At 67.7% G+C, this 55992-nt stretch carries 52 protein-coding genes (1 of these 52 only partly in view); 15 read left to right on the forward strand and 37 right to left on the reverse strand.

Translation table 11 applies throughout. The annotated features are described in order from the left end of the window. From ACWGL1_RS05520 to rpsL, 4 genes are all read right to left on the reverse strand, one after another. Window positions 1-95, reverse strand: a 95-nt coding sequence (locus tag ACWGL1_RS05520; RefSeq protein ID WP_018294844.1) for a GTP-binding protein, incomplete at its 3' end; no start/stop codon positions are given. Window positions 96-206: 111 nt separating this feature from the next. Then, the gene (gene fusA / locus ACWGL1_RS05525) at window positions 207-2285 is read right to left on the reverse strand and encodes an elongation factor G (protein WP_291776165.1); all 2079 of its coding nucleotides are present in this window, start codon (window positions 2283-2285) and stop codon (window positions 207-209) included. Between the two features lie 149 nt (window positions 2286-2434). Further along, entirely contained in the window at window positions 2435-2908 is a 474-nt protein-coding gene (rpsG, locus tag ACWGL1_RS05530) for a 30S ribosomal protein S7 (protein ID WP_291776167.1), read from the reverse strand. Between the two features lie 39 nt (window positions 2909-2947). Next, entirely contained in the window at window positions 2948-3322 is a 375-nt protein-coding gene (rpsL, locus tag ACWGL1_RS05535; RefSeq protein ID WP_003165508.1) for a 30S ribosomal protein S12, read from the reverse strand. A 385-nt stretch (window positions 3323-3707) separates the two neighbouring features. Here rpsL and ACWGL1_RS05540 point away from each other — a divergent pair, with 385 nt between their 5' ends. Further along, window positions 3708-4682, forward strand: a complete 975-nt coding sequence (locus ACWGL1_RS05540) for a hypothetical protein (protein ID WP_452111408.1) — start codon at window positions 3708-3710, stop codon at window positions 4680-4682. Window positions 4683-4803: 121 nt separating this feature from the next. On the opposite strand, the gene rpoC is transcribed toward ACWGL1_RS05540, so the two are convergent. After that, on the reverse strand, window positions 4804-8997 hold the full coding sequence (gene rpoC / locus ACWGL1_RS05545) for a DNA-directed RNA polymerase subunit beta' (RefSeq protein ID WP_291776176.1): 4194 nt from the start codon (window positions 8995-8997) through the stop codon (window positions 4804-4806). Between the two features lie 99 nt (window positions 8998-9096). Beyond that, window positions 9097-13212, reverse strand: coding sequence for a DNA-directed RNA polymerase subunit beta (gene rpoB, locus ACWGL1_RS05550; protein WP_452111409.1), 4116 nt, complete (start codon window positions 13210-13212; stop codon window positions 9097-9099). A 321-nt stretch (window positions 13213-13533) separates the two neighbouring features. Here rpoB and ACWGL1_RS05555 point away from each other — a divergent pair, with 321 nt between their 5' ends. Further along, window positions 13534-14061: an FKBP-type peptidyl-prolyl cis-trans isomerase gene (locus ACWGL1_RS05555; protein ID WP_291776180.1), complete on the forward strand. Its 528-nt coding sequence runs from the start codon at window positions 13534-13536 to the stop codon at window positions 14059-14061. Here ACWGL1_RS05555 and ACWGL1_RS05560 read toward each other — a convergent pair. Continuing rightward, the gene (locus ACWGL1_RS05560) at window positions 14058-14996 is read right to left on the reverse strand and encodes a DUF2268 domain-containing putative Zn-dependent protease (RefSeq protein ID WP_452111410.1); all 939 of its coding nucleotides are present in this window, start codon (window positions 14994-14996) and stop codon (window positions 14058-14060) included. The genes ACWGL1_RS05555 and ACWGL1_RS05560 overlap by 4 nt on opposite strands. 185 nt (window positions 14997-15181) lie before the next feature. Between ACWGL1_RS05560 and ACWGL1_RS05565 the strand changes: the two genes are divergently transcribed. From ACWGL1_RS05565 to ACWGL1_RS05575, 3 genes are all read left to right on the forward strand, one after another. Continuing rightward, the gene (locus ACWGL1_RS05565; protein ID WP_452111674.1) at window positions 15182-17131 is read left to right on the forward strand and encodes a M61 family metallopeptidase; all 1950 of its coding nucleotides are present in this window, start codon (window positions 15182-15184) and stop codon (window positions 17129-17131) included. Window positions 17132-17314: 183 nt separating this feature from the next. Continuing rightward, window positions 17315-19312 (forward strand): M61 family metallopeptidase, encoded by a 1998-nt coding sequence (locus ACWGL1_RS05570; RefSeq protein ID WP_452111411.1) that lies wholly within the window; start codon window positions 17315-17317, stop codon window positions 19310-19312. Window positions 19313-19421: 109 nt separating this feature from the next. Next, window positions 19422-20531, forward strand: a complete 1110-nt coding sequence (locus tag ACWGL1_RS05575; protein WP_452111412.1) for a Ppx/GppA phosphatase family protein — start codon at window positions 19422-19424, stop codon at window positions 20529-20531. Window positions 20532-20691: 160 nt separating this feature from the next. Here ACWGL1_RS05575 and ACWGL1_RS05580 read toward each other — a convergent pair whose 3' ends face one another. From ACWGL1_RS05580 to gyrA, 5 genes are read right to left on the reverse strand one after another with little or no spacing between them, the layout of a single operon-like run. Next, on the reverse strand, window positions 20692-21576 hold the full coding sequence (locus ACWGL1_RS05580) for a peptidylprolyl isomerase (protein WP_452111413.1): 885 nt from the start codon (window positions 21574-21576) through the stop codon (window positions 20692-20694). A 32-nt stretch (window positions 21577-21608) separates the two neighbouring features. Then, on the reverse strand, window positions 21609-22442 hold the full coding sequence (locus ACWGL1_RS05585; protein ID WP_409450047.1) for a peptidylprolyl isomerase: 834 nt from the start codon (window positions 22440-22442) through the stop codon (window positions 21609-21611). 26 nt (window positions 22443-22468) lie between these two features. Further along, complete coding sequence (gene coaD / locus ACWGL1_RS05590) at window positions 22469-22954, reverse strand: pantetheine-phosphate adenylyltransferase (RefSeq protein ID WP_452111414.1); 486 nt, start codon at window positions 22952-22954, stop codon at window positions 22469-22471. 54 nt (window positions 22955-23008) lie between these two features. Further along, window positions 23009-23812 carry an aminotransferase class IV gene (locus tag ACWGL1_RS05595; protein WP_452111415.1) on the reverse strand — a complete coding sequence of 268 codons (804 nt, stop codon included), beginning with the start codon at window positions 23810-23812 and terminating at the stop codon, window positions 23009-23011. Window positions 23813-23818: 6 nt separating this feature from the next. Then, a complete protein-coding gene (gyrA, locus tag ACWGL1_RS05600; RefSeq protein ID WP_452111416.1) occupies window positions 23819-26593 on the reverse strand; it encodes a DNA gyrase subunit A in 2775 nt (924 codons plus the stop codon). 168 nt (window positions 26594-26761) lie between these two features. Here gyrA and ACWGL1_RS05605 point away from each other — a divergent pair, with 168 nt between their 5' ends. After that, window positions 26762-27328: a superoxide dismutase family protein gene (locus tag ACWGL1_RS05605; protein WP_452111675.1), complete on the forward strand. Its 567-nt coding sequence runs from the start codon at window positions 26762-26764 to the stop codon at window positions 27326-27328. A gap of 6 nt (window positions 27329-27334) precedes the next feature. Here the strand turns inward: ACWGL1_RS05605 and ACWGL1_RS05610 are convergent, their stop codons facing one another. After that, a complete protein-coding gene (locus tag ACWGL1_RS05610) occupies window positions 27335-28291 on the reverse strand; it encodes a DMT family transporter (RefSeq protein WP_409450045.1) in 957 nt (318 codons plus the stop codon). A gap of 73 nt (window positions 28292-28364) precedes the next feature. On the opposite strand from ACWGL1_RS05610, the gene ACWGL1_RS05615 reads away from it, so the two are divergent. Then, the gene (locus ACWGL1_RS05615) at window positions 28365-28943 is read left to right on the forward strand and encodes a nucleoside 2-deoxyribosyltransferase domain-containing protein (protein WP_452111417.1); all 579 of its coding nucleotides are present in this window, start codon (window positions 28365-28367) and stop codon (window positions 28941-28943) included. Here ACWGL1_RS05615 and ACWGL1_RS05620 read toward each other — a convergent pair. The 16 genes from ACWGL1_RS05620 to ACWGL1_RS05695 form a co-directional block, all read right to left on the reverse strand. Further along, window positions 28940-29407: a DUF2269 family protein gene (locus ACWGL1_RS05620; protein ID WP_452111418.1), complete on the reverse strand. Its 468-nt coding sequence runs from the start codon at window positions 29405-29407 to the stop codon at window positions 28940-28942. The genes ACWGL1_RS05615 and ACWGL1_RS05620 overlap by 4 nt on opposite strands. Continuing rightward, window positions 29407-30708 (reverse strand): SDR family oxidoreductase, encoded by a 1302-nt coding sequence (locus ACWGL1_RS05625; RefSeq protein ID WP_452111419.1) that lies wholly within the window; start codon window positions 30706-30708, stop codon window positions 29407-29409. The genes ACWGL1_RS05620 and ACWGL1_RS05625 overlap by 1 nt, the downstream gene beginning before the upstream one ends. A 7-nt stretch (window positions 30709-30715) precedes the next feature. Further along, window positions 30716-31165: a thiol-disulfide oxidoreductase DCC family protein gene (locus ACWGL1_RS05630; RefSeq protein ID WP_452111420.1), complete on the reverse strand. Its 450-nt coding sequence runs from the start codon at window positions 31163-31165 to the stop codon at window positions 30716-30718. Between the two features lie 23 nt (window positions 31166-31188). Next, the gene (gene ssb / locus ACWGL1_RS05635; RefSeq protein ID WP_291776212.1) at window positions 31189-31683 is read right to left on the reverse strand and encodes a single-stranded DNA-binding protein; all 495 of its coding nucleotides are present in this window, start codon (window positions 31681-31683) and stop codon (window positions 31189-31191) included. 87 nt (window positions 31684-31770) lie between these two features. Next, entirely contained in the window at window positions 31771-32190 is a 420-nt protein-coding gene (locus ACWGL1_RS05640; protein WP_291776214.1) for a hypothetical protein, read from the reverse strand. Between the two features lie 5 nt (window positions 32191-32195). Then, window positions 32196-32861, reverse strand: a complete 666-nt coding sequence (locus ACWGL1_RS05645) for a hypothetical protein (RefSeq protein ID WP_338578397.1) — start codon at window positions 32859-32861, stop codon at window positions 32196-32198. Between the two features lie 79 nt (window positions 32862-32940). Beyond that, window positions 32941-35655 carry a transcriptional regulator gene (locus ACWGL1_RS05650; protein ID WP_452111421.1) on the reverse strand — a complete coding sequence of 905 codons (2715 nt, stop codon included), beginning with the start codon at window positions 35653-35655 and terminating at the stop codon, window positions 32941-32943. 243 nt (window positions 35656-35898) lie between these two features. Further along, a complete protein-coding gene (locus ACWGL1_RS05655; protein ID WP_291776219.1) occupies window positions 35899-36723 on the reverse strand; it encodes a flagellin in 825 nt (274 codons plus the stop codon). A 135-nt stretch (window positions 36724-36858) separates the two neighbouring features. Continuing rightward, entirely contained in the window at window positions 36859-37140 is a 282-nt protein-coding gene (locus tag ACWGL1_RS05660) for a flagellar protein FlaG (protein WP_338578393.1), read from the reverse strand. Between the two features lie 92 nt (window positions 37141-37232). Beyond that, on the reverse strand, window positions 37233-38021 hold the full coding sequence (locus tag ACWGL1_RS05665; protein ID WP_312220397.1) for a flagellin: 789 nt from the start codon (window positions 38019-38021) through the stop codon (window positions 37233-37235). A 209-nt stretch (window positions 38022-38230) separates the two neighbouring features. Next, window positions 38231-38455 (reverse strand): hypothetical protein, encoded by a 225-nt coding sequence (locus tag ACWGL1_RS05670; protein WP_452111422.1) that lies wholly within the window; start codon window positions 38453-38455, stop codon window positions 38231-38233. Beyond that, on the reverse strand, window positions 38442-38864 hold the full coding sequence (locus ACWGL1_RS05675) for a hypothetical protein (protein ID WP_452111423.1): 423 nt from the start codon (window positions 38862-38864) through the stop codon (window positions 38442-38444). Before ACWGL1_RS05675 ends, ACWGL1_RS05670 begins: the two co-directional genes overlap by 14 nt. Then, window positions 38861-39238 (reverse strand): M15 family metallopeptidase, encoded by a 378-nt coding sequence (locus ACWGL1_RS05680; RefSeq protein ID WP_452111424.1) that lies wholly within the window; start codon window positions 39236-39238, stop codon window positions 38861-38863. Before ACWGL1_RS05680 ends, ACWGL1_RS05675 begins: the two co-directional genes overlap by 4 nt. Beyond that, on the reverse strand, window positions 39235-39522 hold the full coding sequence (locus ACWGL1_RS05685; protein ID WP_291776225.1) for a hypothetical protein: 288 nt from the start codon (window positions 39520-39522) through the stop codon (window positions 39235-39237). The genes ACWGL1_RS05680 and ACWGL1_RS05685 overlap by 4 nt, the downstream gene beginning before the upstream one ends. Further along, window positions 39519-39704, reverse strand: a complete 186-nt coding sequence (locus ACWGL1_RS05690; RefSeq protein ID WP_452111425.1) for a hypothetical protein — start codon at window positions 39702-39704, stop codon at window positions 39519-39521. Before ACWGL1_RS05690 ends, ACWGL1_RS05685 begins: the two co-directional genes overlap by 4 nt. Before the next feature lie 5 nt (window positions 39705-39709). After that, entirely contained in the window at window positions 39710-41197 is a 1488-nt protein-coding gene (locus ACWGL1_RS05695; protein ID WP_452111426.1) for a DUF2793 domain-containing protein, read from the reverse strand. A gap of 225 nt (window positions 41198-41422) precedes the next feature. On the opposite strand from ACWGL1_RS05695, the gene ACWGL1_RS05700 reads away from it, so the two are divergent. Next, window positions 41423-42370, forward strand: a complete 948-nt coding sequence (locus tag ACWGL1_RS05700; protein WP_452111427.1) for an endonuclease/exonuclease/phosphatase family protein — start codon at window positions 41423-41425, stop codon at window positions 42368-42370. On the opposite strand, the gene ACWGL1_RS05705 is transcribed toward ACWGL1_RS05700, so the two are convergent. From ACWGL1_RS05705 to ACWGL1_RS05730, 6 genes are all read right to left on the reverse strand, one after another. Next, window positions 42351-43559 carry a CCA tRNA nucleotidyltransferase gene (locus ACWGL1_RS05705; RefSeq protein ID WP_452111428.1) on the reverse strand — a complete coding sequence of 403 codons (1209 nt, stop codon included), beginning with the start codon at window positions 43557-43559 and terminating at the stop codon, window positions 42351-42353. The two genes, ACWGL1_RS05700 and ACWGL1_RS05705, sit on opposite strands and share 20 nt — an antisense overlap. Next, window positions 43556-44230 carry a CoA pyrophosphatase gene (locus tag ACWGL1_RS05710; protein ID WP_452111429.1) on the reverse strand — a complete coding sequence of 225 codons (675 nt, stop codon included), beginning with the start codon at window positions 44228-44230 and terminating at the stop codon, window positions 43556-43558. The genes ACWGL1_RS05705 and ACWGL1_RS05710 overlap by 4 nt, the downstream gene beginning before the upstream one ends. Continuing rightward, window positions 44227-44793, reverse strand: a complete 567-nt coding sequence (locus tag ACWGL1_RS05715; protein WP_452111430.1) for a DUF1285 domain-containing protein — start codon at window positions 44791-44793, stop codon at window positions 44227-44229. Before ACWGL1_RS05715 ends, ACWGL1_RS05710 begins: the two co-directional genes overlap by 4 nt. Before the next feature lie 48 nt (window positions 44794-44841). Further along, window positions 44842-45354 carry a GNAT family N-acetyltransferase gene (locus tag ACWGL1_RS05720; RefSeq protein ID WP_452111431.1) on the reverse strand — a complete coding sequence of 171 codons (513 nt, stop codon included), beginning with the start codon at window positions 45352-45354 and terminating at the stop codon, window positions 44842-44844. 63 nt (window positions 45355-45417) lie between these two features. Further along, complete coding sequence (locus ACWGL1_RS05725) at window positions 45418-46191, reverse strand: enoyl-CoA hydratase (protein ID WP_291776234.1); 774 nt, start codon at window positions 46189-46191, stop codon at window positions 45418-45420. After that, window positions 46188-47261: an MBL fold metallo-hydrolase gene (locus ACWGL1_RS05730; protein ID WP_452111432.1), complete on the reverse strand. Its 1074-nt coding sequence runs from the start codon at window positions 47259-47261 to the stop codon at window positions 46188-46190. Before ACWGL1_RS05730 ends, ACWGL1_RS05725 begins: the two co-directional genes overlap by 4 nt. A gap of 113 nt (window positions 47262-47374) precedes the next feature. Here ACWGL1_RS05730 and ACWGL1_RS05735 point away from each other — a divergent pair, with 113 nt between their 5' ends. The 4 genes from ACWGL1_RS05735 (at window position 47375) to ACWGL1_RS05750 (ending at window position 50739) form a co-directional block, all read left to right on the forward strand. Then, window positions 47375-48304, forward strand: a complete 930-nt coding sequence (locus ACWGL1_RS05735; RefSeq protein ID WP_338578378.1) for a hypothetical protein — start codon at window positions 47375-47377, stop codon at window positions 48302-48304. A gap of 108 nt (window positions 48305-48412) precedes the next feature. Beyond that, window positions 48413-49198 carry an exodeoxyribonuclease III gene (gene xth, locus ACWGL1_RS05740; protein ID WP_338578377.1) on the forward strand — a complete coding sequence of 262 codons (786 nt, stop codon included), beginning with the start codon at window positions 48413-48415 and terminating at the stop codon, window positions 49196-49198. Window positions 49199-49201: 3 nt separating this feature from the next. Continuing rightward, complete coding sequence (locus ACWGL1_RS05745) at window positions 49202-49744, forward strand: hypothetical protein (RefSeq protein WP_338578376.1); 543 nt, start codon at window positions 49202-49204, stop codon at window positions 49742-49744. A gap of 74 nt (window positions 49745-49818) precedes the next feature. Beyond that, on the forward strand, window positions 49819-50739 hold the full coding sequence (locus ACWGL1_RS05750; protein WP_452111433.1) for a cobalamin biosynthesis protein CbiG: 921 nt from the start codon (window positions 49819-49821) through the stop codon (window positions 50737-50739). A gap of 34 nt (window positions 50740-50773) precedes the next feature. Here ACWGL1_RS05750 and recN read toward each other — a convergent pair whose 3' ends face one another. Then, window positions 50774-52471, reverse strand: coding sequence for a DNA repair protein RecN (gene recN / locus ACWGL1_RS05755; protein WP_452111434.1), 1698 nt, complete (start codon window positions 52469-52471; stop codon window positions 50774-50776). 95 nt (window positions 52472-52566) lie between these two features. Continuing rightward, a complete protein-coding gene (locus ACWGL1_RS05760; RefSeq protein ID WP_291776244.1) occupies window positions 52567-53430 on the reverse strand; it encodes an outer membrane protein assembly factor BamD in 864 nt (287 codons plus the stop codon). 211 nt (window positions 53431-53641) lie between these two features. Here ACWGL1_RS05760 and ACWGL1_RS05765 point away from each other — a divergent pair, with 211 nt between their 5' ends. The 3 genes from ACWGL1_RS05765 to ACWGL1_RS05775 all read left to right on the forward strand — a co-directional run. Beyond that, window positions 53642-54577, forward strand: a complete 936-nt coding sequence (locus ACWGL1_RS05765; RefSeq protein ID WP_291776246.1) for a ribose-phosphate pyrophosphokinase — start codon at window positions 53642-53644, stop codon at window positions 54575-54577. Between the two features lie 109 nt (window positions 54578-54686). Then, complete coding sequence (locus tag ACWGL1_RS05770; RefSeq protein ID WP_452111435.1) at window positions 54687-55751, forward strand: hypothetical protein; 1065 nt, start codon at window positions 54687-54689, stop codon at window positions 55749-55751. Window positions 55752-55901: 150 nt separating this feature from the next. Further along, a protein-coding gene (locus tag ACWGL1_RS05775; RefSeq protein ID WP_343831250.1) for a 50S ribosomal protein L25/general stress protein Ctc crosses the window boundary here: on the forward strand, window positions 55902-55992 show its 5' portion. 527 nt of this gene lie beyond the right edge of the window; only the first 91 of its 618 coding nucleotides appear in the window; its start codon is at window positions 55902-55904; its stop codon lies off the right edge, out of view.

Consider the following 55992-nt stretch of genomic DNA (forward strand, 5'->3'; position numbering starts at 1 on the left):
ATCGCCGCCGTCAGCGTCGTCTTGCCGTGGTCAACGTGACCGATCGTGCCGATGTTCACGTGCGGCTTCGTGCGTTCGAACTTTTCCTTGGCCATTCTCTAGCTCCTGGCATCCCCAAAGCGGGGGTCCAAATGGGTTTGGGGATAGGTGGGGCGATTTGTGGTCAAACCGCCCCGTTTTCAAGTGGGTCCGTCGGAAAGACGGATTTAGGCGTACTTCTTGATCACTTCGTCGGCGACGTGTTGCGGCACCGATTCATAGTGGTCGTACTGCATGGTGAACTGGGCGCGACCCTGCGACATGCCGCGCAGCGTGTTCACATAGCCGAACATGTTGGCCAGCGGCACGAAGGCGTTCACGACGACGGCGTTGCCGCGCATGTCCTGCCCCTGGATCATGCCGCGACGGCCGTTCAGGTCGCCGATGATCGAACCCAGGTACTCTTCCGGGGTCACGACCTCGACGGCCATGATCGGCTCGAGCAGCTTCGGTCCGCCCTTTTCCTTCAGTTCGCGGAAAGCGGCGCGCGAGGCGATTTCGAACGCCAGGACCGAGGAGTCGACGTCGTGGAAGGCGCCGTCCACCAGGGTGGCCTTGACGTCGATGACCGGGAAGCCGGCCAGCAGGCCGTTGTCCTTGGCCGACTTCAGGCCCTTTTCCACGCCCGGGATGTATTCCTTGGGCACGGCGCCGCCGACGATGGCCGACTCGAAGACGAAGTCCGAACCCGGCTCGCCCGGCTCGAACACCAGCTTGACGCGGGCGAACTGGCCCGTACCGCCGGTCTGCTTCTTGTGGGTGTAGTCGATCTCGGCCTTGCGGCTGATGGACTCGCGATAGGCCACCTGCGGCGCGCCGATGGTCGCTTCGACCTTGTAGGTGCGCTTCAGGATGTCGATCTTGATGTCCAGGTGCAGCTCGCCCATGCCCTTCAGGATCGTCTGGCCCGACTCGTGGTCGGTCGAGACGGTGAAGGACGGATCTTCCGAAGCCAGCTTGGCCAGGGCGACGCCCAGCTTCTCCTGGTCGGCCTTGGTCTTGGGCTCGACGGCGATCTCGATAACCGGCGCCGGGAATTCCATCTTCTCAAGGATGACCGGGGACTTCAGCGGGTCGCACAGGGTGTCGCCCGTGCGGGTTTCCTTCAGGCCGGCCAGAGCGACGATGTCGCCGGCGTAGGCTTCCTTGATGTCCTCACGGTTGTTGGAGTGCATCAGCAGCATGCGGCCGACGCGCTCGCGCTTGTCGCGCGACGAGTTCAGCAGCGACTGACCGGTCTCCATCTTGCCCGAGTAGACGCGGCAGAAGGTGATCGAGCCGACGAAGGGGTCGTCCATGATCTTGAACGCCAGAACCGACAGGGGCTCGTCGTCCGACGCCTTGCGCGAGGTCGGCTCTTCGGTCTTGAAGTCGATGCCCGGGATAGCCGGAATGTCGACCGGCGACGGCAGGTAGTCGACGACGGCGTCCAGCAGCGGCTGCACGCCCTTGTTCTTGAAGGCCGAGCCGGCGAGGATCGGGTAGAAGGCGCCGGTGATGACGGCCTTGCGGATGCAGCGCTTCAGCACTTCAACCGACGGCTCGTTGCCTTCCAGGTAGGCTTCCATGGCCTCGTCGTCGATCTCGACGGCGTTGTCGACCAGGTACTGGCGAGCGGCGGCCACGGCGTCAGCCATGTCAGCCGGGATGTCGCGCACGTCGGCCGAGGCGCCGACCTGATCGGTTTCCCAGACCAGGGCCTTCATCTCGACCAGGTCGACCACGCCCTTCAGGTTCGATTCCGAACCGATCGGCAGTTGGATCGGCACAGCCTTGGCGCCCAGACGGTCGCGGATCGACTCGACCGACTTCTCGAAATCGGCGCCGATCTTGTCCATCTTGTTGACGAAGACGATGCGGGGGACGTTGTACTTGTCGGCCTGGCGCCAGACGGTTTCCGTCTGCGGCTCGACGCCGGCGTTGCCGTCCAGAACGGTCACGGCGCCGTCGAGGACGCGCAGCGAACGCTCGACTTCAATGGTGAAGTCCACGTGGCCGGGGGTGTCGATGATGTTGAGGCGCTTTTCTTTCCAGAAGGCGGTCGTCGCAGCCGACGTGATGGTGATGCCGCGTTCCTGCTCCTGGTCCATCCAGTCCATGGTGGACGCGCCGTCGTGCGTCTCGCCCATTTTGTGGTTCTTGCCGGTGTAGAACAGAATCCGCTCGGTCGTCGTCGTCTTGCCCGCGTCGATGTGGGCCATGATGCCGAAGTTGCGGTAGTCTTCGATTTTGTTTGTGCGGGGCATTGGATTTGCCTTCCGGGAGCTTCGCGGACGCGCGAGCGCCCTGGGGTGTCGGATATGACGGCGCGGGCGGTTCAGTCTGAACGCCCGCGCCGGATCGTCTGATTAGCGACCGCCCCATTATCCGAAGAAGAGGGACGATTTTAAGACGTTTACCAGCGGTAGTGGCTGAAGGCGCGGTTGGCTTCGGCCATCTTGTGGGTGTCTTCGCGCTTCTTGACCGCGGTGCCGCGGTTGTTGGCGGCGTCCAGCAGCTCGGCGGCCAGCTTTTCCGTCATGGTGTTTTCGCCGCGGTTGCGCGCGGCGTTGACCAGCCAGCGGATAGCCAGGGCGCGACGACGGTCCGGACGGACTTCGACCGGCACCTGATAGGTGGCGCCGCCGACGCGACGCGAACGGACTTCAACCGCCGGGGCGACGTTTTCCAGGGCGATGTGGAAGGTCTCGACCGCAGTCTGCTCCTTCTTCTTCTCGGCCAGGATGTCGAAGGCGCCGTAGACGATGTTCTCGGCGACGGCCTTCTTACCTTCGTACATGACGTAGTTCATGAACTTGGTGACGATCAGGTCCCCGAACTTGGGATCCGGCAGGACTTCACGCTTCTGAGCGCGGTGACGACGGGACATGGATGTATCCTCTTAAATCTGTAGGGCGCTAGGAGCGGATTACTTCGGACGCTTGGCGCCGTAGTGCGAACGACGCTGCTTGCGGTCCTTGACGCCCTGGGTGTCGAGCACGCCGCGCAGGATGTGGTAGCGAACGCCGGGCAAGTCCTTCACGCGGCCGCCGCGGATCAGCACGACCGAGTGCTCCTGCAGGTTGTGGCCTTCGCCGGGGATGTAGCACACGGCTTCGACGCCGTTCTTGGCCAGACGGACCTTGGCGACCTTACGCAGAGCCGAGTTCGGCTTCTTCGGGGTCGTGGTGTAGACGCGGGTGCAGACGCCGCGACGCTGGGGCGAACCCTCCAGGGCCGGGACCTTGTTGCGGACCGGCTTCGGCTTGCGGGGCTTGCGGATCAGTTGGTTGATCGTGGGCATTCGAATTCGTCTCTTTTCGATGTGGAGGCGTGTGTCTTTCGACCGGAGCGCCTCATGAGCCTTCTTTTGAACGGGACCGAAGCCCCGCCCGGGTGTTATCGAGCCGAGGTCAGGACGCCCAAACAGAAAAACCGGAACGCGCGCTTCGGGCGTTCCGGCGGGACACAGCCCGTCCGTTAGATTGTCACGATCTCAGCGGACGGCGAACCGCCCACGTCTCGAAAGTGCGCGGCTTCTACGCGCGATCCGTTAACAGGTCAAGAGAGACGCGTGGACCGACGTTCAGGGCGTCGTGTTCGTATCCTGTTCAGGGATCGATGATATTGCGCCTAGATATCGCCATGCTTGCCTAGGCATCATTCGTTCGGACGATGGGGGAGCCTTCATGAGCATCGCCGTTCTGCCCGAAGGCCCGACGACGCGAACCCGTCCGGGCCTCAAGCGAGCCCTGACGGCGGGGACCTCGGTGCTGATGCACGCGATCGTCCTGGGCGGCATGGCCCACTACGCGGCGGGCGACCGTCGCGAATCCCTCCCCACGCCGCCGCCGCCGATCATCCACGTGGAACTGGAGCGACCGTTCGTTCCGCCGCAACCGCGGCCTCCCCTTCCTGCGCCGACGCCTGCGCCGGCCCCCGCCCCTGCTCAGGCGGCTTCCGTCCCTCGGACCGCCCCGCAGGCTCCGCCCCTGCCGACCCCGGCGTCCAAGACGGCGCCCGCGCCGCCGGCCGCCGCACTGGAGCAGGCGCCGGTCGCGCCCGCCGTCATCGCGCCCATACGTCCGCGCAAGAAGGACGAGGAGGACGGCCGCGACGGCCTGCCCGCTCCGCCGGCGCCGCGCCTGGCCGCTCCCGCGCCGGGCGCGCCTTCAGCCGCCGCGTCAGGCGTGGACGGCATTTCCGACGCCTGGCGCGTGACGCCTGAGGGTCAGTCCGGGCGCAACGCCCGCGCCTTGCGCACCTCCCCCGCCGGATGCCCTGCGGACCGACTGCTTCGTCGAGGCGAAGAGATCATCTGCGAGGAACGGTTCAACGCCCGGGCGGCGCAGGGCGCAGAGAACGGCCGGATCACCGGTACCGGCAACGCAGAGCGCGACGCCCGCTTCGCCCGCGAAGGGGCGCGCGAGATGCAGCGCTACGAGGCCCAGCGTCGACCGCTCAGCGGCGGGGTCGGAGTGCTCGCGCCTCAGGACTGCCCAGGCTCCAACTTCGGCACGGGCTGCGCGGGCGCGCACCTGGATTCCTCGATGCAGATGGACTCCAACCGCAATGTCCAGACCCGCCGCGACGGCGCTCCCGCCTCCGGCCGCCCGATGACGCCCGGCGCCGCCAACACGCGCGAACCGATGACGCCGCAGTAGGCGTCCGGCGCACGGCCAGCGCCCGCCCCACGGCCTCGAGCGGCGCGAAGCGCGGTAGGCCATAAAAAAGAGCGGCGCCTTTCGACGCCGCCCTCTTCAGTCTTTCAGGTCTGAACCCGGATCAGTCGGCCGACTGCTCCAGCTCCAGGGCCAGATCCGCGGGAAGCGGCTCGACCGCGTCTTCGCGGGCCTGGGTCAGCTCAGCGTCACGCTCGTTGGCGATCTTCTGCAGGCTGCGCAGGTAGGAGCCCGTACCGGCCGGGATCAGACGACCCACGATCACGTTCTCCTTCAGGCCTTCCAGCGTGTCCTTCTTGCCGTGGACCGAGGCCTCGGTGAGGACGCGGGTCGTCTCTTGGAACGAGGCCGCCGAGATGAAGCTGCGGGTCTGCAGCGACGCCTTGGTGATGCCCAGCAGGACCGGCTGCACGGTGGCGATGCGGCCGCCGCGCTTCTCGACCTTGGCGTTCTCGATGTCGACTTCGACACGATCGACGTGGTCGCCCTTGATGAGCGTCGTCTCGGCCGAGTCGATGACCTCGACCTTCTGCAGCATCTGACGGACGATGACCTCGATGTGCTTGTCGTTGATCGGCACGCCCTGCAGTCGGTAGACCTCCTGCACTTCGTTCACCAGATACTCGGCCAGCGCCTCGACGCCCTGGATGCGCAGCAGGTCGTGCGGATCCGGGTTGCCGTCGATGATGTAGTCGCCCTTCTGGATCAGATCGCCGTCGTGGACGGAGATGTGCTTGCCCTTCGGGATCAGGAACTCGACCGCTTCGCCCTGGTTGCCGTCTGCGTCGACTTCCGGGGTGATCTTGATGCGGCGCTTGTTCTTGTAGTCGCGACCGAACTCGACGCGACCGTCCATCTCGGCGATGACCGCGCAATCCTTCGGACGACGGGCTTCGAACAGTTCCGCCACGCGCGGCAGACCGCCGGTGATGTCGCGGGTCTTGGCGCCTTCGGTCGGGATACGGGCGATGATGTCGCCCGGCTTGGTCTCGTCGCCGTTGGCCACCGACAGGATGGCGCCGACGGGCAGCAGATAGCGCGCGTCAGAACCGCTCGACAGCTTGGCGTAGCTGTCGCCCTGGGTGACGCCCATGGCCGGACGCAGGTCCGCGCCGCGCGGGCTGGCGCGCCAGTCGGAGACGACGCGCTGGGCGATGCCCGTGGCCTCGTCCGTCTCTTCCTTGACCGACAGGCCGTCGACCAGATCCTCGAAACGCACCACGCCGCCGACTTCCGTAAGGATCGGGGTGGTGTACGGGTCCCACTCGGCCAGGCGCTGGTTCTTGGCCACCTCGCCGCCGTCCTTGACGCGCAGGCGCGCCCCGTAAGGCACCTTGTAGGATTCGCGATCCTTGCCGTCGACGGTCACGGTGACCACGACGTTGCGGCTCATGGCCACCGGGTCGCCGTGAGCGGCGATAACCGTCGGGCCGACAACCTTGATGACACCCGCGTTGGTCGCCTCGAAGAAGGAGGTTTCCGCCACCTGGGCCGTACCGCCGATGTGGAAGGTCCGCATCGTCAGCTGGGTGCCCGGCTCGCCGATCGACTGGGCGGCGATGACGCCGACCGCTTCGCCGATGTTGACATTGGTGCCGCGCGCCAGGTCGCGGCCGTAGCAGGTCGCGCAGATGCCGGTGTCGGCTTCACAGGTCAGGGCCGAGCGGACCTTGATGGACTGGACGCCCACCTTGTCGATCATCTCGACTTCCTCTTCCTGCAGATAGGTGTCCGCAGGATACAGGACCTCGCCGCCCGGCTCCTTGATGTCCTCGGCCGCGTAACGGCCCAGGACGCGCTGGCCCAGCGAGACGAGCACGTCGCCGCCTTCGACCACGGCGCGCAGGGTGATGCCGCGCGTCGAGCCGCAGTCTTCCTCGGTGACGATGGAGTCCTGCGCCACGTCCACCAGACGACGGGTCAGGTAACCCGAGTTGGCGGTCTTCAGGGCGGTGTCGGCCAGACCCTTACGGGCGCCGTGGGTCGAGTTGAAGTATTCAAGGACGGTCAGGCCTTCCTTGAAGTTCGAGATGATCGGCGTCTCGATGATCTCGCCCGAGGGCTTGGCCATCAGGCCGCGCATCCCGCCCAGCTGCTTCATCTGAGCCTGCGAACCACGGGCGCCCGAGTTGGCCATCATGAAGACCGAGTTGATGTCCGGCTCCTGACCCTTGATCAGGACGCGCGGCTGGGCGATTTCGCCCATCATCTCATCGGCGATCTTGTCCGTGGCCTTGGCCCAGGCGTCGACGACCTTGTTGTACTTCTCGCCCTTGGTGATCAGGCCGTCGGCGTATTGTTGCTCGTACTCCTCGACCTGGGTGCGGGTCTCGTTGACCAGGGCTTCCTTCTTGGCGGGGATGACGATGTCGTCCTTGCCCACCGAGATGCCGGCCTTGGCCGCTTCGCGGAAGCCCATCTGCATCATCTGGTCGGCGAAGATGACCGTCGCCTTCTGACCGCAGTGACGGTAGACCTGATCGATCAGGTTGCCGATTTCCTTCTTGGTCAGGTTCTTCTCAAGCAGGCGGTAGCCGATGTTCGGGTTGTGCGGCAGCAGGGCGCCCAGCTTCATCCGGCCCGGCGTGGTGTCGATCACCTTGGTGATCAGTTCGCCGTCCGCATTCATCTCGGTCCAGCGCGCCTTGATCTTGGTGTGCAGCTTGACGACCTGGGCGTCCAGCGCCGCGTCGATTTCACCCATGTTGGCGAACAGCTTGCCTTCGCCCGGCTGGTTCTCCTTGACCAGCGACAGGTAGTACAGGCCCAGGACGATGTCCTGCGACGGCACGATGATCGGCTTGCCGTTGGCGGGCGACAGGATGTTGTTCGTCGACATCATCAGCACCCGCGCTTCCAGCTGGGCCTCGAGGCTCAGCGGGACGTGCACGGCCATCTGGTCGCCGTCGAAGTCAGCGTTGAACGCCGTACAGACCAGCGGGTGCAGGCGGATGGCCTTGCCCTCGATCAGCTTGGGCTCGAACGCCTGGATGCCCAGACGGTGCAGCGTCGGCGCGCGGTTCAGCAGAACCGGGTGCTCGCGGATGACCTCGTCCAGGATGTCCCAGACGGCGGGCTGTTCGCGCTCGACCATGCGCTTGGACTGCTTGACGGTGCCCGACAGGCCCTTGGCGTCCAGACGCGCGTAGATGAACGGCTTGAACAGCTCCAGCGCCATCTTCTTGGGCAGGCCGCACTCGTGCAGCTTCAGCTCGGGGCCCACGGTGATGACCGAACGGCCCGAGTAGTCGACGCGCTTGCCCAGCAGGTTCTGGCGGAAGCGGCCCTGCTTGCCCTTCAGCATGTCGGCCAGCGACTTCAGCGGACGCTTGTTGGCGCCCGTGATCACGCGGCCGCGACGGCCGTTGTCGAACAGGGCGTCGACGGATTCCTGCAGCATCCGCTTTTCGTTGCGGATGATGATGTCCGGCGCGCGCAGCTCGATCAGGCGCTTCAGGCGGTTGTTCCGGTTGATGACCCGACGATACAGGTCGTTCAGGTCCGACGTCGCGAAGCGGCCGCCGTCCAGCGGCACCAGCGGACGCAGTTCCGGCGGGATGACCGGCACGATGGTCAGGATCATCCACTCGGGCTTGTTGCCCGACTCGATGAAGGCTTCCAGCAACTTCAGGCGCTTGGACGCCTTCTTGGCCTTCAGCTCCGACGGATTGTCCGCCAGTTCGGCGCGATGCTTCTCGGCCTCTGCGTTCAGATCGATCGCCATCAGCAGGTTGCGGACCGCCTCGGCGCCGATCTCGGCGGTGAAGCCGTCGTCGCCGAACTCTTCCTGATAGTGATAGAATTCGTCTTCCGTCAGCAGTTGGTTCTGCTTCAGCGGGGTCAGGCCCGGCTCGGTGACGATGTAGTTCTCGAAATACAGGACGCGCTCGACGTCCTTCAGCGCCATGTCCAGCATCAGCGAGATGCGCGACGGCAGCGACTTCAGGAACCAGATGTGAGCGACCGGAGCGGCCAGGTCGATGTGGCCCATGCGTTCGCGACGGACGCGGGCCAGGGTGACCTCAACGCCGCACTTCTCGCAGATGATGCCCTTGTACTTCATGCGCTTGTACTTGCCGCACAGGCATTCGTAGTCCTTGGTCGGGCCAAAGATACGGGCGCAGAACAGGCCGTCACGCTCAGGCTTGAACGTACGGTAGTTGATGGTTTCCGGCTTCTTGATCTCGCCGAACGACCACGAACGGATCTTCTCCGGCGAGGCCAGGGCGATCTTGATCTGGTCGAAGGTCGGCGTGACCGGAACCGGGTTGAAGATGTTCAGGACTTCCTGGTTCATCTTTATTCCTTCTGCGGGGCTGCCCCGCGAAAATCATTCAGAGAGGAGAACAGGCGGACCGCCCTCCCCCGCCGAGGCGAGGAAGGGCGCTTGATCCGATCAGCTGTTTTCCAGCTCCACGTTCAGGCCCAGCGAGCGCATTTCCTTCACCAGCACGTTGAAGGACTCGGGGATGCCGGCCTCGAAGCTGTCGTCGCCGCGGACGATGGCCTCGTAGACCTTGGTCCGACCGGCCACGTCGTCCGACTTCACCGTCAGCATTTCCTGCAGGGTGTAGGCGGCGCCGTAAGCTTCCAGAGCCCAGACCTCCATTTCCCCGAAGCGCTGACCGCCGAACTGCGCCTTACCGCCCAGCGGCTGCTGGGTGACGAGCGAGTACGGGCCGATCGAACGGGCGTGGATCTTGTCGTCGACCAGGTGGTGCAGCTTCAGCATGTACACATAGCCGACCGTGACCGGACGCTTGAACTGCTCGCCCGTCTGGCCGTCGAACAGGATCGACTGACCCGAACGATCCAGGTCCGCCGATTCCAGCAGATCCTCGATGTCCGAGATGCGCGCTCCGTCGAAGACCGGAGTCGCGAACGGAACGCCCTTGGCCAGGTTCTGGGCCAGTTCGATCAGCTCTTCGTCGCTCTGCGGCAGCGGGGTGTCGGCGCCGTAGATCTGGGTCAGACGCGACACCAGGGCGTCGCGCATTCCGCCGTCCATCCACTGCTCGAGCAAGCCCTTGATCTGCTTGCCCAGGCCCGCGGCGGCCCAACCCAGGTGGGTCTCGAAGATCTGGCCGATGTTCATGCGCGACGGCACGCCCAGCGGGTTCAGAACGATGTCGACGTGGGTGCCGTCGTCCAGGTGCGGCATGTCCTCGATCGGCAGGATCTTGGAGATGACGCCCTTGTTGCCGTGACGGCCGGCCATCTTGTCGCCCGGCTGCAGCTTGCGCTTCACGGCCACGAAGACCTTGACCATCTTCATGACGCCAGGCGGCATCTCGTCGCCGCGCTGCAGCTTCTCGACCTTGTCTTCGAAGCGGCGGTCGAGGGCCTTACGGGCGTCCTCGAACTGCTTCTTCATGGCCTCCAGTTCGCCCATCGCCTTCTCGTCGTCGAGGGCGACCTGCCACCACAGGCCCTTGGACACTTCGGCCAGCTTCTCTTCGGTGACCTCGCCGCGGCCCATGCCCTTCGGGCCGGACACGGCGGTCTTGCCGAGCAGCAGCGGCTTCACGCGGCCGTAGACGTTGCGCTCAAGGATCTTGAGCTCGTCGTCGCGGTCCTTGCCCAGACGTTCGATCTCGGCGCGCTCGATGGCCATCGCGCGCTCGTCCTTGTCGATGCCGTGGCGGTTGAATACCCGCACGTCAACGATGGTGCCGGCGACGCCGGGCGGCAGACGCAGCGAGGTGTCGCGCACGTCCGAAGCCTTCTCGCCGAAGATAGCGCGCAGCAGCTTCTCTTCCGGGGTCATCGGGCTTTCGCCCTTCGGCGTCACCTTGCCGACCAGGATGTCGCCCGGCTGGACCTCGGCGCCGATGGCCACGATGCCCGCTTCGTCGAGGTTGCGCAGGGCTTCCTCGCCAACGTTCGGGATGTCGCGGGTGATTTCTTCCGGCCCAAGCTTCGTATCACGCGCCATCACTTCGAACTCTTCGAGGTGGATGGAGGTGAAGATGTCGTCGCGCACGATGCGCTCGGAGATCAGGATGGAGTCTTCGAAGTTGTAGCCGTTCCAGGGCATATAGGCGACCAGGACGTTGCGCCCCAGAGCCAGTTCGCCCAGGTCCGTCGACGGACCGTCGGCGATGACGTCGCCAGTCTTCACCTCATCGCCCACGCGCACGATCGGGCGCTGGTTGATGCAGGTCGACTGGTTGGAACGCTGGAACTTCGACAGGCGATAGATGTCGACGCCCGAACGGCCCGCATCCACTTCGCCCGTGGCGCGCACGACGATACGGGTGCCGTCGATCTGCTCGACCACGCCGTCACGACGGGCGATCACCACGGCGCCGGAGTCCACGGCCACGACCGCTTCCATGCCGGTGCCGACCAGCGGCGCGTCCGACTGCACCAGAGGCACGGCCTGACGTTGCATGTTGGCGCCCATCAGCGCGCGGTTGGCGTCGTCGTTTTCCAGGAAGGGGATCAGGGCGGCGGCGACCGAAACGACCTGTTTCGGCGACACGTCCATCATGTCGACCGTTTCCTTGGTCAGCAGCTGGGAATCGCCGTTGATACGGCCCGGCACCAGCTCCTCGACGATCTCGCCGTCCTTCAGGTCGATGTTGGCCTGGGCGATGACGTGCTTCGCCTCTTCCATGGCCGAGATGTAGACCACCTCGTCCGTCGCCTTGCCTTCGACCACGCGACGGTACGGGCTTTCGATGAAGCCGTACTTGTTCACGCGGGCGTGGGTGGCCAGGGAGTTGATCAGACCGATGTTCGGGCCTTCCGGCGTTTCGATCGGGCAGATGCGGCCATAGTGCGTCGGGTGAACGTCGCGGACTTCAAAACCCGCGCGCTCGCGCGTCAGACCGCCCGGGCCAAGCGCCGAAAGGCGGCGCTTGTGGGTGATTTCCGACAGCGGGTTGGTCTGGTCCATGAACTGCGACAGCTGCGACGAACCGAAGAACTCGCGAACCGCGGCGGCGGCCGGTTTGGCGTTGATCAGGTCGTGCGGCATGACCGTGTCGATATCGACCGAGGACATGCGCTCCTTGATGGCGCGCTCCATGCGCAGCAGACCGACGCGGTACTGGTTTTCCAGCAGCTCGCCCACCGAACGGACCCGGCGGTTGCCCAGGTTGTCGATGTCGTCGATCTCGCCGCGGCCGTCCTTCAGCCCGACCAGGATTTGCAGCACCTTCAGCACGTCGTCCTTTTGCAGGACGCGGATTTCGTCCGAAACCTCAGGGGTTTCCAGACGCATGTTCATCTTGACCCGGCCCACGGCCGACAGGTCGTAACGCTCGGCGTCGAAGAACAGCGAGTTGAACATGGCCTCGGCCGCTTCCGGCGTCGGCGGCTCGCCCGGGCGCATGACGCGATAGACGTCGAACAGGGCATCCTCGCGGCCCGTGTTCTTGTCCACGCGCAGGGTGTTGCGCATGTAGGCGCCGACCGTGACGTGGTCGATATCCAGCACGTCGATGGTGGTGAAGCCGTTGGCTTCCAGCAGCTCGATCGTGGCGGCGTCCAGTTCGTCGCCCGCCTCGGCGTAGATCTCGCCGGTCTGGAAGTTGACGGCGTCCGAAGCCAGATACTTGGTCAGCAGGGCGTCAGCCGCCAGCGACAGCGACTTCAGGCCGCCGTCGGCCAGCTTCTTGGCGGCGCGGGCGCTGATCTTCTGACCGGCCGGGGCGACCACTTCGCCGGTGTCGGCGTCGACCAGGTCGAACTCCGGCTTCACGCCGCGCCAGCGTTCCGGCTTGTAGGGGGTGACCCAGCCTTCGCCGCGCTTCTCGTACGGAACCGTCTCGTAGAAGGTCTTGAGGATCTCTTCCCCGTCCATGCCCAGGGCATAGAGGAAGGTGGTGGCGGGCAGCTTGCGGCGACGGTCGATGCGGACATAGACGATGTCCTTGGCGTCGAACTCGAAGTCCAGCCACGAGCCGCGATACGGGATCACGCGGGCGGCGAACAGCAGCTTGCCCGAGGAGTGGGTCTTGCCCTTGTCGTGGTCGAAGAAGACGCCCGGCGAACGGTGCATCTGCGAGACGATCACGCGCTCGGTGCCGTTGACGATGAAGGTGCCCTTGTCCGTCATGAGCGGGATGTCGCCCATGTAGACGTCCTGCTCCTTGATGTCCTTGACCGAACGGGCGCCCGTTTCTTCCTCGGTCTCAAAGACGATCAGCCGCAGCTTGACCTTCAGCGGCGCGGCATAGGTCATGTCGCGCTGGATGCATTCCTCGACGTCGTACTTCGGGTCCTCGAACTCGTAGGAGACGTATTCCAGGACGGCGCGCTCGTTGAAGTCCTTGATCGGGAAGACCGACTTGAAGACCGCTTCAATGCCCTCGTCGTTGCGCAGGCCCGGGCGCGACTCGCGCTGCAGGAACTGCTCATAGGAAGCGCGCTGAACCTCGATCAGGTTCGGCATCTGCACGGCTTCGGGGATGCGCCCGAAGCTGTAGCGAATGCGCTTCTTGCCGGTGAACGACGTGGCGGCAGCGATCTTACCCAAGGCGAGACCGTCGGTGGACTTGGCCATTCTGTTTTCCCAATCGCGGCCCCTTGCGAGGCCCGCTCTCAATGCAGCAGCCACGGCGCGCCGACCGGCGATCCGTGACCGTAAATGTCTCTCGGCGCCCACCCTCGATCCGCATGCGGATCAGGACGCCTGGATGTATCCGCCCCCTTGGGGAGGGGCGACGCCTTCGCACCGGTCGGAGGGCGACAAACCGGGCCTCGGCGCTTTCGCGCGGGATTCATGGAATCTGCGGAGCGCGCATATATACGCCCTTCTTCGGCGAAATAAAGGCCCTTCACACGCCCAGTCGACAGTTTCGATCAGCGTGATAAGCCTAGCCTTATGAAGCACATCGCCCTGCCCGCTCTCGCCGCCCTATCGCTGTCCCTGTCTCTGGCCGCCTGCGCCTCGACGCCGGATGTCGGCTATCCCGGCCTGCGAGAGGCGGTCGGCCCCGCGACCCAGGAGAACTGGGAGGTCGGCCAGGCCGCCTATCTGATGTGGAACAGCCAGCGTCGCGGCTGGACCTCGACCGAGTCCGGCCTGCAATATCGCCTCGTCAGCAAGGCCAACCCCGAGGGCGCGCAACCCACTGCGACCGACACGGTCAAGGTCCACTATCGCGGCACCTTCATCGACGGGCGCGAGTTCGACAGCTCCTATTCGCGCAACGAGCCAGCGACCTTCCCCCTGAACCGCGTCATCAAGGGCTGGACCGAGGGCGTGGCCCTGATGCGCGAGGGCGAGACCTATGAGTTCGTCATCCCCGCCGACCTGGCCTACGGTTCGCGCTGGATGGGGACGGAAATTCCGGCCAACTCGGCTCTGCGGTTCACGGTCGAACTGCTGGAAGTGAATCCGGCGGACTAACTCAGGTCCATGCCGGGCCGCCAACCGCTCGCCGCCATGAACGCCTTGACGTCCGTGATCTGCAGGATCTGCCGCAAGGCTTCGTGTTTGTCCGGCGCGTTCCTGTAATAGGCCTTGGCGATCCGGTAGCCGACCCAGTAGCCGAGGTCCCCCGGCTTCTCAGGCGTCGAATTGTAGACCCAGGCCGACAGGTCGGTCTTGTCCTGATCGGCGACGAAGGCGGTCTCGATCTCGAGTTCGCGACCTCGAGTCTGCGGCGCGAGATAGGCATAGGCCGGCGCGCCGATCATCAGTTCGGTCACGAACTCCGCGACGCCCTCCGCCATCGACACCTCCAGCACCGTAAACTGCTCCTTCTCGGTCAGTTCGGGCGCCTGCTGGGTGTGAACATATTCGTGGATCAGAACCCCCACGAACCGGTCTTCGATATCGGGATTGATGAAGTCGGTGGCGCAGAGCGCCTCCAACCCCACCTGGATTCCATCCACCGGACTGCCGACCGCGACCGGGCGGCCGCGACCGATCACAAAGGTCGCCGACGGAAACTGCGCCTCGGGATTTTGATCGATGAAGCGGGCCAGCCCCTCGGCGACCCGCGCACGGACGCGCGGCAGGTGGTCGGCGCAAGCCCGCGCCTCGACATAGATTTCGGGCCGAGCAGCCATGGCGTCCGCCATCCTCGCGCCGGTCACCCTGCGCACCTTCGCCAGGTGCGTCAGACCAGCGGAGCCCTCATCCAGATAGGCCTGAAGCTGATCTGCGGTCGGGCGCCCGGCGGCGCTGTCGTAAAGCGCATAGAAGCGGTCGACGTCGCCGGTCTCGATCACGGGTTCGTGGCGGGCGCGATCAGGCGCCATCTGGGCCGCGCCTGTCGACGATGACGCCGAGATCGCCAGCACAGCGGCGACGCTCGCCAGAATCCGCTTCCCGTCCATGTGATCGCCCTCGCCTTGTGATGCCGCCGTCACGCTAGTACGCAATCGCAGCCGGCGAAATCCGTCTGCGCGCAGACGACCCAAACATGACGGCGAATTCATCCGCCCACGTCGGGCTTGACCATAGCCTCGACGCGCAGTGATCTGCCGCGTCCTCGCCGCCTTGCCGGAAAGTCCCCCTGATGATGCGTCCCGCCACCCGCCTGCTTGTCACCGCCTGCGCCTCCGCCTTGCTGTTCAGCGCCGGTTCGGCTCTGGCGCAGGTCGGCACGCCCGCCCTGCCCGTCGCCCTGGCGCCGATCCCGACAGCCAAGGACGAGGCCTATCCCGGCGTCATCAGGCTGGACGTCGACGCCACCGACATCGACCGCCGCCTGATCCAGGTGCGCCAGACCATTCCCGTCAGCGGCCCCGGCCCGCTGATCCTCTTCTATCCGCAGTGGATTCCCGGCCATCACGGCCCGGTCGGCCCGGTCGCCAACGTCGGCGGCCTGACCTTCACCGCCGGCGGACAGCGGCTGGAATGGGTGCGCAACACCGTCCAGCCCTGGGCCTATCAGATCGAAGTTCCCGCCGGCGTCACCGAGGTCCAGGCCGCCTTCCAGTGGCTGACGCCCATCGAGGGCGCCCAGGGCCGCGTCACCGTCACCCCGGAAATGGTCAACGTCCAGTGGGACAAGACCCTGCTGTATCCGGCGGGCTATTACTCGCGCCAGATCACCTTCCAGCCGACGCTGAAACTGCCCCAGGGCTGGAACTACGGCGCCGCTCTGGACACCGTCAGCTTCGAGAACGGCCTGGCGACCTTCGCGCCCATCACGCTGGAGCATCTGGCAGACAGCCCCGTCTTCGCCGGCGCCCACTATCGCCAGATCGACCTGGATCCGGGCGGCCGCTCGCCGGTGCGCCTGAACGTGGTGGCGGACACGGCCAAGATGCTGGAGGCGAGCGACGAGCATATCCAGCTGCACCGCAGCCTGGTCCAGCAGGCCGACCGCCTGTTCGGCGCGCGCCACTTCAACCACTACGATTTCCTGCTGGCGGTGACGGACAAGCTGGGCGGCATCGGCCTGGAGCACCACCGCTCGTCCGAGAACAGCGCCGATGTGAAGTATTTCACCGACCGCGAAGCGACCCTGGCCGATCGCGACCTGCTGGGTCACGAGTATACGCACAGCTGGAACGGCAAATGGCGTCGCCCGGCCGACCAGCTAACGCCCAATCTGAACGAGCCGCTGCAGAACTCTCTGATGTGGGTCTATGAGGGCCAGACGCAGTATTGGGGTCTGGTTCTGACGGCCCGCGCGGGGCTGATGAGCAAGCAGCAGGCGCTGGACGTGCTGGCCATGACCGCCGCCAGCTTCCAGAACATCCCCGGCCGCCAGTGGCGCGCCATGCAGGACACCACCAACGACCCCATCATCAGCCAGCGCCGCCCACAGCCGTGGAGCAGCTATCAGCGCAGCGAGGACTATTACCGCGAGGGCTCGCTGATCTGGCTGGACGCCGACACCCTGATCCGCGAGCGCACGGGCGGGAAGAAGTCGCTGGACGACTTCGCCAAGGCCTTCTTCGGTGTCGAGGACGGGAACTGGGACCCGGCCCCTTATACCTTCACCGACGTGACATCGACGCTGAACGGGGTGCAGACCAACGACTGGGCCGCCTTCCTGCGCGAACGACTGGACGCGGTCGGCCCCGGCTCGCGCGGCCCGCTCGACGGCATCGAACGGGGCGGCTACCGCCTGGTCTTCAAGGAGGAGCCGTCCGGCTACATGGGCGCCCTGTATAAGGAGCTGGACCGCAACGACTTCACCTATTCGCTCGGCTTCATGATGAACGGGTCGAACAAGCTCACCTCAGTCCTGTGGGGCGGCCCGGCGTTCGAACAGGGCCTGACCTTGGGCTGGGAAGTCGTCGCCGTCGGAGGCCGCGCGGCCTCGGCCGATGTGCTGAAGGAGGCGGTCACCGCCGCCAAGGGCACGTCGGAGCCGATCGAGCTGATCCTGAAGAACGGCGACGTCTTCAAGACGGTGCGCTTCGACTATCACGACGGCCTGCGCTACCCGCACCTGGAGCGGATCGAGGGGACGCCCGACCGGCTGGGCGACATCCTGAGCCCGCGTCGTCGATAGAGAACACCGCCAAAACCGCCTTCTCCCCTCGGGGGAGAAGGTGGCTCGCGGAGCGAGACGGATGAGGGGGGCGTCCGCTTCGCGCGCCTCCGTAAGCCGGTCTGCCTGCTGAAACCGCCCCCTCATCCGAGCGGCTCCGCCGCCCACCTTCTCCCCCGAGGGGAGAAGGGTTACGAGAACAACATGACCCTGACTCGACGCCTGCCCGCCGCCGCCCTCGCCCTGCTGCTGACCTCGGCCGCCTCGACCGCCCTCGCCCAGGACTGGACCGGACCGCAGGCGCCCGCCGCGCCGACGCCGCAGAACACGCCCCTGGCCCTGCCCCGCGCCCTGCCGCCGATCCCGGCACCGACGGCCGAGGTCTATCCCGGCGTCATCCGCTATGAGGTCGACGCCACCGACGTCGAAAAGAAGATCGTCCGCGTGCGCCAGACCATCCCGGTCACGCCCGGCCCTCTGGTCCTGCTCTATCCGAAATTCCTGCCGGGCAACCACGCCGCCACCGGCCCGATCCAGTTGCTCTCCGGCGTCACCGTCCAAGGCGGCGGACAGCGCATCGACTGGCTGCGCGACACCATCGATCCCTACGCCTTCCACATCGAGGTGCCGCAGGGCGTCAGCGAGATCACCGTCGACTTCCAGTGGCTGACCCAGCCCGACAACTCGACCTGGCGCGTCGTCATGACGCCCGAAATGGTCAATCTGCAGTGGGAGAAGGCCCTGCTCTATCCGGCGGGCTATCGCTCGACCGGCATCACCTTCGCCCCGTCGATCCGCCTGCAGCAGGGCTGGAAATACGGCGTCGCCCTCGACACCGAAAGCTTCGTCGACGGCCTGGCGACCTTTGCGCCGACCGACCTCTACACCCTGATCGACAGCCCCCTGTTCGGCGGCGCCCACTTCCAGCGCATCGCCATCGACCCCCGCCGCGGGAACGGCGAAGGCGCCGTCCACCTGAACATCGTCGCCGATACGGCCAAGGATCTCGCCCCCACGGCCGAGCAACTGGGCTGGTTCGAAAATCTGGTCACGCAGACCGACCGTCTGTTCGGCGCCCGCCCCTATGACCGCTACGACTTCCTGCTGGCGGCGACGGCCAAGCTGGGCGGCATCGGGCTGGAGCATCACCGCTCGTCAGAAAACTCCGTCCCGGCCGATTTCTTCACCAACTGGGGCAAGAGCCTGGGCGCCGTCGGCCTTCTGCCGCACGAGTTCACTCACGCCTGGAACGGCAAGCGCCAGCGCCCCGCCGACGAACTGACGGCCAACCACAATATCCCGACCCAGAACACCCTGCTGTGGGTCTATGAGGGCCAGACGGAATACTGGGGCGATGTGCTGACGGCGCGCTCGGGGCTGGCCTCCAAGACCGACATCCTGACCAGCTTCGCCGAGGTCGCGGCCTTCTACGATAACCAGCCCGGACGCGAATGGCGTCCGCTGCAGGATACGAACAACCACAACTTGCTCGGCTATCGCACCTCGAACCCCTATTCCTCGTGGATGCGCGGCACCGGCGACTACTACCGAGAGGCCCTGCTGATCTGGCTGGACGCCGACACCCTGATCCGCGAGGCGACCGACGGGAAGAAGTCGCTGGACGACTTCGCCAGGGGCTTCTTCGGCGGCGACGACGGCTCCTGGGCCCCGCGCGGCTATGTGTTCGAGGACGTGGTCGCAGGCCTGAACGCCGTCCATCCGCACGACTGGGCGACTTTCCTGCGCACGCGCCTCGACGCCAACGGGCCGGACGCCAAGGCCCCGCTGGACGGGCTGGCGCGCGGCGGCTACCGCCTGACCTACACCGACAGCCTGACCGCCGAGGAGAAGCGCATCCAGTCGGGCTGGGCCAACGACTTCCAGTATTCCCTGGGCTTCACCCTGTCCGCCTCGAACAAGCTGACGGGCGTCCGGTGGGGCGGCCGCGCCTTCGAAGCCGACATCGGACCGGGCTGGGAGCTGGTCGCCGTCAACGACGTCGCCGCCTCGGCCGAAAAACTGCGCGACGCCGTCACGGCCGCCAAGGGAGCCGACGCGCCGATCCGCCTGCTGCTCAAGAACGCAGACCGCTATCGCACCGTCGACTTCGACTATCACGACGGGCTGCGCTACCCGCGGCTTGAGCGGATTCCGGGCACGCCGGATCGGCTGGGCGACATCCTCAGTCCACGCCGCCGCTAGGAGTTTCAAGGACGGCCCTCGCACATCACGGCTTGGCGCAACAGGCCGGTGCGGTTTAACCTGTTCCGGACGGGCGCCGCTTCGGACCGCCCACATGAGAACTCGGCCCATGCCGGAGACCCCTGGCGCGCCCGGACGGCGCGACACGCGGTCCCTGCCTCGAAGGCCCCGCAACAGCGGGCCTTTCGATCGAGAAGCGCCTCTCTACGGCGCGCTCGACCTGGGGACCAATAATTGCCGCCTGCTGATCGCGCGCCCGTCGCGTGACGGCTTCCGCGTGGTGGATTCCTTCAGCCGCATCGTGCGCCTGGGCGAGAGCCTGTCGCGCACCGGTCGTCTGGACGATCGGGCGATGGACCGGGCCTACGACGCCCTGGCCCTGTGCGCCGAACGCCTGGTGCGCAAGGGCGTCGATCCCAAGCGCCTGACCGCCGTCGCCACCCAGGCCTGCCGCATGGCCGAGAACGGCCCCGCCTTCGTGGAGCGTGTGCGACACGGCACCGGCCTGCGGCTCAGGATCATCGATCCGGCCGAAGAGGCCGCCCTGTCGGTGGCGGGCTGCCTCAACCTGTTCGACCCCCGCGCCGAGGCGGTGCTGGTGATCGACGTGGGCGGCGGCTCGACCGAACTGTCCTGGCTGATGAAGGGGCCGCGCGGCTTCGAGACCGCAGCCTGGATGTCGGCGCCGCTGGGCGTGGTCAGCCTGGCCGAACGCCACCCCGAACCCGAAGGCAGCCCGCCCGAATGGTATGAGGCCATGGTCGCCGACTTCGGGGCCGCCATCGCTGCGGGCGGCCCCGAAGGCCCCGACTTCCTGACGCGCGTCGGCGCCGGGCGCGGCCATATGGTCGGCACCTCGGGCGCCATCACCAGCCTGGCCGGGATCCACCTGGGTCTGAGGCGGTATCAGCGCGATCTGGTCGACGGACTGTGGATGACGCGCGGCGACTGCGAAAAGGCCGCCGACCGCCTGATCGCCCTCGGTCCCGCCGGACGTGCGGCGGAAAGCTGCATCGGACCGGACCGCGCTGATCTGGTTCTGGCCGGCGCGGCGATTCTGGAAGCCGTACAGCGCGCCTGGCCGTGCGAACGGGTGCGCGTGGCCGACCGCGGCCTGCGCGAAGGCCTGTTGTTGCAAAAGATGCGCGAAGACCGTCAGCCGAAGCCGCGCCGACGGCGCCGACGCAAGCGCGCCGGAGGCGGTGGCGGCGTCGAATAGAACAGCCTTCTCCCCTTGTGGGAGAAGGTGGCAGGCGAAGCCTGACGGATGAGGGGTTGCGGGACGTTAACCCGTATTCCGCTTCCAGCGTTGAAAGACCCCTCATCCGGCCCTATCGGGCCACCTTCTCCCACAAGGGGAGAAGGGACGCCCAAGCCCGCTAATTCACCTCGACCGGTAGTTCGATGTCGCACGCCGAGAAGTCGGCTCCCCGCGCCGCCCGCGTGTCTTCGACCAGGGCGCGGAACGGCGCGCTGCTCGTGCTCAAGACACGCACCGACGGGCGCTCGCCCTCGGGCAGATCGCCCGCCACGCGCACGCGCGTCATGCGATCCGGATCGGTGACGATGCCGTCCGGATTGGGACTGAACTTGAGGGCGCGCACGACGTCGAGGCCGGACACGACCCGCCCCCAGACGGTGTAGCGCTTGTCCAGCGCCGGATAGGGATGGCGCATCAGGAAGAACTGGCTGTTGGCGCTGTCGGGCGCGTCATCGCGCGCCATGCCCGCGACGCCGGGGCAATACAGACCCCAGGCGTGCACCTTGCGGTCAGGCGTCGTCGCCATCACGGCGTCCGGCTGGGTCTGGACCGGCAGGGACTGGACGAAGCCGATCCGGGCGCCCGCCGGGGCGGCCACGGCGACGAAGGGCGTCTGCGCGTCGCGGCGGAAGGTGAACTCGGCCTTCAGATCGGGATGCCAGCTCTGGCCCTCGCCCGTGCCGAGCGGATCGCCCGTCTGGGCCATGAAGCCGTCGATGACACGGTGCCAGGGCAGGCCGTCATAGAAGCCCGCCTTGGCCAGCAGGCGAATGCGGGCCACGTGGCCGGGCGCCGCCTCGGGGGTCATCTCGACCAGGATGCGGCCCTTGTTGGTGTCGATGACCAGAAGATTGTCGGGCGCCGCCGTGCGCCAGTCGTCAGCGGCGATCGCTGGAGCCGCCTCACTGGGCGACGGCGTCGTGTCCTGAGCCGAAGCCGGCGTCACGCTTGCCAGAAGCGCAGCCGCCAGGGCCGCGCCGGTGATCCGAAATCCCTGCCTCATGCCTCGCCCCTCCCCGGCGCGACGCGCGACGCTCAGCCGCCTTGCACGGGCGGCTGGACGTCGCAGATGTTGAAGGATGCGCCCTTCTCGGCCCTCGCCGCCTCGACGGCGGCGTTGAACGGGGCAGAACCGGGCACGGCCACGCGGATCGTCGGACGCTCGGCCTCCGGCATGGCCGAGGCCAGACGCGCCCGCGTCATGACATCGGCGTCGGGGCCGACGGCGCCGTCCTGGGCCTCGTCGCCCGCCTTCAGCGCGCGCACGACATCCAGGCCCTGCACCACCCGGCCGAACACCGTGTAGCCGCCGTTCAGATTATCGTTCTGGCCCGTCATCAGGAAGAACTGGCTGTTGGCGCTGTCGGGCGAACCGGCGCGCGCCATGCCCGCCACGCCGGGGCAGAACAGCCCTTGCGCCGAGGTCTTGAAGTCGGCCGTGACGAACATCTGGGCGTCCGGCTGGGTCACGATGGGGATGGAGCCCATGACGCCCCGCAGGCCCGCGCCGCTGTTCTCGACCGGAGCGAAGCCGCTGTCGCGGCCGCGCCGGAAGGTGAACTCGCCCTTCAGGTCCGGCAGTTCGCTGCCGCCGGCCCCGGTGCCCTGGGGATCGCCGGTCTGAGCCATGAAGTTCGGGATGACCCGGTGGAATTTCAGCCCGTCATAGAACCCCTGGTTGGTCAGGGTGCGGATGCGCTCGATGTGGTTCGGCGCCACGCGCGGCTCCAACTCCACCAGCACGCGCCCCTTGGCCGTGTCGATCACCCACAGATTTTCGGGCGATACGGTGCGCCAGTCGCCAGACTGGGCGCCCGACTGGGCCATCGCTCCACCGGCCAGCAGCGCGGTCGCCGCCGCCAGCGTCATCACAGACTTGATCTTCAAACCCGACCTCAACCCTTCTTGACCTTGGCCAACACGCTCGCAGCGACCGCCGGGCTGACGAAGCTGTCGATCCGGCCGTCCAGCCGGGCGATTTCCTTCACCAGTCGCGAGGCGATGGCCTGATGCCGCGGATCGGCCATCAGAAACACCGTCTCTATGTCGCTGTTGAGGCGCTGATTCATCGCCGTCATCTGGAACTCATACTCGAAATCGGCGACGGCGCGCAGGCCGCGCACGATGACGCTGGCGTTCAGTTCCTCGGCGAAGTGCATCAGAAGGCTGGAAAACGGCCGCACCTCGATGTCCGCGTTGAAGCGCGCGACCTCGGCCTTGATCATCTCGACCCGCTCGGCGGTGGAGAAGAGCGGACCCTTGTCGTCGTTCTGGGCCACGCCGATGACCAGTCGGTCCACCAGCTTGACCGCCCGCCCGATGATATCGAGATGGCCGTTGGTCACCGGGTCGAAGGTGCCCGGATAAAGTCCGATACGCATGGCCGGCGGCCTCCCCATCGTTTGGGTCCGTTTAGCAGGTGCGAAATGAACGGCCTAGATTTTCTGACGCGGCTGTGATCGCCAATGCTCGCCGATACGCTGAATTACGCCCGGCGAACCGGGGAAGTCATAGGCGTCGACGGCCACGATTTCCGCAGCCGGCGTGGCGCTGTTGCACAAAAAGGCGGCGTCGAAGCGAGACAGGTCCGACAGGCGCACGACCTCGATCCGCTGCGGCGATCCGGCGCGGTCCAGCGCCTCGCGGATCAGGGCCTGGGCCACGCCGTCCAGCATGGACGCATCCGGCCAGACCACCGCATCCCCCCGGATGAAGCCGATATTCCACAGCGAGCCCTCGGAAATCCGGCCCTCATCGTCCGTAAACAGGGCGTCGTCGTAACCCGCCAGCCGCGCCCGGCGCCGAGCGCGCAACAGGCCCATCGTGGCGACGTGCTTCAGATGCGGCGCCTCGCGAGCATAGGTCTGGCTTTGCAGGCGCACCCCGTCCGGCAGGGGCGATGGCGGCGCCGAGACGCTGATCATCACCTGCGGCGCGCCGATCCAGTCCGGTTGGCGCAGGGACAGTTCGCCGGAGAACAGGCTGATGCGCAGCCAGGCCTCGGTCCGTCCGGCCAGCGCCGCCCGCATCTGATCGCGCAGGCGATCTTCCGCCACAGCCTCGCCGAACAGTTCGATCGCCGAACGGTTCAGACGCTCCAGATGCAGGTCCAGCCCGCGCACCCCGCCGCCTTCCACGCGGAAGGAGGTCAGGGCGCCGTAGTTGAACAGGGCCTGACGGCCCAGATCCTCAAGGCCGGCGGGACGGCCGTCGATCCAGAGTTCAGGAGCGACGGCCATGCAGGATCAGCTCTCGCCGCCCTCGATCGCCGGGGCGTCGTCCGCCTCGCCGCCTTCATCATCGCCACCGGAATCGGCCAGACGCTCGACCGAAACGACCTTCTCGTCCTTGCCGGTGCGGAAGATGGTCACGCCCTGGCTGGAGCGACCGACGATGCGGACCTGGCTGACCGGGGTGCGGATCATCTGGCCGCCGTCGGTGACCAGCATCAGGTCGTCCGACTCCTCGACCGGGAAGGCGGCGGCCAGGCGCGTGCCCGCGCGACCGCCCAGGCCGTGAGCCGTCAGCCCCTGCCCGCCACGACCCGTGCGTCGGTACTCATAAGCCGAGGACCGCTTACCGAAGCCGGTTTCCGTGACCGTCAGGATGAACTGCTCGGCCGCGCCCAGTTCGGCGATGCGCTCGACAGACAGGGCGGCGTCGCCGGCCTCTTCGTCGTCCGCCTCGACCGTGACGGCTTCGTCTTCCGCGTCGGCCCCGGCCAGCGCCTTGCGCATGGCGTTGGCGTGTTTGACGTAGGCGGCCCGCTCCTCCGGCGACGCATCCACCCGGCCAAGAATGGCCATGGAGATGACCTCGTCCCCGTCCTGCAGGCGGATGCCGCGCACGCCGGTGGAGTCGCGACCCTTGAACACGCGCACGTCGTCGGCCTTGAAACGGATGGCCCGGCCCAGCGCCGTGGTCAGCAGCACGTCGTCCTCGGCCGTGCACAGGCCGACGCCGACCATGCCGTCGCCGTCTTCCAGCTTCATGGCGATCTTGCCCGCGCGGTTCACCGTGGCGAAGTCGCTGAGCTTGTTGCGGCGCACGTCGCCCGACTTGGTGGCGAACATGATGTCGTAGTCGCCCCAGGTCGCCTCGTCCTCAGGCAGGGGCAGCACGTTCATGATGCTGTCGCCCGGCTCGATCGGCAGCAGGTTGACGAAGGCCTTGCCGCGCGACTGCGGATTGCCTAGCGGCAAGCGCCACGTCTTGAGCTTGTAGGCCTTGCCGTTGGTGGCGAAGAACAGGACCGGCGTGTGGGTCGAGGCGCTGAACACGCCGGTGATGGCGTCCTCGTCCTTCATCGACATGCCGCTGCGGCCCTTGCCGCCGCGATGCTGGGTCCGATAGGCGTTCAGCGCCACCCGCTTGACGTAGCCGCCGTGGGTGACGGTCACGACCATGTCCTCGCGCGGGATCAGGTCCTCGTCCTCCATCTCGGCGTCGCCTTCGCCGATCAGGGTGCGGCGGTCCACGCCGAACTGCTCCCTGACCAGCAGCAGGTCTTCGCGGATGATGGCCAAGACGTTGGCGCGGTCCGACAGGATGGTCAGGTGGCCCTGGATGGTGTCGGCCAGGCTGCGCGCCTCACCAAAGATGTCGTCGCGGCCCAGACCCGTCAGACGCGACAGCGTCAGGGCCAGGATGGCGCGGGCCTGTTCGTCGGTCAGGCGGATCTTGTCGCCCTCCACCAGCACGGTGCGCGGGTCGGCGATCAGCTCGACCAGGGCCATCATGTCCCCGACCGGCCAGGCCTTGGCCTGCAGGCGTTCGCGCGCCTCGGCCGGGTCGGCCGAGCTGCGGATGATGTGGATGACCTCGTCGATGTTGGCGACGGCGACGGCCAGACCGACCAGGACGTGGCCGCGGTCGCGGGCCTTGGCCAGCTCGAACTTGACCCGGCGGACCACCACCTCCTCGCGGAAGTCGAGGAAGGCCTCCAGCAGGGCGCGCAGGCCCATCTGCTCGGGCCGCCCATGGTTCAGCGCCAGCATGTTGACGCCGAACGAGGATTGCAGCGCCGTATAGCGATACAGCTGGTTCAGGATCACATCGCCCGAAGCGTCGCGCTTCAACTCGATGACGATGCGCATGCCCAGGCGGTCGGACTCGTCACGGACGTCGGCGATGCCTTCCAGACGCTTCTCGCGCACCATTTCCGCGATGCGCTCGATCAGAGTCTGCTTGTTCACCTGATAGGGCAGTTCGGTGATGATGATGGCGTCGCGATCCTTGCGGATCTCTTCGACCGAGGCCTTGCCGCGCACGATGACCGAGCCGCGCCCGTCGCGCAGCGCATTGCGCGGGGCCGTGCGGCCCATGATCTCGCCGCCGGTGGGGAAGTCCGGCCCCGGCACGATGTCCAGCAGGGCGTCGTCCGACACGTTCGGATCGTCCAGCAGGGCGACCGAGGCGTCGATCACTTCACGCAGGTTGTGCGGCGGGATGTTGGTCGCCATGCCGACGGCGATGCCGCCCGCGCCGTTGACCAGAAGGTTCGGAATCCGCGCCGGCAGGACGACGGGCTCCAGCTCCTTCTCGTCGTAGTTCGGCTGGAAGTCGACCGTGTCCTTCTCGATATCGGTCAACAGGGCCACGGCGGCCGGGGCCATCTTGGCCTCGGTGTAACGCATCGAGGCGGGCATATCGCCGTCGACCGAGCCGAAATTGCCCTGGCCGTCGACCAGCATCAGACCCATGGAAAAGTCCTGAGCCATGCGGACCAGGGCCATGTAGACCGAGGCGTCGCCGTGCGGGTGGAACCGGCCCAGCACGTCGCCGACCACGCGGGCGCACTTCGAATAGGCGCGCTCCGGCGTCATGTTCAGGTCGTGCATCGAATACAGGATGCGACGATGCACCGGCTTCAGGCCGTCGCGCGCGTCCGGCAGGGCGCGGCTGACGATCACGCTCATGGCGTAGTCGAGGTAGGAGCGTTTCAGCTCATCCTCGATGGTGATGGTCGAAATATCGCCCGGCGCCGAGGGGGCGGCGTTATGATAGCTGTCGTCGGTCAATGAAATCAGGCTTTAAATGGCCGGAATCGGAACGTGATCCGCTGTTCCGGTTTCTATCACCCGGGGGCCGTGGTGGCAAAGAAACGCCGCTGAAATCCCCATGTCGAAAAGGACTGGAAAGCCATGCGTTTAGCCACTTCGAAACTGATCGTCCCCAGCGCCCTCGCCATGGTGCTCGTCGCCGGGGCCGCCTGCAGCCAGAACCCGGCGACGCCGCCGGCTTCGGAGGCCGCGCCCGCAGCCCCGGCCGAGGCCGCCGAGCGTGCTGCGCCGGGCCAGACGGCCCAGGTCTCCATCCTCAACGCCCAGGGCGCGGAAGCCGGCAAGGCCACCCTGACGCAAGGGGCCACCGGCCTGCTGATCAAGGTCGAAGCCACAGGCCTGACGCCCGGCTGGCACGGCATCCACATCCACGCCACAGGCCAGTGCGAAGCGCCCTTCACCTCGGCCGGCGCCCACATCAATCACGGCGATCCCCAGAAGCCGCACGGCTTGCTGAACGCAGAGGGTCCGGACGACGGCGACCTGCCTAACGTCTTTGCTGACGCGAAGGGCGCGGTGAACGCAGAAGTCTTCACCACCCACGCCCGTCTGGTGGACAAGGGTCCGGGCCAGTGGCTGCTGGACGACGACGGCTCGGCCCTCGTGATCCACGCCAACGCCGACGACCACTCCAGCCAGCCGATCGGCGGCGCGGGCGACCGCGTGGCCTGCGCCGTCATCAAGGCACAGTAAGCAACCTCAAACCTTGGCGGGAGCGCCGGCGCGCAGGCCGCGCTCCCCCAAGGCCACCGTCACGACGCCCAGAAGGGCGATCGCCACGCCGGTCAGGATCTGCGGCGTCAGCACGTCGCCCATGAACAGCCAGCCGATCAGGATGGACACCAGCGGCGAGCCCAGCAGATAGGGCGTCACCCGCCCGGCCTCGCGCCGCTGCACCAGCCAGAAGACCAGGCTGGTGGCGAACACCGACGAGATCAACCCGGCCCACAGCAGCGTGCCCCACACCAGCGGCGTCGCCGCCCTGGCGGCCTCCCACTGGCCGCTCTCGAACAGGGCAGAGCCCAGCGTCAGCGCCGGAAAGGCCATCAGCGCCAGCAGCCCCTGCATCTTCAGCGGCGGAATGGAGGTGGTGCGCCGCGCGATCACCGTTGTCAGCGCCCAGGCCGAAGCGCCCAGCGCCCCCACCAGAATCGCCTTCCAGTCCTGCAGCGCATGAGGATCCAGCGTCATCCACGCCACGCCGAGGAAGGCGATCACGAGGCCGATCGTCGCCATCCTCGAAATCTTCTCGCCCAGCAGCAGGAAGGCGAACAGCGACGTCAGCGGAATCCACAGTTGGGTCGAAACCGTCACCGGGCTGACGTCATTGGCCAGCCAGAAGGCCAGGTAGATCAGGCCATAGTGGATCGGCCCGCCCACCACGGCGATGATCAGCAGGCTTTTCCAGTTCGGAAACGGCGGCCGCACGAACCAGACCAGGCAAGCGGCGGCGATGGCGAAGCGCAAGGCGCCCGTCATCAGCGGCGGCAGCACCTCGGTAGCGACCTTGGCGGCGGCGTTGTTCACGCCCCAGATGACCAGAACGGCCACGATGGCGGCGATCTCGAGCGGCGTCAGCGCGTGCGGGGATGAGGATGAACTGGACACGCCTCCATGCTTGCCACAGGGCGCGACCTTTTGCCTCTCACGAAGCATGACCACAGGTTACCCTGCCTCACCCCTGGCCGTCGCCCCTGCCTCGCCCGCGCGAACCCGCTATAGAGGCACGATGAAGAGCCCTGCCCTGTTGTCCGCCCTACTGTCCTCCCTGGCCGTCCTGACCGCCTGCATCGCCGCCGCGCCCGCGACCGCCCAACCGACGGTCGTGATCTCGCCCCAGCCCCTGCCCATCGACGACGCCCGGCCCCGCGTCTTTCTGGGCGGCAGCATCGACATGGGCGGCGCGCCCGACTGGCAGGCGGCGCTGACGCGCGCGCTGTCGGACATGGACGTCACGGTCCTGAACCCTCGCCGTCCCGACTGGAACCCCGCCTGGCGGCCCGAGGCGGACGAGCCCGAGTTCCGTCGTCAGGTCGAGTGGGAGCTGGCCGCGCTGGAAAGCGCCGACGTCATCGTCATGTATTTCGCGCCGGGCGCGCAAAGCCCGATCAGCCTGCTGGAAATGGGCCTGCACGCGCGCGGCGGAAAGCTGATCGTGCTGGCCCCCGAAGGCTTCTGGCGCAAGGGCAACGTCGACATCACCGCCCGCGCCTATGGCGTGCGTCAGGTGCAGACCATGGACGAACTGACCGCCGCCGTCCGCCAAGCCCTGGCCGACGCCGCCGAGAAAGGCCGCTTCGCGCGCTAGAAAGCTGGCTTGGCCACCATCAGCCAGTAGATGCCGACGACCCCGGCGAAGGCAGGCCAGCCCAGGATGAACCAGCCTCGGAACAGGCGGTGATAGGCGGCGGGCAGCGCCTCGCCCGCATCCGCCGCCGTCTGGGCCAGACGCGCCATCTTCATCTGCATCCACACCACCGGCAGCCAGCAGACGCCGATCAGAACATAAAGCGCGTAGGCCGCCAGCAGCCACGGCTCGGTCAGGGCGTATCCCTGCAGGTAGATCAAGCCCAGGCCGCTGACTGGCTGGACCAGCACAGCACTGGCGGTGAAGACGAAATCGGCCAGAACCACGATCTTCCCTACCGCAGCAATCGTCGCCACATCGCGGCTCATGTGGGCGCGCAGCATGAAGAAGGCGATGCCCGCCCCCGTGCCGAACAGCACAGCCCCCGACATGATGTGGATGATCTTCAGGGTCAGATACAACATCAGCGCCTCGCGTCCGTCGCCGCCACGAACAGACACAGGGCCATCATCGGCAGCACCTTGAGCCACGGCCCCAGAGGGTCGATCCAGTAGTGCGGCAGACTGAGCGTCCCGGCGATCAGATAACCGACCGTGGCCAGACACATCAGGATCGCTGCGCGCGCCGTCCACGGCCGCACGAACAGCGCCAGCCCCAGCACCACGTCAAGCAGTGCGCCCCACCAGGCGATCGGCCCGGCCCAGCGGCCGAAACCGCCTTCATGAAGCACGGCGATCGCCCCGCTCCAGCCCGGCCCGAAGCTGATCAGGCCAGTGATCAGCCAGAACAGCCCTAGCGTCAGGACGGCGACCGGCCGCACGAACCACAGACGCGCGTGCCACACATCCTGAACCGAGGCGGGCGTTTCGGCCAAGAAACGGCGGAAACCCCGCGCCCGAACGCCCAGGCGTTCGGCCCATCCGCTGTCGACGCCGGACACGTCGTGATCCATCTGGCGGATCGCCGTGCTGCGAATGGGCGAGGACCAGCCCAGTCGTCCCAACACGTCGCCGATCATCAGCGCAGGGCCAGCCAGAACGCGCGGAACCCGCACCACAGGCGCAGACGAAAGGCCCAGCCAGCCGCGATAGAGCCGGACCGTCTCGATCATGCTGACCGCCTCCGACCCCGGCATGTCGAAGGTCTCACGCACGGGCGCGCCGGGCTTCAGCGCCGCCACAACCGCCTCGCCCAGATCGGACAGGGCGATGGGGCGGAAAAGCTGATCGCCGCCCACCACCGGACTGAACAGCGGGAAAGCCGCCAGCGCCCGGATCAGGCCGGTTCCGCCGAACGCCGCCCTATCCACCACCAGCGACGGGCGCAGGATCAGCCAGCCCAGATCGGAGGCACGGACCAGTCGCTCCGTCTCAGCCTTGGTGCGGGCATAGGCGGTGCCCGCCGCATCATCGGCGCCCACGGCGGAAACATGGATCAGACGACGCACGCCCGCCCGTTCGCAAGCCTGAATGAGTGCGCGCGGCCCCTCGACATGGGCCAGCGTCGTGCTGTCGCCCGCCCCGTCCTGAAGCACGCCGACGCAGTTCACCACCGCGTCGACGCCGTCCAACAGCGGCGCCCAGGCCTCTGTGGATGTCAGGTGTGCGAAGTCAGCCTGAACCCACTCGAAAGCCGGCGCGCGGCGGGCGGATTCAGCGGGTCGTCGCGCTCCGGCCCGCACCGTCCAACCCGCGACCGACAGGGTCGCCGCCAGATGCGAGCCGATGAAGCCGTTGGCCCCCAGGACCAGAACACGCCCGCTCATGATGACCTCACCCCAGAACCCGATCCGTCATGTTCACGCCCTCAGGCGGCATGGCGCACCAGGCCTGACCGGGAAAGCGCCGCCGATGCCGCGCGACCCAGCCATAGACCGCGTCCCGCATCGACCGGGGGATCAGCCGCCCCGCCGTCGCCAGCCGATAGGGAAACGGCAGGGACGCCGCCAGATGCAGCACGCCGTCCGAGCGGCCGATGGCGCGCCCGTCCTCTATCACCAGCATGGTTGAGGGATCATCCGGCGACAGGCCGTAGTGCAACAACAAGGCCTGCCCCAACGCCGACTGCGTCGACGCCAGGCGGAACCGGGGTCCGTGCTTCAGCAGGGTGCGCGCCGAATGGGAGCACAGGGCGCAGTCGCCGTCGAACAGGACCAGCGGCCGGTCGTCCGGGAAGGACGGCACAGCCGGGTCGTCGCGATAGCTATAGGCCCCCTGCCCCACGCCGCGCCCTTTCGCGCCCGGGTCTAGAACGGAATGTCGTCGTTCAGGTCGTAGCTTTCCTTCGGACCCGAAGGCTTGTTGGCGCCGCCGGTCGAGAAGCCCGAGGAATAGTCGTCGTCGCGACCGCCGCCGTAGCCGCCGCGATCACCTCCGCCCTGGCTGTCGCCGCGGCCGCCCAGCATGGTCAGCTGGCCGTTGAAGCGCTGGATCACGATCTCGGTCGTGTACTTCTCCACGCCCTGCTGATCGGTCCATTTGCGGGTCTGCAGCGAGCCTTCGACGTACACGGTCGAGCCCTTCTTCAGATAGTTTTCGGCCACCTTGACGATGTTGTCGTTGAAGATGACCACCGAGTGCCACTCGGTCTTCTCCTTGCGCTCGCCGGTCGCCTTGTCGCGCCAGGTCTCCGAGGTGGCGATACGCAGGTTGGCGACGCGGTCGCCGTTGTTCAGAGAGCGGATTTCCGGGTCGCGACCCAGGTTGCCGACCAGAATGACCTTGTTGACGCTGCCCGCCATGACCGATGTCCTTTATTCGTCTTGTCGTCCGCTCCTTAGCCGAAACGGACGAGATGTTCTAGTTTCGTTCACCCCACGCGGGGTGGATTAGTTCGGGGCCACAGCGATCGGGCGGCCGTCCATCTGACGCTGGATGGCGCCGGGAATGGCCAGTCGGCCGTCGCCGGTCCGCGCCAAGGCGAAGAACCGCGGACCGTCCAGGCTCTTGCTGAATTTGACGCCGGTGCGATCGATGAAGATGAACTGCCCCTGATAGGCGCCGACCATCTCATTGTTGCTGCCGCCCATGCTCAGGAATTTCAGGCGCATCTCTTCCAGCCGCGCGGCGCAGAACTCGATCTGCGGCTGGTCGCGCGCCACCACGTTGAAGCGAGGCGCGCCGCCGGCCGGTTCGCCGACGTGATAGCAGACGCCCTTGTCCGAGGGGGCCTGAAGCTGAGGGGCGCTGCAGGCCGCCAGGGCGGCCGATCCCAGCACGACGGCCAGTCCGATGAGGGAAAAACGCATCCTCGTCACAGCTCCGGGAACTGGCAGTTGCGGTCCTGCTGGGCCAGGGTGCGGAAGCGGTTGTTGTCGGTGGACTGCTCCACGCGACGCGGCACCAGCCGCAGGGTGGTGTCGCCCCAGCGGCCGTAGTTCGCCTCTCCAGGGCGCACGCAGGTGCCCGAGTAGAGAGCCTGAACGCAGGCGGCCAGGCTCATGTCGCCCGACACCTGACGCCATTCAGAGCCGGTGTGGCGCAGGCAGGCCGTGCCCGAGCCGGTCGCCGGGCGCGCGGCGCCGGCGTCGCCGCCTTGGCCGGCCGAAGGCGTTTCCGCCAGGGTCACGGCCGGAACCTCGGGCGGAGGCGCGAAGGACGCCGTCGGCGCCGCGACCAGCGAGCCGGTCGAATCCAGGCCGACGTCCAGGGCGCTGGTGGCCACGCCGTTCTTTCGCGCACAGTCGGCCAGGGTGGCCAGGCCGACGAACTGTCCATCGACGAAGCAACGCAGCTCGCGCGTCGGCTCCAGCGTGGGCGCCTCGGCCACGTCGATGGTCAGACCGCCCTTGGAGGCCGGCGGCGCCTCGACAGGTCCGCCGCGCCCGCCGCTGAACACCAGGGCGGCCGCCACCGCTCCGACCACGGCCAGGCCGGCGCCGACGATCAAGACCGTGCGATTGTCTTTGGAAAGGGCCATGCAGCTCTCAACGCTAACGAAGGCCCCACTAACCCCGTCCGCCCCACGGCCGTCAACCGAAAGCGCCCTTCACCCCGGCTTAGCCTGTGAGTCGCGCCAGCGCAGCCTGGTAGTTGGCCAGTTGAGCCTGGAGATAGGCGGGTGCCTGACCCGTGATCGCCGGCTTCGACGCCTCGGGCGACAGGGCGCGATAGGCGTCGCGCATGGCCTTGATCGCCAGTTGCACCTGATCCTTCGCCTTGGCGATGGAATCGGCGTCCGACAGATTGAGCAAGGGGGACAGATCCACGCCGAAGGTCTTTATCTTGTCGTCGGCCGTCTTGCCGATGAAGCCCGGCGTCAGGCCGAGGCCCGCCAGGGCGTCGCGTCCCGCTTCGCCCGGAGTCAGCACGGCTCCGGCGCGTCCGTCGGCGCTGGTGATCGACAGACGCTGAACGCCGCCGCTGGTTACGCGGGTGTCGCCGTCCATGCCGGTCAGATAGTCGCGATCCGTCTTGATGGTGACCTTGAGGTGACGACCCGACGCCATCTCGATCTTGCGCGCCAGGGACTGAAGCGTGTCCTTGGCCTCGATGGTCACGGCCGTCTGCCGACCCGTCACGGGATTCTGCACATAGAAACGGTCGCCGGCCCGCACCGCCGTGGCGTCGACCAGGGCCTTGGACTGACTCTGATCGATCTCGCCCTGCGGCAGGCCCAGCCGATCCAGCACGCTGGCGCCGCCGGACGACACCGTCAGGGCCAGAGGCCTGGCCTGACCTTCAGCCGCCGTCCAGGTCTGGGTCCACTCCACCTGGCCGGTCTCGACATCCAGCCGCGCCAGATAGCCGCGCGAAGGGTCTTCCGTCTTGGCGCCGATGGCGCGATCCGAAATCCCGGTCAGCCAGACCTTGCCCTCATGCACCTTGACGTCGGCGGCCGTGTCGTCCCCCTCGCCGCCGTAATAGGTCAGGCGATCGGCGCCCGAGGCGGCCAGGTCCGTGGACAGCGTGGCCACGAAGGCGTCCTGCCCCCCGGCGTGAGCATTGGCGATCTGCCCCGCATTCAAGGCGCCGTTGCGCGTCGCGCCGGAGACGATCAGCCGTCCGTCAGCCACCGCCAGTCCGGCGATCTCGCCGCCCGAGGCGGAGCCCAGATCGCGAACGCCCAGCAGCTCGGGCGCGCCGGTCGGACCGATGCGGAAGTGACGCAGCACGAAGGCGCCGTTCTCGATCCCCGCCGTATAGAGGTTGTCGCCGTCGACGGTCATGGCCTGGACGTTGTCATCGCCCGCCGTGCCGAACTGGGCCGCGCCGGTCGCCGTCGCCGTGATCGGGGCCAGACTGTGAACCTGGCTTTCGCTGAAGGCCTGGACGTAACCGTCCCAGCCGCCCACCGCCAGGGCGCCGGGCATGGCCGACCTGGCCCGGCCCGCCACATAGATCCGGCCGTCTGCGCCGAAGGAGACGGCCGTCGCCTCGTCCTCGGCCCGGGCGCCGCGCCTCTGGGTCCACTGCTCGCGGCCGTCAGCATCAAAGACGGTGACGAAGCTATCCGCCGTCGTGGCCGAGGCGCCGGCCTCCCCCGGAACCAGGGCGCCGACGACGGATCCGGCCACGGCCACCCGCCCGTCCGCATCCACGGCGATAGCGTAGCCGCTGGCCTTTGAGGCCGCGCCCAGCGCCCGGCTGACGACCACATTGCCGGCCGAATCCAGCTTCATCAGGACGACGTCCGCCTGTCCCTTGATCGGCTGGGTCGAGGAGCCGGCGCTGACATCGGCCACGATCCACATCGAACCGTCCGGCCCGGCCGCGCTGGCCCGCACCGTCTCGACGCCGTCGGGCAGGCTGGAAACGCCGCTGCGCCCTTCGACCCAGAAGCTCTCGCCCGAACCCGCGACCGGATTGCCGTCGGGATCGAACTTCAGGACCTCGTGCCCGCCCTTGCCGCCGACGCCCTGAACCACCTGAATCGAATCGCGAGCCTCGGCGGGCGTGAAGCTGATCGTCTCCACCGAGGTTCCGCTGACCGTCAGGCCCCAGCGCGTGGGCCCGGCCGGCAAGGTGATGGTCTTGTCGCCCGCCTTCACCGTGCGCGGTTCCGCTTCGATCATCTGGCGATGGATGCGCGTCTGCACGCCCGCCGCCTCCAGCTTGCCGTTGATGTGCTGAAGCACGGCGTCCATCGTCCGCGGGGTCGCTCCCATCTCGGCCAGGTCGATGTCGACCGTCTGGCTGCCCGCCATCGTCTTCACCGTGACGCCGAAACGCACGTCGCCCTGGAAGGCGGCGACCTCGTCGGTCAGGGCGCCGTCATGGATCGGACCGGTCAGATACTTGGAATTATCTCGCGCCACGGCCGCGGTGGACTGGCTCTGGGTCGCGGAGACGCCCTGGACGACACGCACGCCGTCGAACTGGGCCGACGTCAGGAAATCCTTCACCTCGGCCATGCCTGAGGTGAAGCGGCGCGACAGCTGTTCTGATTCGAGCCGCCCGACCCCGCGCTCTCCCGCCCGCGTCGCCAGCGCCTCCAGCATGGTCAGACCCTGATAAAGGGCGAAGATCTTGCGATAGTCGCCCGATGAGGCGCCTTTGACGTCAAGGACGGCGTTGTCTTCATTGACCAGCTTTCGACCGCTCAGGGCCGAGCGCAGCAGGTCCGACTGAGTCGGCTTCTCCTTCTCCCCCAAGGACCAGGGCGCCGTCGGCTGGGTTTTGGGCTTGGGCGCGGGCGCAGTCGCCGGCAGGCCGCCGGAACCGGTTCCGACGCCGAAAAGACCGAGCAGATAGCTGTTGTTGATCGCCGCCACGCGCACCTCCGTCCGGCAGTGTCGCCCGCCACGGTAACGAACTGTTTAACAGTCGCCAGGAACCGCCGCACAGCGCCCTCGTTCTCCGCCTCGTCACAGCCGAGGTGAAACCATGTCACGCGTGCGCTGGATGTTGATGAGGCTGATGAGCCTCTACGGCCTTATCCCCCGACCGACCCGCCGTCGGCCGCCGCCCCTGTCGCTGGGACACGGCGCGCACCGGAGGCTGGGCTAGGGTCGCGATCAGCCCTTGAACAGCGACAGGATGATCTGCGGCGCCTGATTGGCGATCGACAGCGCCTGCGCGCCCAGCTGTTGCTGAACCTGCAGGGCCTGCAGGCGCGCGCTTTCGCGCGCCATGTCCGCATCGACCAGGTTGCCGACGCCGACCTCCAGCGAGTCCATCAGCTTGGTGACGAAGATCGTGTGCTTCTCGATCTGCTTCGACTGGGCGCCCAGTTCAGCCAGCCTGGCGCTGGCGTCGGTCAGGGCCGTCTCGACAGCCGTCAGAGCCGCTGTGGCGTTGGTTTCGTCCGTCAGATCGAGACCGGTCAACGACAGTCCGGCCAGGGTGAGGTCCTGACGATTCATCGAAATCGTTTCGGAGGCGTCAGCGTTGGCGAGGAAATCCAGCGCCGTCGTCGAGCTTCCATCGAGGATGTTCTCGCCGTCGAACGAGGCGTTGGCCGCGAACGACCCCAGCGACGTCAGCAGAGCCTGGAACTCGTCGTCATAGGCCTTGCGCGTCGCGACGGAGGCCGACGGGTCCGCCGCCGCCGTGGCCTTCTGGCGCAGTTCCACCAGGATGTCGGAAATCTGCTGCCCGGCCGCCAGGGCGACATCCGCCAGGGAGGTGGCGCGATTGAGGCTGGTCTTGACCGATTCGAGCGCGCTCATGTCGGCGCGCTGGTTCTGGGCGATGGCCCAGGTCGCGGCGTTGTCCTTGGCGCCCTGCACCTTCAGGCCCGTGTTCACCCGGCTCTGGGTGGCGGCGAGCTTGGAATTGGTGCTGTTCAGGTTCTGAAGCGCGATCAGCGCCGACGCATTGGTGATTACGCTGTTGGTCATGGCTTTCTCGCCTCAGATCCGATTCTGGCGAGTAGTAATGACGCTGATTCCTGAGCGTATGGTTAACGCGTCCGCAACGCCTGTTAACGCCGCCCGGCGTCGCCGAGGAGCGTCGGGCCGTGAACGCCGCGCGTCTCAGGCCTCGGTCTTGATGATCTTCCCGACGTCATAGGCCGGGCTCTGGCGCAATTTCAGCACCTCTTCACGTGGGAACTGGCGGATCACCTCGCCCGTCACGCGATCCAGCGTCTTGTAGACATAGCCGGTCGACTCCCGCTCGATCGTCAACCGGTACCGCCCCGCCTCCTCGGTGGCGTCCGGCGCGCCCTGAACGACGGACTGCGCCTCGATCACGGCGCCCTGCGGCTCGCGATCCAGGTAGGTTACGCTGGGAACGCCTGCGACATTGTCAGCCATATCCTTCCGCGCGGACCTGCCGCGCCTCCCGTCTCAAACGATGCGAGAAAGGGGGCGAGCCACAGGCCCGCCCCTTCCCTAACCGCGTCGGATTAGCGGAACAGGCCCAGCAGGATCGAGCTGGACTGGTTCGCGATCGACAGCGCCTGCACGCCCAGCTGCTGCTTGGTCTGCAGAGCCGTCAGGCGGGCGCTTTCCTTGGCCAGGTCGGCGTCGACCAGGTTGCCCACGCCGACTTCCAGGGCGTCTTGCAGCTTGCCGACGAAGACATTCTGACGCTCCAGCGACTTGGACTGGGTGCCCAGGGTCGCCAGGTTGCCGGTGAAGGTTTCGATGGCCGTCTGAATGTCGTCGGCGGTGGCGTAGGTGCCGGCCGTGACGCCCGAGGTGACGGCGGCCGCGAAGCCCACGTCATAGGTCGACGTGGATTCCAGACCCGTGCGCACGGTCGTGACCGCGCCGGCCGAGAACAGGTTGATGCCGTCGAACGACGCGCCCTCGATGGCCGAGTCGATTTCGCCGACCAGAGCGTCGTAGTCAGCCTGATAGGCCGTCTCGGCGGCGCTGCCGGTTTCGACGGTTTCCAGGGCGACGGCGATGTTCTTCAGTTCCTTGAAGGCTTCGACGACAGTGTCGCCGGCCGCCAGGGCGACATCCACCAGCGACTGGCCGCGCGCGACGGAGTTCTTGACCGCGTCCAGCGAGGCGATGTCAGCGCGTTGGTTGGTGGCGATGGCGAAGATCGCGCCGTTGTCCTTGGCGGTGGAGATCTTGAAGCCAGTGTTCACGCGGTTTTGCGTGACGGTGAGGTCACGGTTGGTCGCGTTCAGGTTTTGCAGGGCGATGAGAGCCCCAGCATTCGTGTTGATGCTGTTAGCCATTTTGGCTGTCCTTTGTCTTCGACGATGTCCGACGCCATTTTGGCTGCCGGGAGCTTTCTGCTCGGGTGTTCCTGTCGCAAGGCGCGGGCCAGCCGGGTTGAAGCTCGAAATTGGTCTATCTGTTTGTTTTTTCAGGAATGTATTTTCGGCAGATACTCTCATCGGCCCGGCAAAATCTGCCGACCGCCTCCTGACCCGGCGTTTTTTGCCTAGTCGCCCGGCAGTATCGTTCCGGCTGCGTCATGACGGTCGGCCCAGGCGTCGATCAGAACGCGCTCGGCCTCCAGCGTCTCGACAGCGAGACGCCGAGCGGCGTCGCAACGGACCAGCTCTGCGCCGCGCCGCACATAGGCCGCCTCCAGGTCCGCCGCCGTAGGTCGTTCAGGCAGCACGGCCAGTTCGCAGGGCAGCGTCGCCGTCTCAGCCAGGATCAACCGGGGCGGCGCAACCGGCGACGGCGGGCGAGAGACGGCACAGCTCGCGATCATGCCCGCGCAACCGCTCAGCGCGAGCAGGGTCCAGAGGCGTTTCGGCGTCATCGGCGATCCTCGCTTTGGTTTCAGCCGCAACGGTCGCTTCCGTCACAGCCAGGGTGTTGCGGTGAAAAGCGTCGAGACTCTCGATCTGGCGGCCGCGCGCGGCGGCCTCCAGACGGCGTGCGGCCGCTTGGGATCGGGCTTGCTCCAGGCGCTGTTCAGTCGCCTCCAGCCGACGCGCCTGCAGACGCAGCAGGTCCCAGCGAAGGCCGAGACCTCCGCCCAGAGCCGATAGCAAGGCCGCGACCGCCAACGCCGCCGCCAGCCAGCCCAGCGGCGTCAGGGCGCGAAACAGGCGCCCGCTCATGGATAGGCCCTCCGGTCCAGTTCGAAGTGCGGCCCATCGCGCAGCCGCGGCCAGTCTCCGCCCCAGATCAGGGGCGTGCCGGCGGCGGCGGCCTTGAACGCTTCGGCGATGCGCGGATACAGCGGCCAGTCCCAGCGGACCTGACCATCGACCCAGGCCGCCACATCCACCGCATGACCGGTCAGATGACGCGAGTTCAGCGTCCGGCTGGCCCCGGCCCGCACCAGCTCCGCCTGGCGCGCGGACGTCCGCAGCCCCTCCGTGACCATGAAGTCCACCGACGTCCGGCCGATCGCCGCCTCGACGACGGCGACCAGATCGGGATGGACGCCTCTGAGCCGCTCTCGCGACCGTTGCGACAGGTGGAAGGTCATGGCCTGCCCCCCGCACGCAACCGCGCCAGATTGACGATCTGCTGTGCGCTGGGCGCCACCAGATAGAGCAGCAGCATCAGGGCGATCAGTCCCATCAGCCCTTCGGCGATGCGCGGCAGATCTGCGGCCGTCGCCCGCGTCACCGCCAGCCGCAACAGCTGCCACAGCGCCAGACTGGCGGCATAGACATAGAGGCGTCGCCACAGCCAGCGGCCCTCGGCCAATTCCACGGCAGGGGGTTCAAGAAGAACGCCGCCCGGCTCGTCCCTGTGATCAGGCGTCATCGTTCATCCTCCGGATCATGAGGCGCGGCCGAGCTTCGCCAGTCGCTGCCCAGGTGGTCGAAACAGTCGTCGGCCGAGAGGCGCTCGGGCGCGGCCCAGACCTCCTCGTCCAGAAGCGGCTCCAATTCGCCGAGCGACAAAGGCTCCTCGGCGTCGATGATGCGGTGCAGACGTCGGATCATGGCGCTCACCCGATCGCCGTCAGCCAGACCACGCCGGCCGCGCCCTGCCCGCCGGCGCCCGCCGCCGTCACGCCTGCGCCTCCGCCGCCTCCGCCGCCGCCATGAAGGCCGCCGGCTCCCCCCGCATGGCCGGCGCCTGAAGCCTGGGCGCCGCCGCCCGAGCCGCCCCCTCCGGCCCAGTGCAGGTCCGGCCATGGCGCCGCCTGTCCCGCCGCGCCGGCCGTCGCGCCGCCTGCGCCGCCCGCCGCTCTCAACAGCAGCATCGCGCCAGCGCCGCCTGCCCCTCCGGGCTGGGCCGCATTGGCTGCGCTGAGGCCGCCGCCCGCGCCGCCACCGCCGGCGCCGTCGGGACGCGCCGCCGCCTGCCCGGCCCCGCCGGCCGCCGAGACGGAAGAAGCTCCGCCCCCGTTGGAGGCCGGCGCGCCGCCGCCGCCCGCGCCGCCGGTCCCCGACGCCGCAGAACCGCCCGCGCCGCCGCGACCGCCTTCGCCTGTCAGCAGAGTCTGGGCGCCGGTCTTCACCAGGCTCGCGCCGCCCGCCGCGCCCCCGGCGCCGGAGCCGACGCCCCCGGCTCCGCCCGCTCCGACCGTGATCGTCAGCGCGCCCGACAGATTCACAGCCGGCCACAAGGCGGTCATGACGCCGCCCGCGCCGCCGCCTCCGCCGCCATGCCGGACGGCGCCGGACGCTCCCGCCAGACCGGCCCCGCCTCCGCCGCCTCCGCCCACGCAAACGACCTCGATCCAGCGCGCCCAGTTCGGCGGGGTCCAGCTTCCAGAGGTCATCAGCACCGTCGTCTCGCGGCGCGTCGCGCCCTGGCCGAACCAGGCGCGGCCCGTGCTGCGGTCGATCCGCAGCGCCTCATGCCAGGCGCCGCCGTCGGGACTGACATTCAGCCGCAGGTCGTCATCGCCGACCAACCCCAGCTCTGCCCGGCCGCCCCAGCCGCTCTGGAACAACAGAGACAGGACGTCGCCCGCCGTCTGCTTGTTGAAGGTGAAGCGCAGATCGCCGTCGCCGCCGCTCTCGCTCTCCAGCGCGGTCCACAACGCCTTGTTGGCCCGCACGGCGACGACGTTCGTCGCGTCCGCCGTGGTGTTCACGCCCAGGCGGGTGATCTGCTGGATCTCTTCGGGCAGGCCGAAGGACAGGGGCGTCCAGACGCCTGCGCGCCGGACCAGAATCTCCTCGCTGTCCAGCACCACGACCAGCTGGCCGTCCGGCGCAGGGACCGGCAGCCAGCCGCCCCGTTCATGCCGCATCAGGCTGCCCGCCGGGTGCGCCGCCCACGCATCGCCCGTCGCGTCTTCCGGCAGGATATAGAGCGCCCCCTCGGCCGGATCAGTGGGCTGATCGCTGACCGTGCGGCTGGCCACGGCGGTCTGGATCAGGGCGTCCAGACGGGTCAGGGCCTCGTTCAGGGTCACGTGTTTCTGCAGCTGTCCGGCCGCCAGATAAGGCAGGCCCAGCCGCGCGCTGGCGTCATCGCTCATGGCGGTCTCCAAAGGTTGAGACCGCAGTCTGGTCAGGCGACGGGCCTCGGCGCGCCGATCCGCGCGAGTTCACGCCAAAGCCGGGAATTTTCAGGGATTGGCTGCATCAGGCGCGCTATCGCCCTGCGCCGCGCCCGCGCATTTGGACGCACGAAGCCGTGCTCGACAGGTCCGGCGCCGACGCGCTAACCGACGCTTCCCCACGCGTTCACCGAAGGTCGCTGCATGACCCTGACCCAGGCCCTGATGCGACTGGCCGCCCTGGCCCTTCTGGCGCCGCCCGGCCTGGTCGCCGTCTCGGCGCTCAGCCGTATCGGCCACCGCCTGCCCGACCTGCTGACCCAGTTCACCGCGCCGGCCCTGATCACGACCGTCGTGCTGTGCGGCCTCTTCCTGCTGTGTCGCCTGTGGGGCATGGCGGCCCTGGGCGCAGGCGTGGCGGGGCTGCTGCTTCTGGCCGTCTGGCCGCAATGGACGCCTGAGAAAGGCCGCCCCGCTGGGTCGAATACTCTGACCGTCTACTCCGCCAACCTGTGGGCGCGGAACGAGGACGTGGCGGCCATCACCCGCTCCATCGAACAGGCCGACGCCGACGTGGTCATGCTGATCGAGCTGGGCGACGCCCCGGCCGCGCAACTGGACACGATCCTGACCGCCTATCCGCACCGGGTCAGCACGCCGCGCAAGGACAGGCCCAGCGGCGCCGCGCGCTCGGTGATCGCCTCGCGTCTGCCGCTGCGCCGTGTGCGCGATGCCGATGGTCAGGGCCTGGCCGCCCTGGTCGCCCGGGCCGAGACGCCGCTGGGGCCGGTCAGCCTGATCGCCGTCCACATGACGCGGCCCTGGCCCTTCCAGCACCCCTACGGCCAGATCAGTCAGGCGCAACGGCTGGCCGGACTGCGCGCCGGGCTGGAGGGGCCGGTCGTCGTGGCGGGCGACTTCAACAGCGTCTCCAGCGGCCGCATCGGTCGTCAGATCAAGGCTGAGACGGGCCTGATCCCCGCCCCCGCCTGGCCCGGCACTTGGCCCTCGGCCCTGCCCGCCTTCCTCGGCATCACCATCGACCACGTCTGGCGCTCGCCTGATCTGGCCCTGGTCGAGCGGCGGCTGGGCCAGAAGACCGGTTCGGACCACCGCCCGGTGATTGTGCGCCTCAGCCGAGCCGAGCCATAAGGGCCTCCAGCCGCGCCTCGTGCCCGTGGTCGGGGAAGTCGTCGGCGATCCAGCTCTCCTCAAAGGCCTTCAGCAGCCGCCCCGTCTCCGGCCCTGGTTGAAGACCCAGTCGCGCCAGATCCTTGCCTCCGACCGGCAGCTTCGGCGGCGACCAGTTCGCCGCCAGCGTCAGCAGGCGTTGCACCGTCACGGCGTCCGCGCCCGCCGCCCATACGCGATAAAGACGATCCTCGACCGCCTGACGCCCCGTGCGCCAGACGGCGGCGCGCGCCTCGGCCTCGCTCATCGCCGGATCAATCTGTTCGCCGACGGCCTCGACCAGCCGGTCCCTCTGAACGTTCGACAGCCGCAGCTTCAGCGCCGCCGCGCGCACCGCCTCCGCGTCATCCGGCAACAGCGCCGACAGACGCAGCACCGGGTCCGTGCTGACCCCGACCATCGCCTCGAACAGCGTCAGGCTTTTCGGCTGCGGCATAACCCGCCCCAATACCCCTGCCTGATCCATCAGCCGCACCGCCGCGCGCGGATCGGGCGCGGCCAGCAGCTTGAGCAACTCCTTCGACACTCGCTCGGCCGACAGCCGTTCGACCCCTTCGGCCAGAGCGGCGCAGGCTTCGACCGCCGCCGCATCCGGCGCCCCGCGCCCGTACCAGGCGAAGAAGCGATAGAAGCGCAGGATGCGCAGATAGTCCTCGCGGATGCGCTGTTCCGGCTCGCCGACGAAGACGATCCGTCCGGCCAGTGCGTCCTCATACCCCGCGCCTGTCGGGTCGAGGATCAGCCCCTCCGCATCCGCATAAAGCGCGTTCAGGCGGAAATCCCGCCGCGCCGCATCCTCGGCCCAGTTGTCGGTGAAGGCGACCGTGGCGCGTCGTCCGTCGGTCGAGACGTCCCGGCGCAGGGTGGTGATCTCGAACGGATGGCGCTCCGATATGGCCGTCACCGTGCCGTGCTCCATGCCGGTCGGCACGCTCTTCAGGCCCGCCGCCTTCAGCGCCCGGACCACCGCCTCGGGCGTCAGGACGGTGGCGATGTCCACATCGTCGATCGGGGCGCCCAGCACGGCGTTGCGCACGCATCCGCCGACGAAACGGGCGCAGTCCGTCCCGCCCGCCGCCGCCAGCGCCGCCATCACCGCCTGCGTCGCGCTGGCCGTCAGCCAGTCCTGCCCTGAAAGGACGCGGCTCATTCCACGCGCTCGGTCGCGTCAGCCTCAGCGGCCTGATGCGGCGCGGGCTCCTCGCCATAGAGCCGGTTGAACAGCCCCTTCAGAATGCCCGCCGTCACGCCCCAGATGTAGCGCTCGCGATAGGGCATGGCCCAGAACCAGCGGCGCGGCCCGTTCTCCTGATCGTAATAGTCGCGGCGATGGTTCACCGGGTCCATCAGAAAGTCCCACGGCGCCTCGAACACCTCGGCCACCTCGGCGGGCGACGGGGTGACGTCCGGCGGCGCCGTCAGCCAGCCCACCACCGGCGTCACCAGAAACCCAGTGCCCGTCTCATAGGGATCGCCCAGCCCCAGCGGCTCGACCACGGCGGGATCCAGCGCGATCTCCTCCCACGCCTCGCGCAGGGCGGCGTCCAGCGCCGTCTCGCCCGGATCGAGCCGTCCGCCCGCAAAGGCGATCTGCCCCGTATGGCTGGCCAGACTGTCGGATCGGCGGGTCAGCAGGACGCTGGGGCCGTCTTCGCGCGCGATGATGGGGATCAGCACCGCCGCCGGTCTCAGCTTGACCTTCGGACGGCTGAAATCAGGGTTCAGGTCATAGTCGGACCGCACCGCCGCCCGCTCGGGCGACCACGCCGACATCGGGTCCAATCGCTGTTGCAGCCGGGCCTTCAGCCCGACACAGGTCAAAGCCCCGCCCCTTCCGGCCCCAGCGGAAACGCCACGCCGCCCGACCGCACGGCCAGTCGGCCGTCTTCCGCCTGCGCCCGTTCGACCAGTTCATAGAAGACCGGCCGGGCGATCCGCGCCCACAGATCGCCGCGCACACGGACGCGCGGCGCCGGCTCGCCCGTCGTCGCGTCCGTCTCGACAATGATGGCGTGTTCGGGACCGGCGACAGCCTCGTCGCCCTGATCCGTGGTGAAGACCAGCGCCGCGCCCTCGTCGCGCACGGCCACGGCGCGGAACGGCAAGTCCTCGACCGCGATCTTCAGCTTCTCGACCGGCGTGACCAGATGATAGCCGTCCGGGTCTTTCCTCAGCACCGTCGAGAACAGCCGCACAAGCTCAGCCCGTCCGATAGGCGAGCCTTCATGCATCCACACCCCGTCGGCGCGGATCAGGATGTCGATCTCGCCGCAATGTTCAGGATGCCACAGATGCACGGGCGGCAGTCCCCGCCCCGGCACCTGACGCGCAGCCTCGGCCACGCTAGTCAGGCCAGAGCCGGACGATGTCGGTGGGTTCGTCATGTCTGAACTATGGGACGCGTCGCCCCGCAAAGGAAGGCCGCGCCCGGCTCAGGCGTCGGGCCGAACGGCTCCGACCGGCGCCGTCTCGGTGAAGGGCAGCCACATGACCCGGCGCTGATCCACCGGCCCCGGCAGCACGGCGTCCGGTGCAGGCTTAAACCCGAAGCGCGAGAAATAGGGCGGATCGCCGACCAGCAGGATGCCGTCCAGCCCCAGCCTCTTCGCCTCTTCGATGCAGACGCGCACCAGTTCACCGCCCAGTCCGGTGCTCCGGCTGGCCTTGTCCACGGCGATGGGGCCCAGAAAAACTGAACGCGCTTCGCCCGCCATGATGGACCACAGTCGCACCGAGCCGATCAGGCGTCCGCCTTCATACAGACAGAACCCGGTCGTCAGCGGCGCGCGCTCGCGCAGCCGCTCGGCCGTCTTGGCGAAACGGCCGGGGCCGAAGGCGGCGATGACCAGGGCGTCGACGGCGGCCGCATCAGTTGTCGTCTCACGCGTGATCGCCCCCGCGAACTGCGGGTCGTCAGGCGGGGCGGAGGCGGACGCGGCGTTCATGCGCGGCCCCTAGTCCCCCGCGCCCCCCGAATCAATCGCGATCTTCGGCGAAATGGCGCGAAATCAGCCCAGCCTGGAGAAGTCCGGCGCGCGCTTCTGGCTGAAGGCCATGAAGGCCTCCATCGCCTCGGGGCTGCGCATCTGCGAACCGAAGGCCTGCGCCTCGCGCTGCATCACCGCCCACAGCAGCTCAGCGTCGCGCATCAGGGCCTTGGTCTTGCGGATCGAGTTGGGCGCGCGCGCCGCCAGCTTGCCCGCCAGTTCCGCCGCCGTCGCATCAACCTGATCAGCGGAAACAGCACGGTTGGCCAGACCCCAGGCCAGAGCCGTCTTGCCGTCGATCGCCTCGCCCAGGGCGAACAGTTCAAAGGCGCGCTGGTGGCCGATAGTGGCTCCCAGCAACAGCGAAGACGCAGCCTCCGGCGCCAGGGCCAGATTGACGAAGGGCACGGACAGCAGGGCGTCTTCGGCCACCACCACCATGTCGCAATGCAGCAGCAGCGTCAGGCCGATGCCCACCGCCCGGCCGCGCACCGCCGCCACGGCGGGCTTGTCCAGATCGGCCAGCGCCTTCAGGAAGCGGAACACCCCCATCTCGACCAGATCGCCCTCGGTCTGGCCGATGGCGATGAAGTCGGCGATGTCATTGCCCGCCGAGAAGGAATCCCCCTCGCTGCGGAACAGGATGACGCGCACGGCGTCATCGGCCCTCGCCTTCTCCGTCGCATCGGCCAGAGCCGTATACATGGCCTGGGTGATGGCGTTCTTCTTGTCCGCACGGTCGAAGACGACCGTCAGGACGCCGCCGTCCAACTGGGTCCGAATATGTTCGCTCATTGGCCTGTCTCCGAAAGGCTCCACCAATCCACGCCATCCCCGTCCCGCACGCGGCGGACTCGTCCCTGGCGTTCGAGATAGTTGAGGTGCGCCAGCGCCTCGCCGGTCGCCATGCCCAATACGGCGTCGCCGACCGGCCGGGCGAACAAAGCGCCGAACACGTCCACGGCGCGACACGGCGTCCGCAGCGTCTTCTCCAACCGCTTCAGCGCCACCTCATGCCCGCGCATCAACGCCTCCAGCCGCAAGGTCACGCCGTAGAACGGCTCCCCATGCGAAGGCAGCACCAGCAGATCGCCCGGCAGCCTGTCCTTCAGCGCCGCCAGCGAGCGCAGCCAGTCGCCCAGCGGGTCGGCCTGCGGCTCCGTCGGCCAGATCGAGATATTTGAGGAAATGCGCGGCAGAATCTGATCGCCCGCGATGAAGACGCCGTCCGTCTCGCGCCACAGGCAGACATGCTCCGGACTGTGCCCTTCGCCGATCACGACCCGCCATTCATCACCGCCGATGCTCAGGATCTCGCCGTCCTGCACCCGGCGGTAATCACGCGGAAAATCCTGAACCATGCGGCCGAACCCGCCATAGCCGTCCCGCCAGCGCGCCACCTGTTCGTCCGACCATCCCGCCGCCCGATAGAAGGCTTCAGCGCTCGCCGGAGGCCCCAACGCCTCGTCGCCGATCAGCAGTCGCGCGGTCACATACTCCGTCCGCGACATCAGCAGCGGCGCATCGAACTGTTCGCACAGCCAGCCGGCAAGGCCGATATGATCCGGGTGCATATGAGTGCAGATGACGCGGGTGACGGGGCGGCCGCCCAGGACGCCGGTCAGCGTCCTGCTCCAGCCTTCGCGCGACGCATCCGTGGCCAGACCGGCGTCGACAATGGCCCAGCCGTCTCCATCCTCGATGGCGTAGAGATTGATGTGGTTCAGGGCCATGGGCAGCGGCAGGCGCAACCACAGCACGCCGGGCGCGACACGCGTCGCCTCGCCGGGCGCCGGCGCGGCTTCAAAGGGATAATTCAGCCCGCGCTCCGTCCGGGAACTTGTCAGGGTGTCGCCGTCAGCCAAGTCCGTCTCCAATTGCAACCGTCCTTTTAGAGAGGCTTTTCGATGGCGTCCATTCTTGACCGGGCTTGAACTGGCGGTCAGGGATAAACTCTCTGTTCAATTGGAGCGTCCCCGTGTCTCGCAATGCCCGCACCTTCGTCGCCCTGAGCGCGGCGGTCCTCATCTCCGGCCTCGCGGCCCCCTCGTTCGCCCAGCAAACTCCCCAAGACCCCGACGGTCCGCAGGTGACCGAAGCCGCCGGAGGGCGCGTCTCACGTGGACGGACGCGACCGAATCGCGCGCCTCAGCCTCCCAGCGCCGAGGAAATCCAGGCCGGGGCCCAGGGCGTGCTGACCGCGACAAACACCAACTGCCAGATCACCGAGTCCAAACTGCTGGGCCAGTCGACCAACAAGGAGTCGCTGTATGAGGTCGCCTGCGCCGCAGGTCCTGGCTACCTGCTGCTGACCTCGACCCCGCCTCAAGCGACGGACTGCATGGTGCTGGCCTATTCGGCCGAACAGGCCCGTGCACGTGATCCGGAAGCCGACGTGGGCTCGCAATGCAGCTTGCCGGCCAACGATAACGCCATGGCCGTCATCACCGCCTTCGCCAAGGAAGCGGGCCTGGCCTGCACCGTCGACGAAGGCTCCATCATCGGCGCCAAGCCCGGCGGCGCCGTCGTCTATGAAGTCGGTTGCGCCGGCGTCGAAGGCGCCCAGATCAACAAGGCCGCCTCAGGCTGGGAAGTCTCCTCCTGCATGGAGCTGGTCTCGGCCAACGCCACGTGCCGCTTCACCACGCCGGCCGAGCAGGTCGCCACGCTGAAGGGCTGGCTGGCCGGCTCCGAAGCCGCCGCCTGCGACGTCAGCCAGGCGCGCTACATGGGCAAGAACGCCAACGGCTCCTTCTATGAAGCCGCTTGCAACGGCGCTGACGGCGTCATCGTTCGCTTCGACACGGCCAAGGCCGTGCAGCAGGTCTACCCCTGCGCCACCGCTCAGCAAGTCGGCGGCGGCTGCAAGCTGACGACCACGGCTCCGGCCGCTGCGCCGAACAGCTGACTCTGATTTCAGCCTGAAGTTTCAGACGCCGCCGGAGCAATCCGGCGGCGTCTTTGTTTTGTCCGCCCCTCTTCCCGAATGAAGCGGCTCACCTTAGCCTTGCGTCCCATGCGCATCGCCACCTGGAACGTGAACTCGGTCAACGCCCGCCTGCCCACGGTGCTGGAGTGGATTCAGGCCGCCAATCCCGACGTCGCCTGCTTCCAGGAGATCAAATGCGTGGACGAGAAGTTCCCGCGCGAAGCCTTCGAAGACCTGGGCTACAACGTCGAGACTCACGGCCAGAAGAGCTACAACGGCGTCGCCCTTCTGTCGAAATACCCGCTGTCGGATGTGCGGCGCGGCCTGCCCGGCGACGAGACGGACGAACAGGCCCGCTATCTGGAAGCCCTGATCGAAGCGCCCCGCCCGATCCGCGTCGCCTCCATCTACCTGCCCAATGGCAATCCACTGGGAACCGAGAAGTTCGCCTACAAGCTGGCCTGGTTCCAACGCCTTCAGAACCACGCGCGCGAACTGTTGGCGCTGGAGGAACCGCTGGCCCTGTGCGGCGACTACAACGTCATCCCCGAGGCCGAAGACGCCAAGAACCCCGCCGCCTGGGCCGAGGACGCCCTGTTCCAACCGGAAAGCCGCGAAGCCTTCCGCGCGCTGAAATGGCTGGGCCTGGCCGATTCCCACGAACTGGGCCGCGAACCGGCCGGAACCTTCACCTTCTGGGACTATCAGGCGGGCGCCTGGCAGAGGAACCACGGCATCCGCATCGACTTCGCCATGCTGTCGCCCCAGGCCGCCGACCGCTTCCGCGCCATCGAGACGCACCGCGACGCGCGCGACATGGAAAAGCCCAGCGATCACGTCCCCGTCGTGGTCGATCTGGATCTGGAGGCCTGATCCATGGGCGACACGTTCAGGGCCATTCTGCTGATCGCCCTGATCGCCGCCTTCCTGACCACCGGCGTCCTGCTGTTTTCCTGGTGGATGGAGTCCGAACGGCGACTGCGACGGGCGATGAAGAAGGCGCTGGGTGCCCCGGCCGACACCGTGGCCCTGTCAGCCCACGAAGGCCGCGCCGCCGGACTAGACCTCGACGGCGGGCAGTTGGTCGTCCTGTGGAACCGGGGCGCCATGGGGCTGGTCTACGCCTTTGAAGAGGTGCTGGGCGCCGAGATCATCGTCGACGGCCATGTCGTCGCCCGCGTCCTGCGCGGCCAGATGCGCAAGGAGATCGACCTGGACGCGCCCGACGCCGAACTGGTCGTGCTGCGGCTGATCTTCAGCGATCCCCACAACGCCGAGTTCGAACTGGCCCTGTGGAACGGTTCTCGCACCGCCCCCGCCTCCGAGGCCGAAAAGACCAGCGGCGCCCGCTCTCCGGGCGAGGGCCTGCGGCTGGGGCGCCGCTGGTTGTCGCACGTCGAAGCCCTGATGCAACGCTGATCGCCCTTCACGGCTTGAGTCCGGGCGGCTAGAACCCCTCGTCTCTCTTTTTGCTTCTTTCTTCAGGAGCCCCCGTGGCCCGCCTCTTCGACGCCTACATCATCGCCAACTGGACCGCCGCCGAGGGCAAGAAGCTGGGCGAACAGACCCTGTGGATCGGCGTCGCCAAGCGCGACGTGCGCTTCCGCCTGTATGCCGAGACGCATAACGTCGCCACGCGCGCCGAGGGCGAGAAGCTGATCGCCGACCTGCTGGCCGAACACCGCAAGCGCGGCGACCGCGTGCTGGTGGGCTTCGACTTCGACTTCGGCTTCCCGGCCGGGACCGCCGCGCGACTGAAGCTGGACGGCCGCCCGTGGGACGCCATGGGCAAGTTCCTGGCCGCCAACATCGTCGACAAGGCCGACAACTCGAACAACCGCTATCAGGTCGCGGCCAAGATGAACCGCCTGATGACGGACGAGCCCTGGCCCTTCTGGGGCGCGCCCGCCAGCCAGGCCCAGCGCTGGCTGACCACGACCAAGCCGCCCGAAGGCGCCGGCGCCGACATCCCCGAGTTCCGCGCCACGGAACTGGCCGCGCGCAAGGACAAGCTGCCGCCCAAGAGCGTCTGGCAGATGCACGGCGCCGGCGCGATCGGCGGCCTGACCCTGGTCGGCGTTCCCATGCTGCGCCGCCTGCTGGACACTCTGGGCGCCTCGGCCGCCGTCTGGCCCTTCGGCACAGGCTGGCGCGAACTGACCGAGGCCGACATCGAGCCTCTGTCGGCCGTCGTCGTCGAAGTCTGGCCCGCCCTCTATGAAGCCAGGCGCGGCGTGAACGCCGAGGGCGTCAAGGAATACAAGACCCAGGCCCAGGTCCGCGCCGCCGCCGAAGCCTTCGCCCGCATGGACGATGCGGGCGACCTGCAGAAGGCCTTTGCACCGCCTGCCGGCGCGGACGAAGCCCTGATCGCCCAGGTCGAAAGCGAAGAAGGCTGGATCCTGGGGGTCTGAGTCCTCCTTCTTCCCTTGTGGGAGAAGGAAGAGGTCAGCCGATCAGAACTCTTGCCGCCGCCCGCGCTTCATCGGTGATCTCGGCGCCGGACAACATCCGCGCGATCTCTTCCTGACGCGGGCCTTCCTCCAGCACGTCGATGGAGGTCCGCGTATGGCCCTCGACGTCAGCCTTGCGGACCTTCCAGTGGGCGTGGCCGCGCGCCGCGACCTGCGGGCTGTGCGTCACGACAAGCACCTGCGCCCCGCGCGACAGGCGTTGCAGGCGTCCGCCTACGGCCTCGGCCACGGCGCCGCCGACGCCCTGGTCCACCTCGTCGAAGATCATGACCGGCTGGCGCTGGTCCTCGCGGCTGGCCAGAGCCGCCTTCATCGCCAGAGCGAAGCGCGCCAGTTCCCCGCCCGAGGCCACCGTATCCAGCGGGCCGAAGGCGGTCCCCGCGTTGGTCGCCACCTCGAACCGCACCGTCTCGACGCCCAGCGGGCCGCGACGCCCCTCGATCAGCTCCAGCGTCACCCGGAAGCGGGCGCGCTCCAGCTTCAACGGGCCGAGTTCGTCCATGACGGCGGCGACCAGCCGGTCCCCCGCCGCCTCGCGCGCTGAGGTCAGCAGCAGGGCCGCCACATCATAGGCCTCTATCGCGGCGGCGACGTCGCGTCGGGCCTTGGTCAGAGCCTCTTCCCCGTCCTCGATCAGACGCAGTTGTTCACGCAGGCGCATCCGGAGCGCCGGCAGAGCCTCAACCGGGGTGTTCAACTTGCGAGCGGCGGCGCGCAGGGCGAACAGCCGCTCCTCCGCCTTGTCCAGACGGCCCGGCTCAAAGTCGAAGGCGTCGGCGGCGGCGTCGACGCAGGCCACGGCCTCGGTCGCCTCGACCAGGGCGCGGTCGACCGCTTCAGCAGCCAGACCCAGTTTGGCGATGATGGGGTTTTCCCCCTCGGCGCCCGCCTGCACGGCCCGTTGGCGCGCATGCTCCACCGCGCGCAGGGCTGAGGCCAGTCGCTGGCTCAGTTTGTCGCCGCCCAACAGGTTGCGGGCGTCCGCCAGATCGGCCACCGCCTTTTCCGCCGCGCCCAGAATGGCGCGCTCGCCCGCCAGTTCCGTCTCTTCATCGGGCTTGGGATCCAGGGCGTCGAGATCGGCCAGATTCAGCGCGATCTCCTCAGCCTTGGCCGCAGCCTCGGCGGCGGAAGCCTCCAGTTCATCCAGACAGGCCTGCGCCGCCTTCAGACGCTCGGCCGCCCCGGCCACGCCCGACAGTTGCGGCTGCAGCCCGCCATAGTTGTCCAGCAGGGTGCGGTGCGTCTTCCAGTCCAGCAGGCCGACGGTTTCATGCTGGCCGTGCACCTCGACCAGCAGGGCGCCGATCTCGCGCAGGGCCGCCACCCCGGCCGGCTGATCGTTGACATAGGCGCGGCTGCGGCCGTCGGCCGACACCACGCGGCGCAGGATCAGTTCCTCGCCCGGCGCCGCCTCGAAGCCCCGCTCGGACAGCAGGGCGATCAGCGCTTCGTCATCCGGGGCGGTGAAGACGGCCGTGGCGGACGCCTGCTTGGCGCCGTTGCGCACCAGTCCGGCGTCGGAGCGCGCGCCTAGCGCCAGGCCCAGGGCGTCCAGAATGATGGACTTGCCCGCCCCCGTCTCGCCGGTCAGCACGGTCAGGCCCGCCTCGACCTCTAGGTCCAGGGCGTCGACAAGCACGATGTCGCGGATCGAGAGCGTGGTCAGCATGGGCGATCTGATTCGAGGTTTCGCCGCATCCTAGCCGGAAACAGAACAGGAACGCAGCGCCTTAATCACGCCCCGCGCTCCTTTCTGCGACCGGATCAGGCGCCGCCGGGGATCAGGCGTTGCAGCCAGGATTCGCGCTTGCCTTCGGGCTTGACGTCGAGGCTCTGGCCCCGCTCGTTCAGCAGGGCGTAGGCCTCCGCGTACCAGGGGCTGCCCGGAAAGTTGTGGCCCAGGACGGCGGCGTTGCGGGTCGCCTCCTCGGTCAGGCCCAAGCTCAGATTGACCTCGACCAGGCGATACAGGGCCTCGGGCGTGTGCGACGTACGCTGGAAATCGGGGTTGTTGATGACCGTCTTGTAGCGGTTCAGAGCGCCCAGGGGCTGGTTGGCCCGCTGATAATAGCGGCCGACGGTCATTTCCTTGCCGGCCAGCTGGTCGTTGACCATGTCGATCTTGACCCGCGCGTCGGTGGCGTAGGTCGAACCTGGATAACGGCGCACCACGTCGCGCAGCCCCGCCAGCGCCGCCTCGGCATAGCCTTGGTCCCGGCCCACATCGACGATCTGCTCGAAGTTGCAGACGGCCTTCATGTAGAAGGCGTAGCTGGCTGACGGATTGCCAGGGAACAGGGCGATGAAGCGGTCAGCCGCCGCGATCGCGTCCTGATAGTTGTTGTTCTGATAATAGGCGTAAACCTGCATCAGGATCGCCCGACGCGCCCACTCCGAATAGGGGTGCTGGCGTTCGACTTCCTGGAAGTAGTCGACGGCGTCCATCCAGCGCTTGGACTGCAGGCGCTGATAGCCGGTGTTGTAGAGAGCCTCGACCGGACGCTCCTCATAGGCCAGCTTCTGGCGCGGCTTGTTGCCGGCGCAGGCAGAGAGCGACAGGGCCGCGACGGCGACCGTCAACAGGGTCAGGCCGGTACGAGACTTCGAAGCGAGCAAGGGCGACCTCATCAAGATGCCTTCGGGACGCGGACACGCGACACGCGCCCTCGTTAGCAGGATGCGTCCTCTATAACAGCGCCCGCGCCCAAGCCAATCGGCTGAAATCGAAGATACGACCGGAACACGGCTGGACGCCGCCCCGTTCGCCGCCTAGAGAGCGCGTCCAGAAACGCGTCCGCGACTATTGGCGGGGCGATGACGGCGAAAGGATGACCGGTCAATGAAGCTGCTTGCAGGCAATTCGAACCGGAGCTTGGCCCAGGCCATCGCCTCGCACCTGGACATGCCGCTGACCAAGGCCCAGGTGAAACGCTTCGCCGACAATGAGGTGTTCGCCGTCGTCGAGGAGAATGTGCGCGGCGAGGATGTCTTCATCATCCAGTCGACCTCCTATCCGGCCAACGACAACCTGATGGAAATGCTGATCATGACCGATGCGCTGGTGCGCGCCTCGGCCCGGCGCATCACGGCGGTCATGCCCTACTTCGGTTACGCCCGTCAGGACCGCAAGACGGGCGGCCGCACGCCGATCTCGGCCAAGCTGGTCGCCAATCTGATCACCCGTGCGGGCGCCGACCGCGTCCTGACCATGGACCTGCACGCAGGCCAGATTCAGGGCTTCTTCGACATCCCGACCGACAATCTGGTGGCCACGCCGGTGCTGGCCCAGGACATCAAGGAAAACTATCCGCGCGGCGATGATCTGATGATCGTCTCGCCCGACGTCGGCGGCGTGGTGCGCGCCCGCTCGCTGGCCAGCCGCCTGGACGCCGACCTGGCCATCGTCGACAAGCGCCGCCCCAAGGCGGGCGAGAGCGAGGTCATGAACATCATCGGCGACGTCGAAGGCCGCCGCTGCATCCTGTTCGACGACATCGTCGATTCGGGCGGCACTCTTGTGAACGCCGCCAAGGCGCTGATCGATCGCGGCGCAACCGAGGTCTCGGCCTACATCAGCCACGGCGTCCTGTCCGGCCCGGCCGTGGATCGCGTCACCAACGGCCCCCTGAAGGAGCTGGTGATCACCGACTCCATCGAACAGCCTGACGAAGTTTTGAAGTGCTCGAAGATTCGCCGCGTGTCCGTGGCTCCGCTGATGGGCGAGGCTATTCGGCGGATCGCCAACGAAGAGTCGGTCTCAAAGCTGTTCGATTAAGGTTCGGCTAACCATTCCCTCCGCGATATAAGGGTCTGTAGTCTGGGGCGCCGCGCGCCTCGGACGCCCCTCCAAGTGCGTATCGCTTAAGAACAAGGGAAGACCGCCGATGCCCCAGGCCTTCTTGCGCCGCGGCCTCTCCGTCGCCGCTGTCGCCGCCGCCGCCGTCCTGGCCAGCTGTTCGACGCCCGAACCGGAAGCGCCGCCGCCTCCGCCTCCGCCGCCGCCTCCCCCCGCCTTGGCTCTGAATCAGAGCGTGGCTGAAGCCGCGTCAGTCTATGTGGCCTTCGTGCGTGAAGTCGGGTCGATCCAGGCCGGCTTCCCCGACGCCGAATCCATCCAGGCCGCCGTCCGCAAGGGCGCCGCCGTCGAGGCCGGCCAGTTGTCGCGCGGCATGATCGCCTATGGCGCCATCCTGGCCCTGCAATCGCCTGAATACGTCGCCAGCGTGCGCCAGTACGCCGCCGACCCGGCCCAGCGCCAGCAGATGGTGGCGCGTATCGTGGCCGATCCCGCCTACGCGGCCACCCTGCCGGGCGCCGAATCGGCCGCCGGCCTGATCGCCAGCACCATGGGCAAAGACGCCGCGACCATGACCGCCCTCGCCGAGGCGGTGGAAGGCGACGCCTACACCATTCAGGAGCGCACCGATCCGCGTCGTCGCTGGGCCACCCAGCCCGTCGCAAACCGCGACGGCCGCCTGGAAGGAGCCAAGACCCTGTCGGCCACGCCGCGCCTGCCGTCGGCCGAGGACAGCGCCCGCCTGTTCGCCGCCGCCAACAGCGGCTCGGGGCTGAACCTGGCCGCCGCTCAGCGCGGAGCCCCCTTTACCCCCGCCATCGTCAACTCCCTGGCCATCGCCGCCCTGGCGGCCCTGGGCGCGGCGGGCGAGGACGCCAAGGCCAACACCGACGCCCTGACGACCGAATCGAACAATGAGTTCTGTTTCAGCATGTCCAAGCTGATGCTGTTCCAGTGTCTGGCCGCGTCCAGGCCGAACTATGAGGACATCTTCTGCGCCGGCCGTCACGTGGTGCGCGACTTGGCCCAGTGCACGGCCCAATATACGGGCCCGATGCCGACCATCACCGTGGCCGTGCCGCCTGCGGGCGCGCCTACGCCGATGGCCCAGGCGGAAAACCAGTCCTCACCCTCCGCCTCTCCGCACGGCTGAGGTCGATTATCGCCGCGGGCGCGGCCGGGGCGGTTGCGTCCGCCCCGTGTTCCGTGTAATAGCCCGCGCTCTTGAATTCGAAGGGTTCATGACCCCGCCGCGCGGGACCCGGTTCCGCGCAGGCGTTTACTTGTATTGAAGGCGAGCCCGATGGCCGAGATCATTCTGAACGTTGATGTCCGCGAGAACGTGGGCACCGGCGGCGCCCGCGCCGCGCGTCGCGAAGGCGCTGTGCCCGGCG

This window comes from Brevundimonas sp. NPDC055812, from assembly GCF_053616535.1.

Excerpts from the sequence above, each read along its gene's own strand:
- ACWGL1_RS05690 (WP_452111425.1), bottom strand. The coding sequence starts at position 39,704 with ATGATCCGACGTCTGCACCGCATCATCGACGCCGAGGAGCCTTTGTCG.
- rpsL (WP_003165508.1), bottom strand. The coding sequence starts at position 3,322 with ATGCCCACGATCAACCAACTGATCCGCAAGCCCCGCAAGCCGAAGCCG.
- ACWGL1_RS05745 (WP_338578376.1), top strand. The coding sequence starts at position 49,202 with ATGGGCGACACGTTCAGGGCCATTCTGCTGATCGCCCTGATCGCCGCC.
- ACWGL1_RS05610 (WP_409450045.1), bottom strand. The coding sequence starts at position 28,291 with ATGCTTCGTGAGAGGCAAAAGGTCGCGCCCTGTGGCAAGCATGGAGGC.
- ACWGL1_RS05555 (WP_291776180.1), top strand. The coding sequence starts at position 13,534 with ATGAAGCACATCGCCCTGCCCGCTCTCGCCGCCCTATCGCTGTCCCTG.
- ACWGL1_RS05640 (WP_291776214.1), bottom strand. The coding sequence starts at position 32,190 with ATGCGTTTTTCCCTCATCGGACTGGCCGTCGTGCTGGGATCGGCCGCC.
- fusA (WP_291776165.1), bottom strand. The coding sequence starts at position 2,285 with ATGCCCCGCACAAACAAAATCGAAGACTACCGCAACTTCGGCATCATG.
- ACWGL1_RS05565 (WP_452111674.1), top strand. The coding sequence starts at position 15,182 with ATGCGTCCCGCCACCCGCCTGCTTGTCACCGCCTGCGCCTCCGCCTTG.
- ACWGL1_RS05715 (WP_452111430.1), bottom strand. The coding sequence starts at position 44,793 with ATGACGAACCCACCGACATCGTCCGGCTCTGGCCTGACTAGCGTGGCC.
- ACWGL1_RS05615 (WP_452111417.1), top strand. The coding sequence starts at position 28,365 with ATGAAGAGCCCTGCCCTGTTGTCCGCCCTACTGTCCTCCCTGGCCGTC.
- ACWGL1_RS05700 (WP_452111427.1), top strand. The coding sequence starts at position 41,423 with ATGACCCTGACCCAGGCCCTGATGCGACTGGCCGCCCTGGCCCTTCTG.
- ACWGL1_RS05725 (WP_291776234.1), bottom strand. The coding sequence starts at position 46,191 with ATGAGCGAACATATTCGGACCCAGTTGGACGGCGGCGTCCTGACGGTC.
- ACWGL1_RS05695 (WP_452111426.1), bottom strand. The coding sequence starts at position 41,197 with ATGAGCGATGACGCCAGCGCGCGGCTGGGCCTGCCTTATCTGGCGGCC.
- ACWGL1_RS05765 (WP_291776246.1), top strand. The coding sequence starts at position 53,642 with ATGAAGCTGCTTGCAGGCAATTCGAACCGGAGCTTGGCCCAGGCCATC.
- ssb (WP_291776212.1), bottom strand. The coding sequence starts at position 31,683 with ATGGCGGGCAGCGTCAACAAGGTCATTCTGGTCGGCAACCTGGGTCGC.
- ACWGL1_RS05595 (WP_452111415.1), bottom strand. The coding sequence starts at position 23,812 with ATGGCCGTCGCTCCTGAACTCTGGATCGACGGCCGTCCCGCCGGCCTT.
- ACWGL1_RS05580 (WP_452111413.1), bottom strand. The coding sequence starts at position 21,576 with ATGAGGCAGGGATTTCGGATCACCGGCGCGGCCCTGGCGGCTGCGCTT.
- ACWGL1_RS05680 (WP_452111424.1), bottom strand. The coding sequence starts at position 39,238 with ATGACCTTCCACCTGTCGCAACGGTCGCGAGAGCGGCTCAGAGGCGTC.
- rpoC (WP_291776176.1), bottom strand. The coding sequence starts at position 8,997 with ATGAACCAGGAAGTCCTGAACATCTTCAACCCGGTTCCGGTCACGCCG.
- rpoB (WP_452111409.1), bottom strand. The coding sequence starts at position 13,212 with ATGGCCAAGTCCACCGACGGTCTCGCCTTGGGTAAGATCGCTGCCGCC.
- ACWGL1_RS05660 (WP_338578393.1), bottom strand. The coding sequence starts at position 37,140 with ATGGCTGACAATGTCGCAGGCGTTCCCAGCGTAACCTACCTGGATCGC.
- ACWGL1_RS05675 (WP_452111423.1), bottom strand. The coding sequence starts at position 38,864 with ATGAGCGGGCGCCTGTTTCGCGCCCTGACGCCGCTGGGCTGGCTGGCG.
- ACWGL1_RS05760 (WP_291776244.1), bottom strand. The coding sequence starts at position 53,430 with ATGAGGTCGCCCTTGCTCGCTTCGAAGTCTCGTACCGGCCTGACCCTG.
- ACWGL1_RS05570 (WP_452111411.1), top strand. The coding sequence starts at position 17,315 with ATGACCCTGACTCGACGCCTGCCCGCCGCCGCCCTCGCCCTGCTGCTG.
- ACWGL1_RS05685 (WP_291776225.1), bottom strand. The coding sequence starts at position 39,522 with ATGACGCCTGATCACAGGGACGAGCCGGGCGGCGTTCTTCTTGAACCC.
- xth (WP_338578377.1), top strand. The coding sequence starts at position 48,413 with ATGCGCATCGCCACCTGGAACGTGAACTCGGTCAACGCCCGCCTGCCC.
- ACWGL1_RS05620 (WP_452111418.1), bottom strand. The coding sequence starts at position 29,407 with ATGTTGTATCTGACCCTGAAGATCATCCACATCATGTCGGGGGCTGTG.
- ACWGL1_RS05705 (WP_452111428.1), bottom strand. The coding sequence starts at position 43,559 with ATGAGCCGCGTCCTTTCAGGGCAGGACTGGCTGACGGCCAGCGCGACG.
- ACWGL1_RS05625 (WP_452111419.1), bottom strand. The coding sequence starts at position 30,708 with ATGAGCGGGCGTGTTCTGGTCCTGGGGGCCAACGGCTTCATCGGCTCG.
- ACWGL1_RS05645 (WP_338578397.1), bottom strand. The coding sequence starts at position 32,861 with ATGGCCCTTTCCAAAGACAATCGCACGGTCTTGATCGTCGGCGCCGGC.
- ACWGL1_RS05655 (WP_291776219.1), bottom strand. The coding sequence starts at position 36,723 with ATGACCAACAGCGTAATCACCAATGCGTCGGCGCTGATCGCGCTTCAG.
- ACWGL1_RS05575 (WP_452111412.1), top strand. The coding sequence starts at position 19,422 with ATGCCGGAGACCCCTGGCGCGCCCGGACGGCGCGACACGCGGTCCCTG.
- recN (WP_452111434.1), bottom strand. The coding sequence starts at position 52,471 with ATGCTGACCACGCTCTCGATCCGCGACATCGTGCTTGTCGACGCCCTG.
- ACWGL1_RS05585 (WP_409450047.1), bottom strand. The coding sequence starts at position 22,442 with ATGACGCTGGCGGCGGCGACCGCGCTGCTGGCCGGTGGAGCGATGGCC.
- ACWGL1_RS05540 (WP_452111408.1), top strand. The coding sequence starts at position 3,708 with ATGAGCATCGCCGTTCTGCCCGAAGGCCCGACGACGCGAACCCGTCCG.
- ACWGL1_RS05605 (WP_452111675.1), top strand. The coding sequence starts at position 26,762 with ATGGTGCTCGTCGCCGGGGCCGCCTGCAGCCAGAACCCGGCGACGCCG.
- ACWGL1_RS05665 (WP_312220397.1), bottom strand. The coding sequence starts at position 38,021 with ATGGCTAACAGCATCAACACGAATGCTGGGGCTCTCATCGCCCTGCAA.
- ACWGL1_RS05770 (WP_452111435.1), top strand. The coding sequence starts at position 54,687 with ATGCCCCAGGCCTTCTTGCGCCGCGGCCTCTCCGTCGCCGCTGTCGCC.
- rpsG (WP_291776167.1), bottom strand. The coding sequence starts at position 2,908 with ATGTCCCGTCGTCACCGCGCTCAGAAGCGTGAAGTCCTGCCGGATCCC.
- coaD (WP_452111414.1), bottom strand. The coding sequence starts at position 22,954 with ATGCGTATCGGACTTTATCCGGGCACCTTCGACCCGGTGACCAACGGC.
- ACWGL1_RS05560 (WP_452111410.1), bottom strand. The coding sequence starts at position 14,996 with ATGGACGGGAAGCGGATTCTGGCGAGCGTCGCCGCTGTGCTGGCGATC.
- ACWGL1_RS05720 (WP_452111431.1), bottom strand. The coding sequence starts at position 45,354 with ATGAACGCCGCGTCCGCCTCCGCCCCGCCTGACGACCCGCAGTTCGCG.